The sequence below is a fragment of the Flavobacterium sp. FG19 genome, from assembly GCF_057809475.1.
This window is the reverse complement of sequence record NZ_JBMDKA010000010.1, coordinates 1-57,671: the sequence shown is the minus strand read 5'-3', so window position 1 is coordinate 57,671 and position 57,671 is coordinate 1. Positions and strand designations below refer to the sequence as shown.

The window sequence follows — 57,671 nt, the reverse complement described above, 5'->3', positions numbered from 1 at the left end:
TTACGATTTGTTTATCAGTATTTGGAACTGATTGTGCTTGTCCGTTTGTGGTCAAAAATAGGGACAAAACAGCACCACTTATTAATTTCTTAATCATTTTTGTTAGTAATAGTTAGTTTAATTTCGTTTTCTCTGCATCAGATTTTCCTAACAGATTTATAATGTCTTTTTTTCGTTCTTCCGGAATTACTTTTAAAAGCTTCAATTCTCCATTTAAGAGTTCGGCTTCAATTGTAGTGTTTTGTTTGGCATATAATTTAAAATGGACGTTCCATTCTTTTGGCCAGGCTGGAAAAAGATAAATCTTTCCGTCTGTTTCCTGCAAAAGCATTTCCTGCATGCCAATCATCCCCGATCCGCCCCAATTATGATCTGGAACCCAGTCAAATCCTGGTCCCCAGAAAGCTGGAAAACGTCTATCCGAGTTGGCCATTTTCATTGTATTATATTTCATCGCTTCTTTGGTTAAACCCAAACGAGCCGAGAAAATATTATCTTGCTTCCATCCTACGTGGCTTCTGAATTTTAAAGCATCTAAATCGTATTTCCATGTATTTAAAGCGGTTTCTAAATCAGGTTTTCCAATGCCGTAAATTCCCCACGGATAAACAGGATACAATTGCGGAACTTCCGAATTATTAACCCTTTCCCAAGTTTTAGCAGGAAGTAAAACTTTATGATTTTTAATCTGTCCAAAATTCAAAGGCGGAATTCTAGTTTGGAAAGCTTTTAAATATTCTGAATCTTCTTTGGACAATTGATTTCCCGAAAGGTTTAAAAGACTTTCTGTAATTACCTGTAAAGCCGAAATTGTACTATTGGCATTATTTGCCATTTTATAAGTTTCTGCTCCTGAACCCGGAAAAAGAATTAATTTTCCGTTTCCATCCAAAGCTTTTCTGCCTCTTTGTTTGGCTAAATATTGATAATGTTCATCAAAAAATCGAAGACAGCTTATAATAAATTGATTGTATTTCTGAATGTCTTCTCCCGCATATTCTTTTTGCTGCAACATCATTTGGCAGAATTCAAAAACCGTATCCCATTCGTATTCCAGCCAAGCGTTATATTCCATTCCCGGATCGTAATCTGCGGGACGTTTCCATTCGTATTCGGCAGGATTTGGAAGTCCGAAATTTTCTAATTGTTCCGTGAAAGATACTCCGTTATGATTCCAATATACTTTTGAACGTAATTCAGCATTTTTTTGAAGATTCAAATAATAATCTAGTTGCGATTTCATCATATCAAAATCTCCGCTTTTTACCATCGGAAAATAAACTAATCGCTGATTTTGAGCAGTCATGGTTCCGCCTCCCCAGTTTCTGAAATCGGGTGTAAAATCCAGATCTTTGTTGGTGTAAACAGGATCAACTGTAAAAAGTCCGCCGTTGAATTTTGTTGGATATTTTCCATACGCATTGCAACCCAACATGTATCTGAACAACTGGTAATTCTGTCCGATTTGATATACTGAATCTTTCTTAATCGATTGATTTTTTTGTGTGAAAATAAAACTACGGTTCCAGAAAGCATTCCACCATTTTTGAGTATTTTTTTCTGCTTGTTTGAAATTGTTTTTATTATCTGAAATCAAACTTTTTAACCCGTTATTCCAAGTCGAAAAATCAGATTGATTGGTATTTAAATAAATTTCTAATGAATGTTTTTTGGAAGGTTTTATACTTGATAAATTAAAGCCTTTAAAATCTGTGGACTGATATTTTCCTAAATACGTTCCGTTTGGCTTCAGATTGTTTCCGGTCATAAAACCACCGAAAGTCAGATTCGCAATTGGGTTCAGCATTTGGTCTTTTACCGATTCCATTTTTTGCTGTTTTACCGCAACATCAAAAACCGTATTTTCTCTGTTTCTGTGGTAAAATTTGATTCCGTTATTTTCAAACGAAATAGAATCTTTATACGTAATAAGTTCTCCCTGAGGTGCCCATTTATAAGAATTGGCATTATTTTCTTTTCCTTTCGGATAACGATTTTGATAACGCCAGCTTTCGTACGAAGCCGTCATTTGCAACGCATTTTTACTTTCTAAATCAACATGAATTATCGGTTTAAAAACATCTACCCAAAGTTTGATTTTAGTATCATTCTGACCAACCAAAACATAACCGTCTTTGAGTTTCAATTCCTGACGAAAACCGTCTTTCCCTTCAAACGGATTCGGACTTAAAGTAACTTTTACACGACCTAATTTCAATAAAGTATTATGCTCATCAAAAGTTCCGCTTCGTGAAAAATAGAAATACAAATCGCCTTTCTCTACCCAAACATTCATACCAATATCACCGCCACTCAAAGGCATAGACTCTGATGAATTATTGCTTTGCGTTGTCCAAACCTGATTGTAATTATCGAGCGCAGGAATTTGCGCTTTAAGGCAAAGCGTGGTAAGGAAAAGTATTATCAGTAATTTATTTCTCATCGTTTTCTTTCCTGCAAGGTTTCCAAAACCTTGTAGGTATATTTTTTTATTTTCTCTCGCAGATTTGGCAGATCTTGGAGATTTATTCTCATTTTTTGTCATTTCGACTGAAAGGAGAAATCACACTAGAAACTCCGCAACAATAGTCACCAATCTTTGTCGAGTTACTTGCGGAGATCCCTCGTTCCTCGGGATGACAAACTAGACGTTAAACTCATAATTCAAAACACCTACAAGGTTTTGAAAACCTTGCAGGAGCATCCGTATATTACCATTCGTCTGTTCTAAACGAAGAAACCGGCAAACCTCCGCCACTAAACAATTCCGCTTTAGCGAAATCTTTCCATAAATAACGAACTGCCACTGGATTTTTTACTTTATCAGAAGTCAAAACCACTGATTTTCTTCTTACAGCCGTTTTCGCTGGATAAAAAACTTTGTCTTCTCCTGCTATTTCAAAACCCGTTACTTCTTTATCATAAGATGTAATTCCGTTATTAACATCATCAAAAGAAACCGTTACAGCGCCATCTTTTATTTCCATCGATTTATATTTCGGACTTTCGTATTCAAAACCTTCAATTCCATAAGTTCTTGCCAAAGCCTGAAAAGCCAGACGATTTCCGCCTTTTTCTTTGTCCATTGGGTGAATGCTGTTTTCTTCTCCAACATCCATTAAAACCGCCATTGCTGAATTAGGAATTTCCTTTGAAGCTTTAAACTGCGCTTCTCTCAAATAAGCCGAATTGTATTTTTCTTGATAATCTTTTGGATGAAAAGAAGCATAATTAAACGGTGCAATCTGCGCATAATAAAACGGGAAATCTCCCTGTTTCCATAACGCTCTCCAACTGCTGACCATTTTCTTCATTAAAGCAGTATATTCAGAAGCTCTTTCGTAATTCGATTCCCCTTGATACCAGATACAGCCTTTGATTCCGTAACCAATTACAGGCGAAAGCATTCCGTTAAACAAAGTCGTCGGCACACGATTTGGATCTTTTGCTAATTCTTCTTTTGTAGTTGGAATCTTAGCGCTGGTGAAATCTTTAAGCATTTCCTGATTCATCCACGCTTCCATGCTTGAACCTCCGTATGCAACATGAATCAATCCCACAGGAACATCTAAAACTTCCTGTAAAAGCGACCCAAAATACCAAGCCGTAGCACTAAAATTGGATGTTGATTTTGGAGAAGCTTCTTCCCATTTCCCTTCGAAATCTTGCAATGGTTCTAAAACGGTTGCTCTTGGAATCGTAATTAAACGAATATTTTTATTGGTTGATCTTACAATAATTTCGTTTCCGTTTTTAACAGGCTGTCCCTGAAAACCTTTCAACGGCATTTCCATATTGGATTGTCCAGAGCAAAGCCAAACTTCGCCCAGCAAAATATTTTTGATGGTTACTTTTTCTGTTTCTTCTGAAACTTCAATGGTGTATGGTCCACCAAAGGAAACCGTTTTTAATTCTGTTTTCCATTTACCTGAAGCGTCTGCTTTTACTTTATAAGTTTTAGAATCCCATGAAGTTTTGATTACAATATTAGCGTTCTTTTCTGCCCAACCCCAAATTGGTGCATTTGATTTTTGCTGCAACATCATATTGTCTGTAAACAATGCTGGCAGTTTGATTTTGGCATTGATTTGAAAACTCGCTAAAATCGTTAATAATACAATAATTGATTTTTTCATTTTTTTGTTTTTTTGCCACAGATTAAAGGATTATTTGGATTTTTTTATCGCCACGAATTCACGAATTTTCCTCAATTCTTATTCTAAAAATAATTCGTTAATTGTTTCGCCCGTTCGCTATCGCTCGGGTCGTGGCTAATATTTAATCTGTGTTAATCATTTTAATCTGTGGCTAAATTTTTATTTATTCTTTTATTTTACATGAATCATCCTATTTATTCATCGGGTTAAAACCCGACGCTACAATATGAATCGTTCCTAGGGAACTTTTACATTATGCAAGAGAGCCATTGGCTCGAAACATTTTCTAAGGCTGGACTTTAGTCCAGTTTATAATACTAAACACGATAAAAAAGAGCTGTAGGCTCGGTACATATATCTATTTCTCTTGTAAAATCACAACCGGCCCCAATAATCCTGCTTTTAGCAACGGTTCTCCTTCTAAACGAAAGGGCGCTGTTGTCCATGTTAATCTTTCTTCTTTTGGTAATTTTTGATCGCCAATTAATCTGTTTCTCCAGGTATTTGTGACTTTAATTTCTATTGTATTCTTTCCTTTTTGTAAAGTTTTTGAAATGTCAGTTTTGAAAGGAAAAGTCCAAAGTGTTCCGCAGTCTTTTCCATTGATTTTGATTTCAGCCATATTCGAGATTTCACCTAAATCGAGCCAAATTTTATCTGTGCTTTTTCCTTTCCAAACAAACTCTTTTTTATAAACTACAGTTCCCGAATAATACTTAATTTGACCATTTTCTGAAGTACTCCAATCAAAAAGCTTGTTTGTTTTTACCACTTCTTTCGGACCTTTAAAAGCTGGATCAAACTGCAATTCCCAATTTTCATCTAAAGTCTGAACTTTCTCAAATTCAGATGATTTTCCATTTGCTAAAGCTTCTTTCGTTTCATCTTTAAAAATCACAAAACCAGATTCATTGGCATCTAAAGTTATCGAAACAATTGCTCTTCCGTTTTCTATTTTCCAATTGGCTAAAGCCGAAGTTTGATCTGTAACCGGATTATACCATTGCGGCACTTTTCCTGAAATTCTAAAAGAAGCATCAAATGATCTTTTTTCATTCTTTTGATTCGAAAGAAAATATAAATCTTCGCTTTCTGATTTTCGGTGTGTGTATGCAATAGTTTCTGAATCTGCTCTGGTTAGATTTGGAAAATAAATATCCTGAGTAATTCCGATTGAAGCAAAATCATTTCCTAAATACGGTAATTTAACAACTGTTCCTTTTCCAATTTTCCATGTTGAAGAATTGGAATTATTCCAAATTTCATCAATTATATTCTGCCATTTTTTTTGCTCGGCTTCAGAATGGATTCCAGGTTGAAGATTCGGTTTTTCATCCACAAAAACAGTTCCACCGTCTTTTAGCAATTGCAGGATTTTTTCGGCGGAAGCCAAAGAAAGCATCTTATTCGGTGCCATTTTATGACTTCCCGGAAAGAATAAAGCGCCGTATTCGATTCCGCCATCAAACGAAATTTTTCCGTTTACCACTTTCGCACGATTAATTAAAACATCGGCATTGAAAGAATCGTATTGATACCCATTTAGCGGATTAATCCATTGTGATAAATCCGTAATATTTTTAGAATAAGTGACTTCTTTTGGCATTTTTGCTGTTGGCTGACCTTCATTTTCTAAACGGATTTTCTCGCTTTCCAATTTTTCCTTTCCAAAAACATTCGGAATAAAAGGAACCAAACGATCTGGAACAAAAGAACGGGACGGAAAATCTTCTCCAATAAAAACGGCCAAATCAATTACAGGTCTTCCTTTTTGCAATTGAAACTGTACTCTTTGACAATAATCAAACCACGATTTTCCGGGTTTCCACCAAGTTTGGTCTCTTTGAAAAAAAGTCCCGATATCGTCTAAAGTCATTCCGGGTTTTCTGTCCGTCCACGGATTATGGACAAAAACGTGATAGAATAAACGGTTAATTCCTAAAGCATAATTCCGGTCTGCCGTTGTTTTTAGATTTCCGGGATGTTCGTCCCAATCCATTCGCAGAGCTGTAAAAGATTCTGCCTGAATAATATCTTTTCCATAAATATGCCCGCCCGAAATGGCATCAACCATGTCAAAAGGTTTATCGTGGGTTGGGCTTTTTAGCCAAAATTCACCACTTGGATAATCTACAAATTTATAATGAAGCAATGCATCACTAGTTACTACAGGCGCCACATTTTCGGCACTTAATTTTATGTTATTTTCTTTAGCGATTTGCGCTACAGTTCCGTAGAAATTATCGGCAACCAAATCGGCTATTGTTTTACGAACATCGTATAAAACCTTTTCTGAAAAATCGGCACTTTCTACTGGAATTCCTGCCATAACTGGAAGATAATCGACAAGATCGTAGCCACGTCTCTTTTTAAATTCCGCCTGAAAAACCGAAGACCAGTTCTGGCTTCCGCATTCCCAACTATCAAAATGAAGGATTTCAAGAACTTTCGAAGCTAATTCTGGTCCAGCAGAACGAACGGCTTCTCCAAACCAATGATTCAACTGAAAACGAATTAATTCTGGGTTAAATTTGTCTACTTCCAACCCTTTTCCTGCTCCGCCAGTTGCATTTTCATGTCCTGTCGAAGTATGTCCCATTCGGATAATTTTCCATTTTCCTTTTGGTGCTTTCCAATTCAAATTCCCATCAGCATCAACAAAATTGGAAATATTGATAATTTCTGCTTTTTTGAATGCATCAGAATCTGGAATTTCTTTTTCAGTAGTTTGCGGAGTTAAACGCCAAATTGCTCCTGATTTTCCTTCGTAATTATTAATCAGTGATTGATTTGAAAGTATTATTTTACTCACTTTCAGATTTTGTTTCCACTTTGCAAAATCCAAATCTTCTGCTCCAGGTTCTGTCCCTTTTGGATCATACACAAATCGGAAATATTTTGCCGTAACAGGCATAATCGTATGTGTATTCGGGAAATCCATGTCTTGCCAGCCGTGACGTGGTGCGATCATTCTTTCGTGGAATCTAAAATTAGCTCCGTCATCGCTCACCTCTATAATCAGACGTTGTGCCTGAAAGTCTCTTCCTTTGGTTTCAATGACAATTGATTTGCAAGTAAATGGCTGTACAAATTCGTACTGAATCCAGCCTGCATCGGCAAACTTGAAGTTTTCGTCTTTTTTAGGATCAGCCAAAAACGAGGCATCGGTATTGTTTGATGTGGTTACTTTTGGCAGTTGCATCTGCGAAGTGATTTCGTATTCTTTTATCGGAATCGCAAAAGTGGCAATGTCTTTATAATAGTCTTTGTAATGTGATGGAACTGGCAGTTTTAAATCCACTTTTTTTCCACCTAAAATTTCAGTTGTTGACCAGACTACTTTCTGCATCGACATTTCTGGCGTAATCCACGGTCCACCGGCAACGGCAAATCCGTCAGCTCCGTGAAAAGCTAGTTTCAATCCTAAACGATCTGCTTCTTTAAAAGCCCAATGAATCATGTCCCAAAATTCAGGCGTCAACTGTAAAACTGGTGGATCTAGCAACGGCGGATTTGCCGGCCCTTTAATAGTCATTAAATAAGCTCCCGCAATTCCAGCTTGTTTCATGGCTTCTAAATCGGCTGTGATTCCGGGTTTAGAATACGCCGATTTCATCCAATACCAATATACCCAAGGTCTTGAGGATTCTAATGTTGGCTGAAAATTGGTTTCTTTTTTATGGACTTCTTGTGCAGAGATGAGACTTGCAAAAAGAAGAAAAAAGATAATAGTCGAAAGTTGGAAAGTCCAAAGTCGAAAGTCTTTTTTGAAAAGAAAAATGTGGTTACGGTTAGACATTATTGTTATTATTTTCTGTTCGTAAACCCGACAGGTTTTTGAAACCTGTCGGGTTTATATTGTTGTTTTTTTTTGTCATTTCGACGTAAGGAGAAATCACACTAAAAACTCTGCAAAGTATTTCTCCAATCTTTGTCGATATACGTGTGTGATTTCTCGTTACTCCAAATGACAAACTATATCTTTAATCCTTAATTAATTTACAAATCTGCCTAATCTGCAAAATCTGCGGGAAAAATTTACTCTCGCAGATTTAGCTGATTTCGCAGATTACTTTTTAATTTTTAAATCTTAATTTTTAATTATCAACTAATATTTAAACTTCTTCAAACTACTTTCCAATTCATTCTTCGATCCGCTGAAAGGCGTCAAATAAAAACTGTACTCATAATTTCCTGATTTAATCTGATATTGTTCTAATGGTTGTGCAACAATAGTCCAGCTGTCGTTTCCTCCTACTCCCATTTGGATTAAATCGATGTTTAAAGTCAAGAATCCAGGATCTTTTAAATCATACGTATGTCCAGATACGCTTAAATTTTCTTGTGTGTATGGCCATGCACTCATGCTTAGGACTTTGGTATCGTTTACTACTAAAAATCCGTTGTTTTTCTGTGGAGTGCTTAATGCCATCCATCTTACATCACATCGGTTTCCGTTTTCCTGCGGTTTTGGATAATGTTCGATAAAATCATTTATCGGAAGCGAATATTTTCCAACAAACGAACCAAAACTTCTGTCGCTGTAATTTTCTAGTTCTCCTTTTCCATACCATGAAATTTGGTCGAAACTTCTTTTAACGCCCATCTGCATTCCGATTTTTGGAATGTTTGGTAGTTTGTCTGAGGCTTTTAAACTGTAATCTACTTTTATTAGTCCGTTTGGTAAAATGTTGTAAACTACTTTTACGTTCGCACTGTCTTTTATTACTTCGTAATCGCTTGTAATTTTGATTTCTGAAGCTGATTTGTCAATTGAAATATTAACCAATTTTGGTTTTGCTTTATACCACTGTTTCAGCAGTTTTTGTGATTTCCATCCTCGTTTATCGTTGTCTGTAAGTGGTCTTACGAAGTTTGGCAATAAAGGTGTAAAAACTTGTTCTTCTCCGTTAAAAACATACGAACTTAAAGCTCCGTTTGTTTTTCCAATTGTAATATCAAAAGTTTTTCCTTTGATTTTGAAATCGGAATCTGATTCCGAAACGTTCAGTGTTTCTTTTTTAGATTCTGGAGAAACAGCTTCTTTCTTTTTCAATATAAACTGATCTTCTGCGACAGCGTAACCTTTTGAAGCCCAAAGCTCATCTTTTGAAAGCTGGAATTCTATATTTAAAATATATTCAGCATCGGCTTTCATTTTTGGAAAATAAGGACTCACATCTAAAGTTGTCGATTGTCCAGCTTCTACTTTAAATGGTTTTAAAATCTGAGTTTTAATTACATTTCCGTTTTCTAACACTTTTAAAACCGGAATATATCCTTCTAAAGATTTAACAGCCTGACGATTTTTTATTTCTAACTGATTGCCTCTTAAAGTCGAAATCGCTGGCTGATACACCCATTTATTCTCAAAAATGGAGCCTTTTGGTTTTCCGTAAGAATCAACAATTCCTTTTGTATTAAAGTTTCCGTCATGATATTTTTCGCCGAAATCTCCTCCGTGCGCAAAATAATTCTGTCCTGATCTCGAATCAAATTTCACGATTCCCTGATCTTTGAATTCCCAAATACAACCTCCTATAACTCTTGGAAGCGAGCGAAATTCATCCCATAATTCTTTTAAATTTCCAACTGAATTCCCCATCGCATGAGAATATTCAACAAAAATAATCGGTCGTGTATCTTTCTTTTGGTCTACTAAAAATTTTGGTGTGAAAACGCCCGGATAAAAACGGCTGACCATGTCGACATAAGAATCATCCTTTGGGTTTTCGAATCGATAAGCATGATCGATTGTTTTTGGATATCTCGGATCAAGCGGATCGATGTAACCGTCTAATTTTGCATTTCCTTGCGCTGGTTCATAATGAACTGGACGGGTAATGTCGAAATCGTGAACCCAACCCGACATTGCAGCATGATTTGGACCTTTTCCGCCTTCGTTACCTAAACTCCACATTACAACCGATGGATGGTTTTTATCTCTTTCAACCATTCGGATCATTCTTTCCATATAGGCATTTGTCCAAAGCGGATCGTTGCTTAATTTACCGCCTATTCCGTGTGTTTCCTGATTCGCTTCATCCATTACCATAATGCCGTATTGATCGCATAATTCGTAGAAATAAGGATCATTCGGATAATGGCTTGTACGTATAAAATTGAAATTGAACTTTTTAATTGTAGTAATATCTTGTTTGATATCTTCTCTAGTAACCGCTTTTCCTCTTGTGGGATGATGATCGTGACGGTTTACGCCATACACATAGGTTTCTTTTCCGTTGATGAGCATTTTTCCGTTTTCTTTCGAGAATTCAATCGAACGGAAACCTATTTTACAGCTTTTGGCTTCGGTAACATTGCCGTTTTTATCTTTTATCGAAATGACCATCGTGTATAAATTCGGTTCTTCTGAACTCCATTTTTTAGGATTTTTGATCGTTTCTTGGAAGAATCCGAAACGTACATTATCCAAACGAGGATAACTTTCGTTGATTAAATCAATCACAGGTCTTTGAAGCGGTTCTTTGAAGATGGCCGTATTATTGGCATCGTACAACTGAACATGCATCGTATAATCTTTGATTTTTGCTCCTGTCAAATTCTCTACTTTTGGACGTAATTTGAAAATAGCATCTTTATATTCTTTGTCTAATTTCGTTTGAACGAAGAAATCCTGAATACGCAATTTCGGCTCGGCCATAATGAAAACTTCACGTTGGATTCCGCTCATTCGCCAGTGATCCTGATCTTCTAAATAAGAACCATCTGTCCAACGAATTACACGAACTGAAACTACATTTTCTCCTGCTTTTAAATAAGGTGTAATATCAAATTCTGATGGTAGAAAACTGTCTTCGCCATACCCTAAAAATTCTCCGTTTAACCAAACTTCAAATCCTGAACTTACGGCTCCGAAATGAAGCATAACAGTCATATCTTTCCAGTTTTCAGGAACGGTAAAACTTCTTTGATAAGAACCTACTCCGTTATAATCTTTAGGAATATAAGGCGGATTTATCGGTCGAAACGGATAAACGGCACTTTTATAAATCGGATTATCGTAACCTTTCATTTCCCAATTTGATGGAACCTCGATTTTATCCCATCCTGAAACGGTATTTTTATAGAAATCTTTAGAAGCTTCCTTTAAATTTACAGCATATTTAAAATCCCAATCACCATTTAGCATTTGGATTCGGCTCTTGGTTCTGTCGCCTTTTAATGCGTCTTCAATACTTGCATATGAATAAGCAGTTGCTCTTGATGGCTGTCTGTTGATGCTTGTAATTGTTGGATCTTCCCACGGCGCAAATTGATATTTTTTATGCAATTCTGGAACTCCCGCTGGCTCTCCTGTTACGGATTGGGCATGGGTTGTGTAAGATGTTAGAAGTAAAATGAAAAATGTGAATACTGATTTTGGTATCGAAATTCGAAACCTTGAAAAGTTATTTATTTGAAATGGCTTAAACATTATTTTATTTTTAGTATTTTTTGTCATTTCGAGGAACGAGAAATCGCACTAGAAATTCCGCAATTTTAATCGACAATCTTTGTGGTTACGAGTGTGATTTCTCCTTTCAGTCGAAATGACAAAACTGTGTCTTTATTTGTTTTTGAGTAATTAAACCTGACAGGTTTCAAAAACCTGTCAGGTTTAAAACATACTTTATCTTAATACTTTGTACTTTAGTCTTAATTCTTCTTTGTCTTTTTCTCCGGCGGTGCCACAAAATTCAATTTGCTTTTTCCTAAATCTTTAGAGGTTGCGATTGCAATTCCTCTTTGTTCTGCTTTGTTAACCGCGCAGTAAAAATGATAAACAACTCCATCGTGTTTTACGACAAATGATTTATGAGCAAACAAATCATCGTATGGTTCTGATGATTTAACTAAATCATCTCCTTTCCAGTCCGTCCAGTTTACTAGATCATTCGAAACTGCAAAACGGTTAAATGCACCTTGATCCCAGCCTGTCCAAAAGGCTCCAAAATAAAACATTACCCAAGTATCATTAATACGCTGAATATAAGCATCTCCCGAAATTCCTTTATGATGATTGATTAAAGGTTTATCGCCATAACGTTTCCAAGTTTTCATATCATTTGATACTGCCATAGCAATACGCTCAGCACCTTTAGCAGGATTGATACTATCGCCTCTGGCATTGTAATACATGATAAAATTGTGTCCTGTCACTTTATCTTTATCACGAATCACACTGTTTTTGTACATCGTACTATTATCCCACCATCTGGCGTCTTTGTCTTTTGGTGTTAAAACCGGATTTTCTAATCTTTGGAATTCGTGTGGTTTTGTTGGTGCTTCTTTAGTGTAAGCCATTCCGATTGATAAAACGCCTGCTTCGTAACCTTTACTGTCACCGCCAAAATAACTCATCCAATATTTGTCATCGTACTTTTCCCATTCGTAACTTCCGCCCCAAGTTGGATCTTGCAACGAAATATATCCTGCTTTTTGGTTGACGTCCCAATGTTTTTCATTTTCTGAAAAAGACATTACTTTTCCTAGATATTTCCAGTCTAAAAGATTGTCGCTTTCTGCCAGCCAAGTTTCGTAACCTCTTCCATCGTAAATTAAATACGTCATATACCATTTGCCATCTTTTCTAAATACACTCGGACAATCCATTTTGTATGAGTTGTCGGTAGGAACCATCACCAAACCGTATTTATAAGGCGTTTTGATTTCTTCGTAAATCTCCTGCATTACGCTATCGGTAATTTCTCTTTTCTTGTATTTAGTCGCACAGCTGGTTATAGCAAGTGCTGAAATGGCTACGATTAGATATTTAATTTTCATTTTGCTTTTTGTGTATTTTGGTACGCAGATGACGCGGATTTACTTCGTAAAGACACGGATTGTAACGGATTTTTCTTTTTTACTTACATTCTGATTTAAACTAAAATCTGCGTAAACCAGCGTTTTTACGAAGTAAATTAGTTTAATCTGCGTTCTATATTCTATATTCTATTCTCTATATTCTAAAATCTTGCTTCTTGCATCTTACATCTTCCCCACTTCTCTTCTATTTCTTCAATTCTTTTAAACGAGAATCCATTACGTCTTTGTTCAGTTTTACTTTTACCATTCCTGTTGGATGAAATCTTTTTTTCAAATCGATTGCATTGTATACGATTGTGTAAACGTCATTTCCTTCTGGGATTAAACACAAAGGCGTTCGCATAATATCCCACCATTTATCGACTTTAGTTTCTATTGGAAGATAATGTGCTTCTGCCCAGTTCACGCCGTCTGCTGATAATGAATATGCAATCATATTCGGCAAATGATGTCCCCAGCCGTCTGGACCTCCGTCGAAAATCGCAATGTACAAACCGTTTGGTAATTGACTCACGATTGGATTTTCTACAAATAACGGATGCATAGTTTTAATCGGTTCCAAACCTTTATTCATTCTCAACCAAGGACCTTCTAAACTTTTGGATTCGGCTAAAGCCACAAACCAGCCTTTTCCTGATTTTTTCGGATAATCTGCCCATGAATTGAACGGATACGCACCGCTATAAAATCCGAAATATTTATCGCCTACTTTATACGGAAAAAATGAAGCAACTCCTTGACGTCCTTCCCAAGGCTGAGAATCTAATCCTGGTTCCATGATGATTCCCATATCTTTATAAGGACCGCCAATTCCGTTGATTCCGTCTACAGTCGATTCACAACGCCAAATTCTTCCGAATGAATGATTCGGTTCAATTTCTTTACTAACGGTATAAGCCAAATAATAGCCGTACCATTTGTTTGCTTTTTCATTAAAAATTGGCATATAAGACCAAATAGCTGCACGACGATCATTCATCGGATTATCGTCTTCTGTAACAGCGTAAGTTCCGCTTGCTTGGTAAATTGTAGATTCTCTTTTCCAATGAATGGCATCTTTACTTGTCCAATGTCCAATTTTTGTTTTTACACGATCGTAATAATAGTCAACACCTTTTTCTCCTGCTCTTTCGGTTGGAAACATATGATAGGTATCGCCGACTTTTACAACACGTCCGCCTTCAAAACCGCCTTGAATTCCTTCTGTTCCGGACATTCCTTCATCAATAACAGGTTTGTTTTCTCCGCCGATAATTTCGAAAAGCGGTTTTTCATCTGAAAATCCTTCTACAATAAAAGTTGGGTTCCAAAGTTTTCCGTCTGGAAGTTCTGCGTTTCTAGATTTTAAATTTTCAGAAGCTTTTACAACTCCTAAAACTGCAAATAATCCTTTTCCAAAATTTAATGTTTGTGTTCCTTTTGGAAATGAAATCGCATAAACATTTACTAGCGGTAAACCTGTTATCGTTAATCCGTTTTCTAAAACTAATTTGCCATTTTGAAGTTTATCAGCTTGAAGATATTCAGCATTTTTATCCTGAAAAACCCCAACTAAAACAGTTACTGGCTCTTTAAATTTTAATTGTAATGGAGGATTAGTTCCGTTTTTATAGGCTTCTAAAGGAAGTTCAATTCCAGTTAAACCTTGTAATTCCGGAGCTAAACGAACGATATTGTGTTTGCCTCCTGAAAATACATGAGCATATTGTGTGGTTTTGAACGTTTTGCATTTTGATTTTACAATTTCAAATGAGGCTGGTTTCCATGCGGTGGTTTGTGCTGTGGATTGGATGCAGACAGCTAATAACATTAGGAAAGTAGTTTTTAATTTGATGTTGTATTTTTTATTTTTTGAAAACATTGGTTTTTATTTTTTTGTGTCTTGTCATTTCGACCGAAGGGAGAAATCGCATTAGGAATTCCTCAACAGTAGTCGATAATCTTTGTGGTTACGAGTGTGATTCCTCCTTTCAGTCGGAATGACAAACTGGGCGTTATAAACTATCGGTTAATAAATCATAACTCACAAAGCCTTATAACTCACTTTATACTCTACATTCGGTTTTACAATCAATTGGTATTTATTTTTGGCTAATTCAGTAATTGTTCCCGAGTTTGTTTTGGGCTTAGTTGAACTTTCAATAATCAATTTTCCTTCTCCTTCACTTGCTTTTACTTTGATTTCTTTGGTACTGCAATACACGGCAACTTCTCCGTTTGGTGTTGGCACTTTTCCTTCCATCCATTTTAAACCGCCTAAATTTGGTTTAATTTCATATTGGGAATAACCCGGAGCAGTTGGTTTTACACCCAAATAATATTTTCCTAATAAGTAAATCGGACTTGCACCCCAAGCATGACAAAGGCTTTTTCCGTAAGGACGACCATACATGGTTAAATGCTCTGTTCCTTTTTTGTTTGGATTGTATTCTTCCCAGAAAGAGGTTGCCCCTTCATTCAACATTCCGCCCCAATAATCTTTCATTTCTTTTAAAACGTAGTTTTGTTCTCCCATTGCGCATAAGGCTTCCAATTCGTAGAAACGCATATATGGAGTTGTAATTTGAAGAACATCTTTATTCAGTAACACTTTATTTTTTACGCTTTGCTTTTGTTCTTCATTAAAATAATTAAAGAAAATACCGAACATATTAGCGTATCTGGTTACAATATCCTGCATTTTTCCATCGATACGTTGGTGTTTCATGACGTTTTCTTTTTTATCCCAAAAAACATCAAACAATTTCGTTTTTAAATCAGTTCCTAATTTTTGATATTGTTTTTGGTCTTCGGCTTTACCAGCAATTTCGGCACTAACCGCCATAGCTTCTAAACTTCTTGCTAAAAGCATTTGCTCAAAACTAACTTCGCCTGTTTTTGGCAATCCGTCAGCCCAATCAATAAAAACCCAATCGCCTTCTAATGGTTCAAGGAATCCGTTTTTATTTCTTCTTTCTAAACAGAAATCCATAAGCGATTTCATTCTTGGATAAAAAGTTTTGATGAATTTCGTATCGCCAGTGTGTAAGTAATAATCGTAAACACCTACAAACCAATACAACGAATAATCCATTATGATATTTACGTGAGCCGTTACAGGATCTTTTCCACGAAGTGCTAACAACGTTCTTTCTACAGAAGCTGAATCAAAGAATAAATAATAATTCATTAAATAACTTTGATACGCATCACCAGACCAAACCCAGCGATCACGTTTGATCCCGTCGATAAAAAATTCGCGGGAAGTTAAATGCATCGTATAAGCCGACACATCCCAAATTTTATTCAATTGTTCGTCTGATGATTTGAATGCGCCACGATAGTCTAATGGCAGATATTCATAAAGCATCGAAATTGAATCGTATTTTACGCCTGCATCTGCCTGCACCTGAACGTAACGGAAAGCTTTTGAACCGTCATGTGTGTAGGTTTCAGATTGTTTCCCATCAAAAGATAAATGGTCTAAAGTTTCGCATTTGGCAGAATCCAAAGCTTCTTCACGAGATTCTCCATAATACAATGCTAGTTTTCCTTTTCCTTTTAAGCCGTGAATTTTAATATAACCAAAAGTCTCTTTTCCAAAATCTACCAACTGACCCGCTCCAATTTTTTCTGTTTTTTTAGCGCTTAAAGGCTTGGTTGTTAGTTTAAATTCTGAAGGTTTATTTTCTGGCGAATTAAAATTCCACGAACCAACTGGAACCCATGGCGTGCCGGATTGTTGTGCTTTTCCGGTTTCGTCAATCCAAAGTTTATCTTCGTTGGTAACTTTCCACGAAGCATCAGATTTAATGTATTTTCCATTAATATAAATTGCTGGCAATACTTCCTGATTGTACACTTTAAAAGAGATTTTGTGTTTTCCTGCAGGAATTGCGATCGATTTTGGCTGTCCGTAAATTTGAACACCATCTAAAAGCAATTGAAAAGGTCCTTCTGAGTAAATTTTCACTTCGTCTAGTTGCGGAATATCTACTTCTGTCTGGAAAGTGACCAAAGCATAAGGACTGTAATATTGCCAAAGCGGAGGAAATACGGCTTCACGTTCTGTACGTCTTACCTGCATTTTATTACTTAACCAAACTTCAAAATCTCCTGGATACCAGATCCATGTCGCTTCTTTTGGTTTTTCCTGTGCTGATGATAGCGAACAAAAAAAAAGGGCCACAAAAAGAACGAAAATCTTAAGGAGTGAAAAACGGTTTAGCATAGTAAGTTTATTTTGGGACTAAAGTTAAGTGTTCTCATCACATTTCACACCCTGCACTATCCTGCTATTTCATAAAAAACAGTACTTTTTGATAATTTTTTAAGGGAAAAATTATGAGGTATCACTTTTTTAGTATTAAAAAAAATGATGTTATAATTTTATGGTACACGGATGAGACGGATTTACTTCGAAAAGACGCGGATAAAAACGGATTTTAATTTTTTACTCTTTTTTTGTCATTTCGACGAAGGAGAAATCACACGCGGGATTCCGCAACTTATGTCGCCAATCTTTGTAGAATTACTAGTGTGATTTCTCCTTTCAGTCGAAATGACAAAGATTGTGTTATTTTGGATAAACTAAAAGAAAAAATCCGCATCAATCCGCGTCTTTACGAAGTAAATCCGTCTCATCCGCGTTCTATTTTTAGTTTCATGAATTAAGCAGACAATTTATCGTTCTCATTTTCATCTTCTAAAATATAGTTAGAAGGCGTTTTGCCCAAATGCTTTTTAAACATATAAATAAAAGCACTTGTAGTTTCGTAACCCAAGTTGAAAGCAATTTCTTTGATGGATTGTTTTTCGCCCAAACGTTTTATGGCTTCTAGAAGTTTTAAACGAGTTCGCCAGTCGCTGAAATTCATTCCCAGTTCTTTGATGAATAAACGTGATAAAGTTCTACTACTCATAAACGAAAGTTCGGCGTAATAATCGATTGTGTTTTTGCTGGCAACATCATCCATTAAAAGTTCGACTACTTTTTGTAATCTTTCATGATTGGTTGTCGGAAGAAAAGTGGCGCTTGGTTCAATTAAAGCCAATTCATCCAAGAAAACAGAAATGATTCTGTGTTGCGGAGGCGTTAAATTTCCATCTACTCCAAATGAAATGATTTTGAAAACCAATTGCTTTAAAAACATCGGGATATCAAACGAAAAACTGTTTGTTGGTAATCCTTCCATAAAAGACGGATCGATAAAAACGCTGTAATAATTAACGTCTTTCTGAAAAGTAACCTGATGTTCTACTCCGCCTGGAAGCCACAAACCCTGTAACGGATTCACAACCCAAATATGATTGCCCACAACCACGTTCATTACACCACGAGTTGCATAAATTAATTGTCCTCTTGGATGCGAATGTGAAATACACATTTCGTTGGTTACCATTTCGGTATAGCCAATAACAGGAATCAATGGATCAACTCTGTATCCATGCTCCTGCGCCATTCGATATGTCCGAATCTGGTTATTCATTGTCCAAATATAGCAATTCTGACATTAGTATTCTTTTAATCTTTGCAAAAAATAATACAGCTGTTGTTTTTTAACCTAATTTAAAAATCAAAAAATATCTCATGGACACTATCAAAGCAAATCCTGACATAGTTAAAAAAACCACTTATTCGATCTTATTCATCATAAGTTTTTCTCATTTAATTAATGATCTTTTACAGGCTGTTGTGCCTTCCATTTATCCACTTTTAAAGGAAAATTTCAACCTAAGTTTCTCTCAAATTGGAATCATTACTTTTACTTACCAAATCGTAGCTTCTATCCTTCAGCCTTTTGTGGGAATGTATACCGATAAAAACTCAAAACCATATTCGCTGATTATTGGAATGTGTTTTACCATGGTCGGACTTTTCATGGTTTCGATCGCTTCTAACTTTGTTTATTTATTATTATCAGTAAGTTTAATCGGCATCGGATCTTCCATTTTTCATCCTGAATCTTCACGTGTGGCGCATTTGGCTTCGGGCGGAAAAAGAGGTTTGGCACAATCAATTTTTCAATTGGGCGGAAATGCCGGAAGTGCTATTGGGCCTTTGTTAGCAGCGTTTATTGTAATTCCTCATGGACAATCTTATATCGCTTGGTTTTGTATTATTGCTTTAGTAGGTGTTTTTGCTTTGTATAAAATTGCAATATGGTACACGGCACACTTGTCGGAAAGAAATGCTAATAAATCGGCTCATAAAATTGAAACACATCATTTATCTAAAAACCGTGTAATTGCTTCGTTGATTATTTTATTGGTTTTGATTTTCTCTAAATACTTCTACATGAGTAGTATTACAAGTTATTATACTTTCTTCCTTATTGATAAATTCCACATTACGATTCAGCAGTCGCAAGTCTATTTATTCTTGTTTTCGGGTGCTGTTGCGGCAGGAACTTTAATTGGAGGGCCAATTGGAGATCGTTATGGCAGAAAATACGTAATCTGGGTTTCTATTTTAGGTGTTGCTCCGTTTACTTTAATGTTACCTTACGTTTCTTTATTTTGGGTTGGAACTTTATCTGTAATTATCGGATTGATTCTTTCTTCGGCATTCTCAGCGATTCTGGTTTATGCAACTGAATTAATGCCTGGAAAAGTCGGACTTGTAGCGGGTCTTTTCTTCGGATTTGCTTTCGGAATGGGCGGTTTAGGTTCTGCTATTTTAGGAAAAATTGCCGATGCTACAAGTATTGAATATGTATTTAAGATTTGTGCGTTTCTGCCTTTGATTGGGATTATTACCGGGTTCTTGCCTAATTTGGAGAAGAAAAACAAAGCTCAGGAATAATTCTAAACACATAGAAACATAGTATTTACATTGTCTGTAAAGGCATTTCATTTTATAAAAAAACACATAGTTTTTCTGGATTGAAAAGCTATGTGTTTTTTTATTTTATAATCTTTTTCAAAACATAACCAGTGGTTTCAACCACTGGAACGCAAAGTTTATCAAAAAAACGTTTCCCGTGGTCACGGGCTATGTTAAAAATAGATGATTTTTATTTTGTTTCAATTTCATTATTAACCGTAATCACGATTCTATTTTTCTTATAATGAACGGTTACAAATTTCTCGCTTCTAAAGCCAATATTATGAAGCCATTTTCCACAAAGTCTAATTTCCGGAAAAATCACATAACGATGATAACGTCTTCGAATTGTTTTCGGATGGATTTTTAGTTGTCTTTTTCCTGATTGTTTCATTTTATTCTTTTTCATCGAAACAAATATAGTAAAAATTATACTACAAATAATACTTTTAAGTTACTAAATTGCTTTTTTAGGGCAACTTAAAGTATTTAAAATATTCTTTATATTATAATTTAATTATAAGATATTTGCATGAAATATCAATTAATCAGCATAGTGTGTCAAAAGTTAAATTAAATAGAATAAAAGTTGTTTTAGTTGAAAACAATAGAACAAGCAAGGAATTAGCTAGTAATTTAGGTAAAACAGTGTCGACTGTTTCCCGTTGGTGTACAAATGAAGCTCAGCCCTCCATTGAAACGCTTTATGAGATTTCTAAATATTTGAAGGTTGATATTCGAGAGTTGTTGGTTTCGACTGGGAACAAATCATAAATTGATAATCCCAGACAAACGCTATTGAATTTCAAATTAGTTTAAAAATTATTTAATTGTTCAATATTACTAGAAAATATGAACTCTCTAGCATTTTTAAGCATCATGTTATTATAATAAACAACTTGTTCTTTTTCAATCGCCACATATTTACGCTTTTCCTCTTGTTCTTGATAATGTATAATAATAGCTTTTCTGGGCGTAATTGGATAATATAAATCCATCTGAGAGACTTCCCCAGCATTATTAATAACATCTCTTTTTACATTTATAATTGGTTGATCTGTCGTTATAAAGTCAATTTCTGTATTGTTATCAAAAAAAACATATCTAGTTTCTTTCACAAAAGTCAATGAATTAGCAATAGCTGGTGCATAGATAAATGGAAAAAAATTTAAATATTTTTCAGACAAATATGAATATCTTGACATGACTGGTTTTATGGCCTCTTGCATATTTTTTGTTCTGAGATATTGAAAGGAAACATAAATCATTGTCGATAACAAATCTTTTTCATTATCCAAAAATTCCAAGTCTTCAAATTTTCTTACTGAAATTAATTTTTCTCCAAACTTCTCAAACGTAGCATGTATATCTTCCATTGTATTTGCCTTTAACAGAGCTAAGTCTTTTTCAAGTTTTGAATTATTTAAAGCATTCATATTATTACCCTCCAAAATACGCTTTATTCTAGAGAACGATGTCACTTGCTCAAAAAATTGAAGAACAAAAGGCTTAACAATATCATTACACCATAAATTAATTAGTTCTTTCAAAATTACTTCTTCATCTTCTGTAAATTCTTCTAAAGCATAAAAAAATCGCTGTTGAACAACTCCTTCAATATTTGTTCTAATAGTCTTATTTGAGGTTTTGAAAAGAGTAAAAATTTGATCATTAACAGACCAAGAAGTTAGATACTTCTTCCACACGTAATGTTGCTTTTTTTTTAACTGTGACATTTACAAATAATTTACATCTTTCAATAATATCAATATAAAGTGCAAAAGTTTGAATCTTTATTTTTGACAAAAAATAACCTAATTATAGCGCTAAACTTTCTGGTGCTTCTAATTTCACTTCCCAAATTAACAATCGAGTTTCTTTAAGAACATTTTTAGCAAACAATAATTCATTAAAAATTAATTTACTTTTTATTATTCTTTCCATCGGTTGAAAAACTTTTAAGAACCTACGGTCTAATTTGTTTGTTCTTTGTTCTAATTGATAATTTATAAATTCGTTTGTTATTAAATATTCTTCACAAGGAAATGGATCAAATCTTTTATTTCTAAGTTGATGACCTAGCATTTTATGATCAGCGACACAGATAAATAATCCTTTTGTATATGTATAATTAGCTTCTAATGAAACTCTTATCATGTCATTAAACATTTTTACAAATCTATTAGTTTTGCCTATCGTTCCTTTTTCATTACTATTTTGTCTAAATAATCCAAATTCTACAGAAATTTGTAATTCCTTTTCTATTACAACTAAATCTATTAGTGGTTTTTCATTTCTCATAGAAATCCTTTCTCTAGCTGGAATAAATGTCTGATCATTTATAGCGACTTCGAGCTGTATTTGACAAGGTCTAAATTTGTAAGTTTCCATTAATGATGCAAAAAAATCATATCTTATCGAATCTTCACCTAAATGCAACAAGGGCTTTGTCTGAAGCCTTTCTTCAAGTATTTTTTTATAATTTTTAAATAATTCTTCCATTTCATTACATTAATAACTTACTAAAAATAAACGTCGCAAAAACTTGTAATATATCAAATTTTTCTAATTTTAAACAAATTACTTATACTTTGCTTTAAAAAAAAATAACACTTTACATCATTAAAAAAGAGCGTTTCTTTATATGGAAAAACGCTCTTCAAATTATACTTAAATTCATTAATTTCTATCTAATTCCCATTAAAAACCAAATACAAAACCAAAATCGTCAACCCCAACAAACCAAACAAAAGCTTTACCTTCTTACTGGTTTTAGGAATATCCGTTTCATCTGAAACATTCACTTCAGGATTTCTATCGGTTAAAGAGATAATAACTGCACTAATCATTAAAATCGCAAAAATGTAAAACGAAATCAATAAAAAATGAGGCCAAACTGGATATTTATCGGCAGGGAAAATCCATAGATACAAAACCCCAACAAACAAACTAAAAGCCGAACCCCAAGAAAGAGTTGCATTTACGGCTTTTTTGGTTGTGCGTTTCCAGAAAACACTCAAAAGAAAAACAACAGATAACGAAGGCGCCAAGAACCCTAAAACCGCCTGAAAAATGTTGAATAAATTCTGTCCTTTGATATTGTCAATCGCAACGGCAATTAGAATCGCAAAAACACATCCAGCAGCAATTGTTAATCGGCCAATTTTAATTTGATCCTGAATCGTCGCTGTTGGGTTGATTTTTTTCACGTAAATATCATTGGTAAAAACGGTACTTAAAGCGTTTAGAGAAGAACCTATTGTTCCTACCAAAACTGCAATCATCACACAGATTACCAAACCATTCATTCCGCTTGGGAAAAGATTCGTAACCATGGTCATATAAGCTAAGTCTGAATTGCTTCCTAATTCGGGATATAACGCATAACATAAAATTCCAGGAAGAATAAACAACGGCAAAGCCATAACTTTTAACCACCCAATGAAATTAACTCCTAATTGCCCTTGTTCTAAGTTTTTCGCTCCTAAAACACTTTGCACCATCGATTGATCGGTACAGAAAAAAGCAACTGCAGCAACTGGATATCCCAACAAAATAGCCGGCCACGGATAACTTGCATCGTCAGAAGGGCGAACTAAATTCCAAAAGTTGGATGGTGTTTTTGCAGCTAAAGCTTCGATTCCGCCCACTTTCTGTAATCCTAAATACGAAAGCGTTAGTGAAACTACAATCAGCAGAATCATCTGAAAAACATTGACTTTCGCAATTGCTTTTAATCCTCCCGCAAAAGTGAAAATTCCAGAGAAGATCACTAAAACCGTAACACTCTGCCACATCGGAATTCCTAAAATCTGACGCACTAAAACACCTCCGCTGAATAATCCTAGAGATAACCAGCTTACTAATATTTTCACCAAAGCGTACCAAGCCAAAATGTTCTGTGTACTGTCGCCATAACGTTTCCCCATATATTCGGGCATTGTGCTTACTTTACTCGCAATATATCTTGGTGCAAAAACCATTGCCAAAAGCAGTAAAAACACAAAAGCGTACCATTCAAAATTTCCGGCTACAATTCCCGTAGCATAACCAATACTTGCAAAAGCCAATAATGACGAAGGCCCAACATTGGTTCCCCACATATTAAACCCGATGCTGTACCAGTTTAAAGAATTTCCGGCAAGAAAAAGCGTTTCGTTTTTCTTTCTCTGCTTCATACTTACCACATACCCAATGACTAATAAAGCCACCAAATAACCCGCAACAATTATAAAATCGAGCGTGGTTAATTTATCGTAGATACTGTTCATAGTCCGTATTCGTTAAGAATATCTGCAATTTTAACCGGCATTCCAGTTTGCAAAGATTTGTCCATTGCTTGTAACAAAGCCACAGTTCCAATTCCTTCTTCCATATTTGGATACGCTTCAAAACCTTGCTCGATACTATCTGTAAAATATTCTAAATAATTCTGATATTCCCCACCGTGATGGCTTTGTCCTTCAAAACGGAAATAATATTTTATGGTACTGTCGCCCCAAGTAATCACTTTTTCTTCTCCTGTTCTATCTGTAATGGCATAACGCAGTTCATGATAATCAGCTTGGCTTGCACCTTCTGTTGCTCTTAAAATCGTACTCATTCCGCTGTCACGTTGCGCCGGCTGAGTTGGCGAAGTATACACACCGCTCACACGAGCAATTCTTCCATCGGTTGCTTTGAAGATAAAATGCATCGTATCTTCATTCTTCAAACCCGCAGATTGTCCATTACTGCTGATCATTCCGTACCCCATCACTTCTTGGATATTTGGAAGATACCATCTGATGAAATCCACAGGATGGCTCAAACCTCCATACAACCATTTAAACGATTGCAAAAGCGACCATTCTTTCTTTAAAAACCATCTGTGATCGGCGTGATATTGGGCTTCGATTGTGATTAAATGCCCAATTAAACCTGCTTCGTAATCGGCTCTTTGTCTTTTGGCTGGTTCGAAGAAACGAGAACTTTGACCAATGAAAACTTTTTTACCAGTTGATTTGCTTAACTCTAACAATTCTTTTGCATCTGATAAATCATCGATAAATGGTTTGGTGCAAACAACATGTTTTCCGTGTAACAAAGCTTGTTTTACATGTTGTGCATGCAAATGATCTGGCGTGTAAATCGCTATAATATCAATTGAAGCATCGTTTAACAAATCATCGTAATTGGTGGTGTACGAATGAAAATCGAATTCTTTTGCGCGTTGTTTACATAATTCTTCGTTTCGGTCGCAGATTTTAACGAGTTCTAGTTTTGAACTTTCTATAGCTGCTGACATTGTGCTTCGTCCTTCTCCAAGTCCCAGAATGGCTATTTTTAACATTGGTGGTTAGTTTAGATTATTAGTTTTTTTTTAGCCACGAATTCACGAATTATTTTTTTACAATCTAGATGTAATATTAATTCGAATTATTCGAAAAAATAATCGAAAAGATTTTAAAAAGAAAATTCGTGAATTCGTGGCTATCTCTCTTTATTTCGTTTCTACTTTGTTTAAGAAAATCCAGGTTTCGTCTGGTTTTGTGCCTTCAATTCCCGTTTGATATTTTTTCATTAAGGCGTTCCATTGATCTACTCTTGGGTTATATTCTGTTGTTTTTGGGTTGAGTTTATCCAGATTTTCACCTTTCGGAATACTAATAATCAAAATCAATTGTCTTTCGTTTTTAAAGACCTGCAATTGCTGAAAATCGGCATTACAGAAACCTTTAGCAACTTCTGGCCATTTTTCGAATTGCGTTTTATGATACTCCACATATTCTTTTTGCAATTTTTCATCAGCAGGAAGATTGGCTGTTAAAACAACATTTTCCCAATCTGATGCTGGTTTTGAGTCTTTACATCTTTCGAAATTTTGGAAATCGTAAACCAAATCTTCATAGATTTTAATTTCTAAAGAAGGAAAAGCGCCTGCCAATTTACGTTTCGTTCTTTCGGGTTGATTCATTTTTCCGTAAATAACCAAATGATTTTTCCATTGGTACAATTCCTGACCTACAATTCTAAATCCGGTTAAAGTCGATTTGATTTTTTCGATATCAAAATCAGAACCTATTAATTCGATGGCATAAGGTTTTGGCATTTCTTGCAATCCCCATTTTTCATCGATTACAACTTCTTTTTCTAAATCTTTGTAAGGCGCTCTGATTCCTGCAGCATCTTTAATTTTGACACTTACATACGGATCGTTGTGTTCCCAGATATTTCCTTTTGGACCATTATGGTTTTTCAGGATTTTCTTTTCTGCAATCCAATTGTTTTTAATCGTAAAGCCTTCGCTTCCTTCGTCAGTATACAAATACAGCCATAAAAACGGATCGTGCGCATACGGACTGTTGTAAACTTTGTCGATATAATTCTCTTCAATTCGGCTTCCTGGCTGAGCAGAAAGCGTATAAATTCCAGCAACATCATGCAAATGTTTCGCATAATGATGAATTTTATTTCCTAGAATTTTGTTGTTCTGCATCACGTTTGGCGTGTGCGTCCAACCCCAGCCCATTGCCATTCCAGAATACGACACATCCGAAATTTCGTTATGTTCAATTGTAATGTTTCTAACAAAACCAGCACTGATTCCTAAAGTTCCCCAATCTTCATTGGTTACATTTGTGATTAAATTATCAGCAATTACTTCATCCGAACACATTTCCCTTTCGTCTTTTATGATTAAAGGCAAATGCGCTTCAAAAGCTTCCTCAGAGAAAATCCCAACATTGATGGCACTTCCGCCAATATCTTTAAATAAATTTCCTTTTACGGTATTATGATTTGTTCCTTTATTTAGATCTAAACCAGTTGAAGCTAAATGCTCAAAACGACACGATTCAAACAAAATATTATTGGCATAATTTACTTCAACCGCTGCACGAGGTCTTCCAACCCAAGCCTGATTCTCTAAATTCGCCTGATTTGGCGTTCCCGGCTGTTTCAATTTATAAGCATCCAACAAATATAATCCTGACTGCAACGGAACATGACCTTGCTGTGAAGGACGAAGCCAGTTGCTGTACTGAAACGAAATTCCTTTAAACTGAAAATGATGTACAGGAGAATCTATTGTTCCTTTTACTTCTAGAAGATTTTCTAAAACCGGAGCAGTAACTTTAGCTGTGGCAATATCTTCTCCAGCTCTTGGGATATAATAGATTTTGGCATTTTTCTTATCTAAAAACCATTCTCCCGGTTCATTTAAAAGTGAAAAAGCATTATTTAAAAAATAAGCTGAATTTCCGTTATTTTTAGAAATCCAAGGCGCTGGCCATGGGTGTTCACTTTGAATTCTGCTTTCAGGTTCTTCAAACGAAAGTCTGGCACTGTCTTTCTGAACTTCTATATTTTTAATTCTAAGATTCGCATTCGACCACCATTGTACGATAAACATTTCCATTCCCGGTTCAAACTTTACCGATTTATCTTTAAACGGAATCCAGCAAGTCTGCGATTCGTGATCCCAAGACAAGATTCTTTCCATTGAATTTCCAGCTGTATTTTTGGCTCTAACAGCTTTTTTATCATTAACCCATAATTGTCTGAAATCAATTAAAGTTCCTGCTTTTCTAGGCGCATCTGCCACCCAAACTGCACCTTTTTTTAGTCCGTTAATAACAGTTGTTGATTTTGTCCAATTTTTAATTTCGATTCCACCGCTTATAATAGGCTTTGCATTTACATCAGCTTGAATAATTGTTGGGCTATCAGCAGTTCCAGAATCTTCTGGTCTTACAAATAAAGGTTCGTTTAAATAATATGTTCCGTTCATTACTATGATTCGGATTCCGTCTTTTATGGATGGATCTTTTAATCGACGAAGTTCTCTAGCTTTTCGCATTGCCATGTGAACCGTTGCCAGCGGACTTGATTTTGTCCCGATGTTCGAATCTTTTCCTGATGGCGAAACCCAGATTTCAGCTCCACTTGCCGAAATTGTGAATACCATCAAAAAAACAATCAGTAATTTGTTGAAAGGAATTAAACGCATTATTTATAGTATTGATTTTTTTCTTGTGCTAAAATTACGAGGCATTTATTTAAAGCGCTATAATTTTTACAAATAAATGTATTTTTAACACTTTTACCAAATAACAGGCACAATTTAAAAGAATATAAAATGACAGGCATCCTGTACCCTCCTGTAATATTGCGCTTAAGACATTCTCTTTCAAAACCTGACTTTTCATTATCTTATGATTTCACAATCAAAAAAAGTTAAATTCATAATAATTCTGTGATAAACTGCCTAAAAATAGCTTTTCGTAATATTTTTTTAATAGATTTGTGTAATCGATTACATTTAAAAATTATTATTTATATGTAGTTAAAATTTCATATAAATAAAATAAACACCAAAAAATTTACTAACAATGAAAACCAACCGACTACAATTTGCTTCTCTTGCACTTGCTCTTGTGATGTGTTTGAGTACTAAGAATCTCAATGCCCAAAACGCCTCAGGCGACACTTACCAAAACATTGAGTTTAAAATGTCTAAAATTAACGAACCTGTTATTCCTAACAACAGCGTAAATCTGAAAGACTTTGGAGCTGTAAACGGCGGTTATGTTTTAAATACAAAAGCTTTTGCTGATGCGATTGATGCGTTGTTTAAAAAAGGCGGTGGAAAACTAATTATTCCTCCTGGAATCTGGCTTACAGGCCCAATTATATTAAAAAGTAATATTGAGCTGCATGCCGAAAGAGGTGCTCTGATAAAATTTTCTCCAGACAAAACTTTGTATCCTTTGGTTGAAACCAACTTTGAAGGTTTAAATACTTGGCGCTGTATCTCACCTATTTATGGTAAAAACCTTGAAAACATTGCTTTTACTGGAACTGGGGTTTGGGACGGTTCAGGAGAAGTCTGGAGACAGGTTAAGAAAAGTAAAGTAACAGACAGTCAATGGAAAGAGGTTATTTCAAAAGGCGGTGTTTTAAATAAAGACAAAACAAGCTGGTATCCATCAGAGGTTTTTATGAATGCCTCTAAGGGTGCTGACCAAAATGTACGTCCTGACTTAAAAACCAAAGAAGAATTTGAAACCATTCATGATTTTCTTCGCCCTGTAATGGTAAGCATTCAAAACAGCAAGAGAGTTTTATTGGACGGTCCTGTTTTTCAGAATTCTCCTGCTTGGAACATTCACCCTTTTATGGTGGAAGATTTGATTGTTCGAAATGTAAGTGTTCGCAATCCTTGGTATTCTCAAAATGGAGACGGACTTGATGTAGAATGCTGTAAAAACGTATTGGTCGAAAATTCAAGTTTTGACGTAGGAGATGATGCCATCTGTATCAAATCTGGAAAAGATAAAGACGGACGTGAAAGAGGTGTTCCTTGCGAAAACATCATTGTAAGAAATAATATTGTTTATCATGGTCACGGTGGAGTTACAGTAGGAAGTGAAATGTCTGGTGGTGTAAAAAACCTTCACGTTTCTAATTGTACTTTTATGGGAACAGACGTAGGTTTACGTTTTAAAAGTGCCCGCGGAAGAGGCGGTGTAGTTGAAAACATTTTTATTTCGGATGTGTTTATGACTGATATTCCTTCTCAGGCTATTTCTTTTAATTTGTATTACGGTGGGAAATCGATTGCTGAAACATTGGAAGAAGGCGGAGACAAAATCGTTAATAAAGCAATGCCTGTAACAGTTGAAACACCTCAATTCAAAAACATTACAATCAAAAATATTACAATAAAAGGTGCTCAGCAAGCAGTATTTCTACAAGGTTTGCCTGAAATGAATTTAGAGAATATTGAAATCACGAACTTAATTGCTAAAGCAGAAAAAGGATTTTCGATTATTGATGCTAAAGGAATAAAATTAAATGACTTACAATTAGATATTCAGGCTAAAAACGCATTTGAGATTTACAATGCTCAAAATCTTTCTCTGAAAAATGTAACATTTAATCCTTCTTCTTCTAATACCATTACAATTGCAGGCGAAGCGAGTAAAAATATCGATTTAAGCGGTTCTAATTTGTCAAAAACAACTACAGTTGATAAAAGCGTTCCTAAGAAAGCGGTTAAATTCTAATACAAACGTTCTATGTTCAATTCCGTAAACAATTCAAAATTACTGGCAGTAACGTTTTGTATCTTTTCCGTTTTATGTTTAAATGCACAGACAAATAGCGAAATAAGCACCAAACCTTTTACTGATGGCACTAATCATTGGTATTTCATAAAAGACAAAACCAATATTATAAATCCAATTCCGAATCAGCCGAAATATGCCGAAACGGATTATACCAAAATCGCCGATAATATTCTGTATTTCCAGCGTGACAATGGCGGATGGCCAAAGAACTACGATATGAAAGCTATCTTGACGCCACAACAAGTTGACAGCGTTGTTAAAACAAAATATATTGAACATACGACTTTTGATAATGAAACGACTTACACTCATATCCATTATCTGGCGCAGGTTTATACACTCACAAAAGATTCGAAGTATAAAGATGGCTGTCTGAGAGGTATAAATTTTACCATAAAAGCCCAATATCCAAACGGAGGCTGGCCACAATATTTCCCTTTAGAAAAAGGTTATAGCAGACATATTACGTTTAATGACGGAGCTTATATGGGAATTATGAATCTCCTGAAAAAGATTGTAAATAATGATCCTGAATATGCTTTTATTGATGCTAAAACCAGAAAAAAAGTAGTTGCAGCTTATCAAAAAGGACTGGACTGTATTTTAAAAATGCAGATTAAAGACAACGGAAAATTAACTGCCTGGTGTCAACAACACGATGAAATAACGCTTGAACCGGCCTGGGCACGTAAATTTGAACCGCCAAGCATCTGCAATGCAGAAAGTGTTGATGTCGTTTTATTTCTAATGGATATTGATAAACCAAATGAAAAGATCATTAATGCTATTCAGGGTGCCATAAAATGGTTTCAGGATTCTAAAATTTACAACACTAGAGTTGAAAGTTTTGCAGCTGAAGAAATGGAATCGAAATACAAGAAAATCAAAAACGATGTAAGAGTCGTAAACGATCCGACGGCTCCGCCAATCTGGACGAGATATTATGAACTAAAAACACACAGACCTTTGTTCAGTGATCGTGATAGTGAGTTTTTATATTCCTTAGCCGAAGTAAGCCGTGAAAGAAGAACTGGTTATGCCTGGTATACAGATAAACCTGAAAAAGCATTGAAAAAATATCATGAATGGCAGAAGAAATGGGCTCCGCAAAATAATGTTTTGAAAGAGTAAAAACGGAAAGTTTTACAGCCCAAAGGGAGAAATAACTAGAATCCAATTTTCAAATATAGCCCGTGGTTTCAACCACGGGGACGTAATATTGTCACGTATAGCATTTCTCACATTGTGTCCCCGTGGTTGAAACCACGGGCTATATTTTAACCTTGTTAAGAAGAGGCCAAAGGCCTAAAAGCATCACCATAGGGCAACGCCCTATGAATTGATATAGAACAGCATAATAAAAACCCTGAAAGGGCGTAAGCATTAATCGTCATGTAATTGCTTATGCCCTTTCAGGGCTTTATTATGTGGGTCTATCTGCTGTCACTGGGCGTTGCCCAGTGTTTATGGCACGAGCCTTTCAGGCTTTCTAATTTATGAGCCAACTCATAACTCATAACTCATAACTCATAACTCATAACTCATAACTTATAACTTATAAAACTCATTCGCATTTTCAAACCAAATCTTATTCTGATCTTCAATAGAAAACTTCGAAATATAATCTTCTAAAGTTTTTACCACTTCATTATAATCTGAAGCAACATTGAGAACCGGCCAGTCTGATCCGTACATTAATTTATCAGCTGAGAAGTTTTCAAAAATTACATCTAAATAAGGTTTCAAATCTTCTGGTTTCCAGTTTTTCCAGTCGGCTTCTGTGACCATTCCAGAGATTTTGCACCAAACATTGTCGTATTTTGCTATTTCTTCGATGCCTTTTTTCCAAGAATCAATACTTCCTGATTTAATATCTGGTTTCGCAATATGGTCGATTACAAACTTTTGGTTTGGAAAATCTTTAACCAAACGTATTGCTGCCGGAAGTTGTCTATGAAAAATTAAAATATCGTAAGTATAATTAAATGGTTTTAATGCTTTGATTCCTCTTCTGAATTCCTCACCATCCATAAAATCATCGGCTTCGCCTTGAACTACATGTCTAAAACCTTTTAGTTTTTTTTGATTTGAAACGAATTGCAAACGTTCTTCAATATTCTCATTTCGTAAATCTATCCAGCCTACAACTCCTTTTATGAAATCATTTTTAGAAGCTAAATCCAATAAAAACTGAGTTTCTTCTTCTGATTGACTTGCCTGAACTGCCACACAGCCTTCAAACTGATTGGCACTTAATAATGGCTCTAAATCTTCTGGAAGAAAATCTCTTTGAATATTCTGCATGGTTTCATCGATCCAACTGTCTCGAACAGGATCAAATACCCAAAAATGCTGATGGGAATCTATTCTTTTACTCATAACTTTTTAATTAACATCGCTGATTAAAGCGCGGTCTAAATGTACGTAACCTCCATCCACAAAAACAAATTGTCCTGTAGTATGCGATGATTTTTCAGAAATGACAAAAAGTGCCGTATCTGCAATTTCTTCTGTTTTGGTCATTCGGCTTTCTAATGGAATCGTTTTACTAATTTTTTTCAAGACCGCTTCTCCATCTGGCAATGTTTTAATCCAGTCTTCGTAAGCTGGCGTATAACTTTCAGCAATGATAATTGCATTTGAACGGATTCCGTACTGAATCAAATCTACAGCCCATTCTCTTGTTAAGCCTAAAACTCCCCCTTTCGCAGCAGCGTAACCAGAAGTTCCACCCTGTCCAGTTAAGGCAACTTTTGAACCGATATTCAAAATATTTCCTTTTGATTCTTTTAAAAAGGGAAGTGCATATTTTACCAATAAAAAATAACTTACCACATTCAGTTTCAGAGAATCCATAAATTCCTCATAAGAAGCGTCTAATCCTGCTCCATCATTAACACCAACGTTATTGATTACAGCATCGATTCTTCCGTATTTAGCCCCAATTACTTTTACAGCATTTTCTATCGCAACAGAATCGGTAACGTCAGTTTGTACAAATAAAGAATTAATGCCTCTTTTTTGCAATCTTTCTGCATATTCGAAACCTCTTGCATTTCTGTCAACTAAAACAGGAATTGCACCTTCATCGGCTAATCTGTTTACAATCGTTTCTCCGATACTGCCTTCTTTTCCAGCCGAACCAGAAACGACAACTATTTTATTTTTTAAGTTTAAATCCATTTTTGTGGTTATTTAAGATTTATTTTTAAACACATAGAAACATAGATTTTAAAACCGCTCAAAGGCGTTTTACTTGCATTAACACACATAGCTATGTGTTAAGAAACTAGTTTCTTTTTTATTCTCTTTTACAAACAATAAAAATCTATGTTTCTATGTGTTAAAAAAAATTATTCTATTTCAATCAACGCCTTAATCACATTATTCTTCGGATCAATCAAATTCCCAAAATCAGTAATCATTCCATCAAAACTCGTTCTGTGTGTGATATATTTCTTCGGATCGATTTTTCCCTCTTTAAGGCATTTCATTACATATTCGAAATCTTCAATTGTTGCATTTCTGCTGCTCATTAAAGTCGATTCTCTTTTGTGGAAATCAGGATGACTAAAACTTAATTCTCCTTTTTGAAGTCCAACCAAAACAAATCTTCCACCATGTGAAATATAATTGAAAGCGCTGTTCATCACTTTCTGATTTCCAGTCGCATCAATTACGACATTCGCCATATCACCGTTTGTTAATTCCGCTAATTTTTGAGCAACATCATCATTTAATGGATTAATCGTTTCATCAGCCTGCAATTGTTCTTTACAGAAATTCAATCTATAATCGTTAATATCCATAACGATTACTTTTGCTCCTGCAATTTTAGCAAACTGAATCAAACCAATTCCGATTGGCCCTGCTCCCATCACCAAAACGGTGTCCGTTGGTTTTACTGCCGCTCTTCTAACTCCATGCGCCGCAATTGCCAAAGGTTCAACCAAAGCCAATTCATCATAATCTAAACCTTGACCGTGCAATAAATATTGTTCCGGAATCGACACATATTCAGCCATTCCGCCATCAATATGAACTCCAAAAACTTTAATATTTACACAGCAATTTGTTAAGCCGTTTCTACAGGCAACACATTTTCCGCAGTTGAAATACGGAATAAAAGTTACTTTATCTCCCGATTTGAAACCTGCTGCATTTCCTTTTACATATTCAGCTGCTAATTCGTGACCTAAAATTCTTGGATATTCAAAATAAGGCTGAGTTCCACCAAAAGCATGAATATCAGTCCCACAGATTCCGATTCTTTTAATTTTCAATAAAACTTCCCCTTCTTTTGGTTCTGGAATATTGGTTTCTTTTAGTAAAAATTCTTGCGGTTTTTCGCAAACAATATATTTCATTTTTTATTTTGTTTAAATTTCTAATTAGACGCGGATGAAACGGATTTACTTCGTAAAAACGCGGATTATAACGGATTTTATTTTAAAGAAAATTGAAAAAAATCCGTTAAATCCGTGTCTTCGCGATAGCGAATCTGTCTTATCCGCGTCATCATTCGTTAGTACAATAACAGATAGTTACATTATTTTTTATAAGCAACCGCTTTTTGTTTACTTGTTCCTAAACCTTCAATTCCAAGCTCAATAACATCACCCGCTTTAATGTAAATCGGATCCGGTTTTATTCCTAAACCAACTCCCGGAGGTGTTCCCGTACTGATGATATCGCCTGGAAGCAAGGTCATAAACTGACTCAAATAATGCAGTAGATAAGGAATTTTGAAAACCAGATTCAATGTATTGCTGTCTTGATATTTTTTACCATTTACAGTCAGCCACATTTTTAAATTATCTACATCAGCGATTTCGTCTTTTGTTGCCAAGAATGGCCCAAGAGGCGCAAAAGTGTCACTTCCTTTTCCTTTAGCCCATTGTCCGCCGCGCTCCAACTGGAAAGCTCTTTCGCTGTAATCATTCAATAAAGCATATCCAGCCACATAATCCAAGGCATCTGCTTCTTCCACATAACTTGCTTTTTTTCCAACGATAAAAGCCAATTCGACTTCCCAATCTGTTTTTTCACTATTTTTTGGAATGATTAAATCATCGTCTGGACCACACAAAGAAGTTGTCGATTTGAAGAAAATAATAGGTTCTGTCGGAATCGGTGCGTTGGTTTCTTTACAGTGATCGATATAATTTAAACCAATGCAGATAATTTTTGAAGGACGAGCCACAGGTGACCCCAAACGTACCGAAGCATCTACTTCTGGCAAAGTCGGATTGCTTTCTAATGCTTTTTGTAATTTTTCTAGTCCGTTCTCTTCAAAGAAACTTTCGTTAAAATCGGTTACAAGTGAAGAAACATCATATCTTTTCTCTCCAATCAAAACTCCAGGTTTCTCTTTTCCGATTTCTCCAAAACGTATTAATTTCATAATCGTATATTTTTAGTTGTTAGTTTATAATTTGCAGTAATTTTTTATTTATCAATTCCAAATTCTTCAAAAAGAGCATAGCAAAATTAATAAATGTAAAAAACACAATTACAAAAATACTTTTTAAAAATTAATATCCGAGTTATATTTTATTTTCCGTTAATGAAAATGACTAAACTTTAAATTTTTATAACATTTTTTAGACGGTTTGTAAAAATTCTATCACTAATAATCGATTTATGTAAAAAAGATTTCTTAAAAAGAAAGGATTTCTTGTTCATTTCAATCTTATTCCTACTTTTGTAATTGTAAATTTTACATTTATTATTTCAATCGATTTCACTACCAAAAATTCCTATACAAAAATGATAAAATTAAAAGGCATAACTTGGAATCATACAAGAGGTTTGCTTCCTATGGTTGCCACATCGCAGCGTTTTACTGAACTACATCCTGAAGTTGAAATTTCTTGGGAGAAAAGAAGCTTACAAGAATTTGCCGATGCTTCTATCGAAGACTTAGCCAAAAGATTCGATCTATTGGTTATCGATCATCCTTGGACAGGTTTTGGAGCTCAGACCAAGGCGATTCTTCCGTTATCTGATTATTTATCAAACGAATATATTAAAGATCAAGAAAGTAACACGGTTGGAAAATCATACGGAAGTTATGTTTTTCACGACAAATTATGGGCGTTGCCAATTGATGCAGCAACTCCGGTTGCTTCTGCCCGATTGGATCTTTTGAAAAAAAACAATTTAGAAGTTCCTAAAACGTATGATGATTTACTAGTATTGGCTAAAAAAGGTTTAGTTGCTTTTGCCGGAATACCGGTAGATGTTTTAATGAGTTTTTATATGTTTTGCTGTAGTTTGGGTGAAGCTCCTTTTCTTTCTGAACAAAAAGTGATTTCTGAAACAACTGGAATCAAAGCGCTTCAAATGTTTAGAGAACTGGCTCAATTGATTAATCCTGCTAATTTTAATCGTAACCCAATTCAGGTTTACGAAGCAATGGTTAATTCAGACGAAATTGCCTATTGCCCTTTTGCTTACGGTTATTCTAACTATTCTCGCATTGGCTACAGCCGTAATCTTTTACATTTTTATGATTTAGTAAGTTTAAATAACAATCCAATGATTTCGTCTTTAGGCGGAACTGGTTTGGCTGTTTCATCATTTAGCGAACATATTGAAACTGCCATAAAATATGCTGAATTTACGTGTTCATCGCAAGTTCAACAGAATATTTATACAGATAATGGCGGTCAGCCGGGTCATTTACAAGCTTGGAAAAGCGAGAGAATTAATGGCGTGACGCATGATTATTTCAAAAATACACTTCCTGCGTTAGAACGCGCTTTCCTTCGTCCAAGATATTACGGACATATGTATTTCCAAGATCATGCTGGAGATGTGGTTCGTAATTATTTGATGAATGGCGGAGACGAATTGAAAGTTTTGGAAGAAATGAATTCGCTTTACGCGAAATCTCTAAAAATCCAGACTGTATGAGACCTTTAGAAGGATTAATTGTTCTGGAATTCTGCCAGTTTTTAGCAGGACCTTCGGCTGGATTAAAACTAGCTGATTTGGGCGCACGCGTCATCAAAATTGAACGTCCTGTAAAAGGTGAAGCCTGCAGACAATTGAGTATTAAAGATTTGTTTGTGGATGACAGCAGTTTGCTTTTTCATACCATTAACAGAAATAAAGAATCTTTTGCAGCCGATTTGAAAAATCCAGACGATTTGGTTTTAATTAAAAAACTAATCGAAAAGGCGGATATTATGACGCACAATTTCAGACCTGGAGTAATGGAAAAAATCGGTTTAGATTTTGAAAATACGCTTTCTATAAATCCGCAGATTATTTACGGAACTATTACAGGTTACGGAAATGAAGGTCCGTGGGCTAAGAAACCGGGGCAAGATTTACTACTGCAATCGCTTTCTGGATTAAGCTGGTTGAGCGGACGCAAAAGTCAAGGCCCAGTTCCTTTTGGTTTGGCTGTAGCCGATTTAATGTGCGGGAATCATTTTGTACAAGGAATTTTAGCGGCACTTTTAAAAAGAGCTAAAACCAAAAAAGGCGTTTTGGTTGAAGTTAGTCTGTTGGAATCCATTTTGGATGTACAATTTGAAGCCATTACTTCTTTTTTAAATGATGGTGGACAACAGCCTGAAAGAGGCGATATTAAAGGAAGTGCGCATGCTTTCTTAAGCGCTCCTTATGGTGTTTACCCAACTCAGGACGGTTATTTATCATTAGCAATGGGTGATTTAATTTTCATTGGAAAAACTTTAGGTTTGGATTTAAACGCTTACGCGGATAAACATCTTTGGTTTGAAAAAAGAGATGAAATCAGAACGATTTTAAGTGAAAGAATTAAAACCCAAACTTCTGATTACTGGATTGAAATCCTGCAAAAAGAAGGCATTTGGTGCGGAAAAGTTTTTAATTACGAAGAATTAGACAGTCAGCCTTTTGTGAATGAATTACAGCTGAAACAAACGGTGAAAAATACCGAAGGCGAAACTTTAGTAACAACGAGAAGTCCGATTCAGTTGGACGGTGAAATTCTATTAAGCGAAAAAGCTGCTCCGAAAGTTGGTCAAGATAATTTGAATATACATGAACAATTTTTAAACAACCAGAAATGAAACCTTTAGAAGATTATTTAATTATAGATTTCAGTCAGTTTCTTTCGGGGCCGTCTGCGAGTTTGCGTCTGGCAGATTTGGGTACACGCGTTATAAAAATTGAAAAACCGGGAACGGGAGATATCTGCCGTACCTTATATACTTCTGACTTGATTATGAATGGCGAGTCGTCTGTTTTTCATACCATCAACAGAAACAAAGAATCTTTCGCCATTGATTTTAAACAGCTAGAAGAGCTTCAAAAACTAAAAAAATTATTAGCTAAAGCCGATGTTGTCATGCATAATTTCAGACCCGGAGTTATGGAACGCATCGGACTAAGTTATGACGACGTAAAAATCATTAATCCGAATGTGATTTATGCTTCGATTTCTGGTTTTGGAGAGCATCCTGATTTAAAGGATCTACCAGGTCAGGATTTGCTTTTACAATCTTTAACGGCTTTGACCTGGTTAAGCGGTAATCAGGAAGATGGTCCGGTTCCAATGGGATTATCGATTGTGGATATGTTAGCCGGAGCACATTTGGCACAAGGAATTTTAGCTGCTTTATACAGAAAAGCAACGCATAATATTGGAGCACAAATTCAGGTAAGCATGCTGGAATCAGCATTTGATTTTCAATTTGAAACCATTACCACTTTCTTCAATGACGGCGGTGAATTGCCTGTAAGAACCAAAACCAATAACGCGCACGCTTATTTGGGCGCGCCTTATGGAATTTACAAAACCAAAAACGGTTATCTGGCACTTGCAATGGGCTCGATTCCTGTTTTGGCTTCTCTGCTGAAATGTGATGCTTTATTGCAATTTCCTGAAAATAAATTTACGCTTAGAGACGAAATCAAAAATATACTTGCCGATCATTTACAGACGCAGGAAACTCAGTTTTGGCTGGATATTTTAGAACCCGCAGATATTTGGTGTGCAGGAGTTTTAAACTATCAGCAGTTATTTGCTGAAGATGGATTCAAGGTTTTGAATTTTACGCAGCAAGTCGAAATGCTTGACGGCTACACTTATAAAACAACACGCTGTCCGATAAAAATTGACGGTGAATATCTGACTTCAGGAAAAGGTTCTCCAAAACTAGGTCAGGACAACGAAAAAATTATTAAAGAATTTATAGACTGTTAATGGAAAAAATTAGAATCGCCGTTCGTAAATTCGATCCTTTCGAAAGTACACTTCGAAAACTATGGGATGCATTTTCACTTCAAAACAATATAAAAATTGAGGCTGAAATGGTTGCATTAGAACTTCATGATTTATATGAAACCACGATTTCAGAAAAAGGTTTAAAAGAAGGGAAATGGGATATCGCTCATATCAATACCGATTGGATTTTTGATGCTGCAAACGAAAATGCGGTTCTAAATTTGTTTTCTTTAATTGGAGAAAATCCGCCAGAAAATTACCCTTTTGGATGGCATAAATCGCTTCTGCATTTACAAAAATTAAGCAACGGCATTTTCGGACTTCCTTTTCATGATGGTCCAGAATGTTTTATTTACAGAAAAGATTTATTCGAAAACGAAACAGAAAAAGCTAATTTTAAAAAACAATTTGGTTACGAACTTTCCACACCAAAAACCTGGCAGGAATTCTCAGAAATTGCAACCTTTTTCAATCGTCCCGAACAAGATTTATACGGCTGTGTTTTTGCCAATTATCCAGACGGACACAATATGGTTTTTGATTTCTGTCTGCAGTTATGGACGCGAGGCGGTTCATTATTAAACAAAAAAAATCAGATTGACATTCACAATGAAGCAGCCATAAAAGCATTGGATTTTTATAGAAAAATGGTCAATGACAAAAATGCGGTTCATCCAAAATCAAGAGAATTTGGTTCTGTTGAAGCAGGTTTGGCTTTCGCCGAAGGACAAGCCGCAATGGCCATCAACTGGTTCGGATTTGCGTCTATGGCTGAAGTAATAGAAGAATCGAAAGTGAAAGGAAAAATCGATATCACTTCGCTCCCATCTGATCCTGGCCATAAAACAGCTTCTCTGAATGTATATTGGTTATACACGATTGGTTCTGGAAGCAAGCATAAAAAATTGGCTTACGATTTTCTACGATTTGCTACTACACCAGAAAGCGATAAATTATTAACTACGGAAGGCGGAATCGGATGCCGAAAATCGACTTGGAAAGATGAGGAAATCAATACTTTAATTCCGTTTTATCATAAACTGGAAATGCTGCACGAAAATGCATTGACACTTCCTCAAACCCCAATCTGGCCAAAAGTCGCCGAATTAATTGACGGAGCAGTTTTAAAAGCGATTGAAACCAATATTTCATCAGCTATAATTTTAGAGGAAACTCAGAAAAAAATTAAAGAACTAAGTCAAGGAACAACATTACACAGCTCTGTCAAAAATTAAAATTGGCAGGCTTAATTTCAAAATATAGAACAAATGAATATTCCCTATAAACCTTTACTTCCCCAAACAGAACAGCCCATTGTGATTATTGGAGCGAGCGGTATTGTAAAAGATGCTCATCTTCCTGCTTATGAAATGGCTGGATTTAAAGTTTTTGGTATTACCAACAGAACGATTTCTAAAGCATACGATTTACAGAAACAATTCAAGATCGATCATGTTTTTGAAAGTGTTGCCGATGCGGTTAAAAATGCACCATCAAACGCTGTTTACGATATTACGGTTTTACCTGATCAATACATTGAAATTCTGGAGCAATTGCCTGACGGGGCTGCAGTTTTGATTCAGAAACCAATGGGAAATGATTTGGCTCAGGCACGTGAAATCGTAGAAGTGTGTGAAAGAAAAAATTTGGTTGCTGCAATTAACTTTCAGTTGCGTTTTGCTTCTTTTGTAAGCGCAGCAAGATATTTAATCGATCAAGGGATTATTGGTGAATTATACGATTTAGAATTCAAAGTAACTGTAAATACGCCTTGGGAATTGTTTCCTTTAATTAAAGAACATCCGAGATTGGAGATTCTTTTCCACAGCGTTCATTATATCGACTGTATTCGATCTTTTCTGGGAAATCCGAAAAGTGTTTATGCGAAAACAGCCAAACATCCGCTTAAGAAATTATCATCAAGCCGATCTACCATTATTTTAGATTATGGCGAAGACAAACATGTTGTCATCAATACGAATCATGATCACCATTTTGGTCCAAAACATGAAGAAAGCTACATCAAATGGGAAGGAACAAAAGGCGCTGTTAAAGCAAAAATGGGCTTGCTGATGAATTATCCTGACGGTCTTCCGGACGTTTTTGAGTACGCTTTGCCAAAAAAAGATAATGAAAATGAATACGAATGGACAGAAGTGAAACTGGAAGGTTCATGGTTTCCTGAAGCCTTTATTGGTGCAATGTCTAATCTGATGCGTTTTAAAGAGGGTTCTGACTCAAAATTGTCTGCCAGCGTTCAGGATGTTTTAGGAACAATGAAAGTTGTAGAAGCGTGTTATGTGAGTAGTAAAAACGGTGGAATTTCTTTTGATGAAGTGTAATTAAAACACTATATTTCAAAACCAAAAAAAACAAATTTCAATCTTCTTCAAAACAAACGTATTTTAGAAGTAAGGCTGATAAAAAATATCAAGAATATGTATTTTAAATCGACTTTTTTCGAAGATTATCAAATCGACGACAAACGAGTAACTTTAGGCAGAACCATTACAGAAACGGACTTTGTAGTTCACGCCGGACACACAGGGGATTTCTTCCCGCACCACATGGACGAAGAATGGTGCAAAACACAACCTTTCGGACAAAGAATCGCTCACGGAACTATGGTTTTCGCCATCGGTATCGGATTAACGGCTTCTGAAATAAATCCTGAAGCTTTTTCAAGAGGATATGATAAAATGCGTTTTGTAAAACCTGTTCATATTGGCGACACCATTCATTCAGAAGTTACTATTTCTGAAAAAGGAGAAGCCAAAAATCCAGAAATGGGAACCGTAACAGAACACGTAGAAATCATCAACCAACGCGGTGAAGTCGTTTTGGTTTGTGATCACTTGCTTTTAGTGAAGAAAAAATAATTTTTCTTTGAGGGACAAAGGTTCAAAGGTGCATAGGGACAGAGGTTTCTTCACTTTGAACCTTTGTCGCTTTGAACCTTTGTCGCTTTGAACCTTTGAACCTATAAAAAAACTAAAAAACTATCTAAACAATGCAAATTACAAACCAAGCCGGTGATCAACATGAAGTGCCGACAGAAGGCGGAAAAGGAAATCAATATCTTTTGCCTTTTATTTTAGTTACCTGCCTATTTTTTCTTTGGGGAATGGCTCACAACTTAGACTCCGTTTTGATTCCGCACTTGAAAAAAGCATGCGAATTAAACAATCGTCAATCTACTTTAATTGATACATCTGTATTCTTTGCTTATTTTATAATGGCAATTCCTGCGGGGATGCTGATCAAAAGATTTGGGTATAAAAACAGTATTATAACGGGATTATTAGTATTTGCTATTGGAGCATTTTTGTTTGTTCCTGCTGCTAATACCAGAACTTACGAATTATTTCTATTTGCTTTATTCGTAATTGGATGTGGCTTGACCATTTTAGAAACTAGTGCCAATCCTTATGCAGCGATTTTAGGACCAGCGGAATCTTCTTCTAAAAGATTGAATTTAGCGGCTTCTTTCAACGGATTAGCGGCGATGGTTGCTCCTATCGTCGGTTCGTTATTTATTCTTTCAGGAACCAATCATACGCCCGAACAAATGGCTGCAATGCCAGAAGCTGAAAAAGCAGCTTATTTATTAGGTGAAGCAGCTTCTGTAAAAATGCCTTATATCGTTTTGGGAAGTATTTTAGTTTTAGTTGCTATTATTTTCTATTTCGTACAATTGCCTTCAATGAAAGCAACTCATGCCGAAGCTGAAATTAAACCGGGATTTTTCTCTGTTCTAAAATTCAGACATTTAAGCTGGGGAGTTGTGGCTCAGTTTTTCTATGTTGGAGCGCAAGTTTGTATTACAAGTTTCTTTATTCGTATTGCACAACAAGGAGCTGGATTAGACGAAAAAACAGCCGGATATTATTTAGGAATTTATGGTTTTCTTTTTATGGCTGGACGTTTTATTGGAACGTTCTTTTTAAAATTTGTTAAAGATTATGTTTTATTGTCAATCTATTGCGTAATGAGCACATTGCTTTGCTTGGTTGCTATTTACGGTTCTGGAATCGTAGTCATTTATGCTCTTGGCGGAATTGGATTCTTTATGTCAATTATGTTCCCAACTATTTTCTCTCTAGGAATTAAAGGCTTAAAATCGAATACAGAAACAGGTTCTTCCTGGTTAGTAATGTCAATCGTTGGAGGTGCAATTATTCCTTACGGAATGGGAACTCTAATCGATATGAACCATGATGATATTCAGTCTGGATATATTATTCCTTTAATCTGTTTCTTGATCATCCTTTCTTTTGGTGCTATTGGGCATAAAGTAAAAGTGGTTAAATAATTTTTGTCCCCAAACATACAATATCCAAAGCCTTCAAATTCTATTTTGGAGGCTTTTTTAGTTTACACCATCAGCTTTTTTTCATCATTTCAATATTCTTTAGTACACAAAATAGTACGTTTCAAAGATTTATAAAATGCTTATTCTTTTTTTTCAAATCATATAATATTTCTTTCAAATAATTATCAAAACCATATTTATCACAATTATTTCACAGTATAATAACGCATATATTCAAAAAAGTAATAATATTGTCTAAACCAATGCAATTTCCTTAACAATGTCATCCAATTTCAGTTCCGACCAAAGCAGGCTCCTTTTTGAGTTATCTCAGGGAAGTGAACTGGCTTTTACGAAGCTGTACAACCAGCACAAAAACATTGTTTACGGTACAGCACTGAAAATTACAAAATCTCAGATCTTAGCAGAAGAAGCTGTACAGGAAGTATTCCTAAAAATCTGGCAGAACCATAAAAACCTGGCTGAAATAACCAGTTTTGAAAACTATCTTTTTATCATTTCCCGCAATCACATTTTTGATATGCTTAAAAAGATAGCAAGAGACACCAGTCTGGCTGCCGATATTAACTTTCAGACTGCTTCCAACGACACCGATACTGAAATCAAAGATCAGCAGTATGCCGTTATACTGAATGAAATAGTGGAACAGCTCCCGCCACAGCAGCAAAAAATTTACAAAATGGCTAAATGGGAAGGACTGAGCCATCAAAAAATCGGGGAAGATCTGGGTATTTCTACAGAAACCGTTAAAAAACATATGGCACAGGCTTTAAAATTTGTGCGTATTAAAATCTCTCCGTACATGAACATGTTCATGACACTTCTTTTGTTTTTTAAAGCTTAAACTTCACGACTTTTCTTTCAAAAAACCTGCTTAGGTTATTTTTTTACGTTTTTTTTACATTTTTTTTACTTTCAACTACTCCCTCCCTTTTTTTTAATCGTCTTTATACAAAAGAGCATTCCTAAAACAGGCTTACCCCTGATTAATTGGCAGGTCTTTCAAAAAAAAAAAAATAAGTAAATCCCAAATTACCATTTACAAACAAGTACTAACTTAATTAACAAAACATGCAGCAAAACAAATTTGAAGAATTATTTGAAGGCTATCTGCAAAATAATCTCTCAGAAACCGAAAAGCAGCAGATAATGGAAATTATTCAGAAAGGCACTTATGATGATCTCCTTAAAGAGAAAATCCATATGATGCTGAAAAATGACAGCACTGCTGATGTATTGGACAAAGAACACAGTGAATATATCCTGAATTATATTTTATCCGGTACAAACAAAGAGGCAAAAGTAATTCCATTAGAGCCTCAAAAAAGAAACCGCAGAAAAACAGTCCGCCTCATCGTCGCTGCGGCCAGTATTACTACTCTTTTGGCTATAGGCAGTAAATTCTTCTTCCAGCCGGAAAAAACTTTACCGGCACCGGTTAAAGAACAAATTACTATTGCCGAAAATACCCTTATTGATTTCAGTGGTAAACAGCTGGTTCATTTACCGGACGGAAGTACAGTTCTGTTAAACGATAACAGCAGCCTGAAATACGATCAGACTTCTTTTAACGGTAAAACCAGAGAAGTAACTCTTACCGGAGAAGCTTATTTTGATATTAAGTACAACGAACAAAAACCGTTTATTGTTCATACCGGAAAAGTGCAGACAAAAGTACTGGGAACGGCTTTTAACATTAATGCTTTTAACACTTCAGATAATATTGAAGTAACCGTTTCCCGCGGTAAAGTTCAGGTTGGGGATACTCAAAAAATATACGGTGTGATTACGCCTAACCAGCAGATTAAAGTCAATAAAAACACTTTAGATTACGAACAGAATAATGTAAGCGCCGCCATAGTAACCGAATGGAAAAGCAATTACCTGATTCTGGACGATCTGAACATGGCCGAAGCTACTGCCCTGATTTCACAGAAATACAAAGTGGCGATTGTACTGTCTAACGATAAAATTAAAAACTGCCGTATCACAGCGAGTTTCTTAAATGAAGAAGATTTAGACCATGTACTGAAAGTAATCTGCAGTGTTATTGAAACCGAATATCATTATAACAAGGCCGGCGCTGTTGTTTTAGACGGTAAAGGCTGTGAGTAAAGAGTAAAGAATAAAGAAGATAGAATAAAGAAGATAGAATAAAGAAGACAGAATAAAGAAGACAGAATAAAGAAGACAGAATAAAGAAGATAGAATAAAGAGTAAAGAAGATAAAAAGCGGACTAACCTCCTACTTAGAAAGCTTTGAAAATAAATAGTAACCTTAAAAAAACAAAGACCAATTAACCAAAACTAAATTAAAAAAGCCATCCAGCTCCTACACCAGATGGCCGAGATTTTTAACAATTAATCCAGTAACCATTAAAAAACATGCAAATTTATGAAATTACGCTGTAAAACAACCATGTTTGACAGGGAAAAGAAATCTTCATTTTTCCGTTTGTCAAAAAAAACAATTATGATTATGCGAATCAGTTTATTCCACATTTTCTTATTGACCTGCGGTACTCATATGGTGTTTGCCACCGAAATGAACGGCCAGAGTTTAGAATCTATTTCAGTTGATATTGAACTTCATAACCAGGATATTAAAACTTTATTTAAAACCATAGAAAATAAAACGGGATTACTATTTGCTTATCAGCCGCAGATCATAAAAGATTTTCCAAAAGTGACAACACCAAGAGGCCGACGCAGTGTTAGTGACATTTTAAATACCGTATTCCAGGGCAGTAATTTAGTTTACAAACAGGTAGACAAAAATGTCGTGGTTTATAAAAAAGAAACACCAAAGGCAGCAGAAAACAACACAAAATCTGAGAAAGAAGAAGAGGCCAGCTATATGCTTTCGGGAAAAATCCTGGATGAAAACGGCCAGCCTCTGCCTGGTGTAACTGTTTTGCTTGTAGGAGGCAATAAACAAGGAATATCCGATTTTGACGGACAGTTTTATCTGGAACTTCCGGCAGGTAAACATGTGCTGAGAGTTTCTTATTTAGGCTATAAGACTCAAGATGTTACGGTTGAAAACAAAACTTCTATCACGATTAAAATGCAGCCCGACTTAGCTAAACTGGACGAGATTGTTGTTATTGGGTACGGAACCACTACCCGCAGAACTTCAACCGGATCTGTAGTTAAAATTACGGCCGAAGACATCGAAAAACAGCCTATTACCAATATTCTTCAGAGTTTACAGGGAAGAACTCCGGGTGTTTTTGTAACACAGACTTCAGGTTATGCCGGAAGTGATATGAATATCAGCATCCGCGGGCGAAATTCGATTACAGGAGACAATCTTCCGTTATACGTTGTAGACGGCGTTCCATATATTGGAGATGATATCAAACAGCAGGTACAGGATGATAATGTCATCAGAGGAGCTCAAAAATCGACCAGTCCGCTTAATATTATCAACCCTAATGATATCGAAAGTATCGAAATCCTGAAAGATGCCGATGCTACGGCAATTTACGGATCGAGAGGGGCTAACGGGGTTGTTTTGATTACCACTAAAAAAGGAAAATCCGGAAAAACCGAATTTACGGTAACTACCAATTCCGGGGTTTCAGAAGTAGCCCATATGATCAAAACACTGGATACTCCTGCTTACTTAAACATGCTGCAGACCGCTTTAACCAACGGTAATGATACTGCCAGCAATTTTAGTAACGGAATTGCCCTGCTGGACTGGGATCAAAATGCCCAGACGAACTGGCAGAAAAAACTGATTGGCGGAACAGCTACTTTTAATAACTACTCAGCTTCGTTAAAAGGAGGAAATGAAACCACCAACTTCCTTTTGAGCGGTGCGTACCATAAAGAAACGACCGTTGTTCCGGGAGATTTCAGCTACAATAAATTCTCAACCAATTTTAATGTCAACCACAGTACACTTGACAAAAGATTAAAATTAGGAGCTTCTGTTATTTTTGCGGCAGACAATAACAAACTTCCTTTTTTTGACATCACTACCTATGCGGTAGGAACGGCACCAAACCGTCCGTTATACAATGCAGATGGCAGCTACTACTGGTCACCTGACTACTTTAGCGATATTAATCCACTGGCTTCTTTAGAGAAAAAAGTAGACGATAAAGGAACGAACTTAATTACCAGTTTCAGTATTCAGTATGAAATTCTTAACGGCTTGTCTTTTAAAACAGATCTTGGATACGGAAGAGCTCAGATGCAGTCCAAACAATTCATGCCGGCATCGGCTATGAACCATGTGTATTATGAGGCTAACGGACTTGATTTAGATTTCTCAAGATCGTATACGGTTTCAACGAATAACACTAATAATTTTTCATTTGATCCGCAGTTAAATTATACCGCTTCTATATGGAAAGGAAACCTGACGGCTTTAGTGGGAGGTTCATGGCAGAACAGAAAATCAGAAATGCCTTCTTATGTAAGTTCATCCGGATACAGTTCAGACAACCTGATTGGTAATCTGGCTACAGCCGAAAATGTAACCGCAACCAACGGTTCTCTGGAATATAAATATATCTCACTTTTCAGCAGACTGAATTACAACATCGAAAACAAATACATCTTAAATGTGAATTTCAGAAGAGACGGTTCTTCCCGTTTTGGAGCTAATAACCGTTTTGGAAATTTTGGTTCCGTTGGAGCTGCGTGGGTATTCACACAGGAAAAATTCTTTAGTAATGTTCCTTGGTTAAGTTTTGGTAAAATTCGTTCAAGCTATGGTGAAGTAGGAAGCGATGCTATTGGAGATTACGGTTACGCCGATACCTATTCTAGCAGTACTTACGGAACCGGAAATGCTGCTATGGCCGCTACCCGTATAGCCAATCCAAATTACAAATGGGAAGTAACCAAAAAATTTGAAGCTGCCCTGGATTTAAGTTTCTTTAACGACCGTATTTCGTTTACAACCGCTTATTACAGAAATGTTTCCGGAAACCAGCTGGTAAATGCTACATTGAGTCCACAGGCCGGATTTACAACCTATCAGGCCAATTTACCTGCCGAAGTAGAAAATAAAGGCTGGGAATTTACACTAAGCACCACCAATGTGCATACTAAAAACCTGAACTGGTCAACGTCATTCAATATTTCGACCAATTCTAATAAATTATTATCCTTTCCAGGCATAGAATTCACCAGTTATTATTCGCAATATGTAGTGGGTAATCCGTTAAACAGCCGTTATTCTTATCACTATACAGGAGTAAATGCAGCCGGACTTCCACAGTTTGAAGATGTAAACGGCGACGGCCGAATTTCAAGCGGATTTGCCCAAACAGGAATTGGTGACAGAAAATACAACGGTGCGACTTATCCTCAGTATTTTGGAGGAATTTCCAACACCATCAGTTATAAAGCATTCACACTTGACTTTTTGTTTCAGTTTGTAAAACAAAGTGCCGGAACCTTAATGTCTTCAACAGGAGCACAGCCGGGATACCCTTACAGCACAGCAAACTTCCAGGTAGACGAATACAATGATTATTTAGCTCAGGGAATCGTTTTAAGTTCTGATTTTCAAAATAGTTTTTACAACTATATAGGATCAAATGCTTCGGTAACAGATGCTTCTTACATCAAATTAAAAAATGTTAGTGCTTCCTATCTGATTCCTTTAGATACGGCAACCAAAAAAACACTGCAGAGTATTCGTCTTTCGCTTCAGGGACAGAATTTAGTGACTTTTACTAAATACAAAGGGCTTGATCCTGAAACACAGGGCTTATCCTTACCTCCGCTGCGCACAATAACTCTTGGAACTCAGTTTACATTCTAAATTTAAAAATCATGAAAAATAACTCCTTTAAATATATCCATATATTTTCGTTTTTTCTTTTAATTGGACTTACGGGCTGTGATGATATGCTTGATGTTAATCTGCCAAGCAGCGAATTGTCTTCTGAAACCGTTTATGCCTCCGACCCTACTGCCGAAGCCGCTGTAAACGGAATCTATAAAAGCATGGTAAGTGATACCTACTATAATTTTTTACATTCTACTTTAGGACAGACTTCAGATGAACTGATTCTTAAAACGGGTATTGCCAATGTATATGTTTCGAATGAAATACCGGAAACAGACAGCAATATGAACAGCATGTGGACGGGTTTTTACAAAACAATTTACAATTCAAACAGTGTAATCGAAGGGGTAAGTGCCAGCAAAACTTTAACTGCTTCTAAAGCCAAACAATGGATTGCCGAAGCTAAGTTTTTAAGAGCTTACTGCTTTTTTAACCTTACTAATCTTTGGGGCGATGTTCCGCTGGTATTAACGACCAATGTAGATCAGTCAGCACTGGCGCCAAAATCAACTCAGGAAGCCGTTTATGCCCAAATTTTAAAAGATTTGACAGAAGCTGCTGCTGATCTTCCTGCCGACTATGAAAACTATGACGGAGAACGTATCAGAGCTACTAAATGGGCTGCTGAAGCTTTACTGGCAAGAGTTGACCTGTATCTGGAAAAATGGAGCGAAGCCGCGGCCCATGCCTCAGCAGTAATAAGCCAGACGGGAACATACGGTATTATAACCGGATTAACAGCTAACAATAGTCCGTTTATTGCCAATAATGAAGAAGCAATTTTACAGATCCCGTACTTTAACGTAAACTATACTTATGAAGGCGCTGCTACCTTTACAACAGCCGGAACTTATTTACTAAGAAAAGGAAGTACATTGTTTGAAACCGATGATGCCCGAAAAGCAAACTGGACCGTTGATATTATCGACAGGGGAACTTTTTTAGGCACAGCACCAAGAAAATACAAAAACGCTTATACGGCAGCGCCAATTGAACGTTCTACTGTGTTCAGACTGGCGGAACTTTATTTAATAAGAGCCGAAGCCAGAGTAAAACTAAACAATGTTTCGGGTGCCAGAGAAGACATCAATGTTATCCGCAGCAGAGCTTTGGTAACACCAACAACCTTAACCGATGCTAATCAGCTGCTTGATTTAATTGCCCTGGAGAGAGAACGTGAACTTTTTGCAGAGTTTGGCCACAGATGGTTCGACCTTAAAAGAACCGGAAAAATAAACGAAACCCTTTCTGTTTTAACGGACAAAATCTGGAGTACTACTGACAGCCTGTATCCCATTCCGGAACCTGCTATCCGTTCAAATCCCTTCTTAACCCAAAATTCAGGATACTAAATACTAAAAAAATACCGCAGGAATGTGTTGTAATACTACATTCCTGCGCTTTTAAAAAACACTATGGAAACAACAATTGTAAGAGTTGAGGACTTGTCGCATCAATACAGTAAGGATTGGGCAATACAAAATATAAACTTTGAAATAAAAGAAAACAGGATTCTGGGGCTTCTGGGATCTAACGGGGCCGGAAAATCGACTACCATGAATATACTGTGCGGCGTTTTAAATCAGACCAAAGGAAATATTTATATCGACGGCATTAACCTGAAAGAAAATCCGGTTGAAGCCAAAAAACTAATTGGCTTTTTACCACAGACACCGCCCCTTCACCTTGATCTTACGGTAGATGAATACCTCATTCACTGTGCACAGCTCAGACTTGTAGAAAAAGAAAACTTAAGAGCTGCTGTTGAAAAAGCCAAAGAAAAATGCGGTATATCTCATTTCAGCCATCGTTTAATTAAAAACCTTTCCGGAGGTTACAGACAGCGTGTGGGAATTGCACAGGCAATTATTCACGAACCTAAACTGGTTGTTCTGGATGAGCCTACCAACGGACTCGATCCTAATCAGATTCTGGAAGTTAGAAACTTAATCAAAAAAATTGCGAAAGACAAAGCTGTTATATTCTCCTCACACATTCTTTCTGAAGTTCAGGCCACCTGCCAGGATATCAGAATGATCGAAAACGGGCATATGGTTTTCTCTGATACTCTTGAAGCTTTTAACAATTATATCGAAGCGGATAAATTAACTGCCAGTTTTGAGAATCCGCCGGCACTGAGCGCTTTTACTGAAATTGACCACGTAACAAATGCTGTTTTTCTGTCTCCAAAAAAAGTGCAGATTACCTTTAGTGGTACACAGGAAATCGCCGAAAAAATCGTGTCGCTGAGTGTATACAACAACTGGAAACTGCGTGAAATCCAGTTTGAAAAAGTATCACTGGATGAAATTTTCGCACAGCTCTCTAAAAAAGCGCCTTCTAAAAACTCTATTCTTTCTTAAAAATACATCAATGAAAACAATATACAGAATCGCTAAAACAGAACTCAATACGATGTTTTATTCACCCGTTGCCTGGGTCGTTTTAGTAATATTTTCAATCCAGTCAAGCTGGAAATTTTTCGACTCGATCGAACGCTTTGAAAAAGCGCAAAAAATAGGACAAGGTATGGACAACCTGTCACAGGTTATATTTTCAGGTTTCAGCGGTTTATATACCGAAATGCAGAATTACCTTTATCTTTATGTACCGCTATTGACCATGGGATTAGTAAGCCGTGAAATCAACAGCGGTTCTATCAAACTGTTACTCTCTTCCCCAATACGAATTAAAGATATTGTACTTGGAAAATATTTAGCCATTGCCGCTTATTGTCTTTTGTTTGTGGGCATACTGGGACTTCAGGTTATTATTGCCTATTTCTCTATTGACAATCTGGATCTTAAATTTGCCTTATCCGGTTTAATTGGCTTGTATTTACTGGTTTGTACCTATGCTGCCATTGGTCTTTTTATGTCATGCCTTACGTCTTATCAGGTTGTAGCGGCTATAAGTACATTAGTGGTTTTAGCAGGTTTAAACTTTATTGGTAAACTATGGCAGGATGTTGAAATTGTAAAAGACATTACCTATTTCCTTTCTATTGCAGGTCGTGCCAACGAAATGCTCGAAGGTTTAATTATTAGTAAAGACGTTCTGTATTTTGTTCTTGTAAGCAGTCTTTTTATTGTATTGAGCATTTACAAACTGCAGACCGGAAGAGATGCTCAGTCAATTTCAAAAAGAGTTCTAAAATATGCTGTTTTAATTACCGTGGTTTTATCACTGGGATACATTACATCGAGAGCCCCGCTTACTTTGTATTATGATATGACCCGTAATAAAGACAAAACGTTAACACAGAATAGTCAGGATATTATAAAAAAAATAGAAGGTCCGGTTAAAATTACCACTTATGTAAACTTACTGGATATCAACTACTATATGGCAATGCCGTATTCTCAAAATTCAGATATTGCCAGTTTTGAAAAATACACCCGTTTTTTACCTCAGACAGAAATGGAATATGTGTATTACTATGATACTTCAAACAACGAAGCTTTATATGCACAGAATCCAGGGCTGAACGACAAACAGCTGGCCGAAAAAATGGTAGAATCGCAGAATATGAAACTGAAAAAATTATATTCTCCTGCCGAAATCAGAAAAATTATCAATTTAGGACCGGAACAAAACCGTGTGGTAAGAACCGTAGAATATAACGGTAAAAAAACATTTTTAAGAATGTTTGACGATTTGTTCAAAGTACCATTTGAAAAAGAAATCTCTGCTTCGTTAAAACGTCTGGTTGCCAATCCTGTAAAAATTGTGTTTGCTTCCGGAAACATGGAACGCAGTATTGAAAAAAACGGGGATAAAAATTACAAAACCGGATTTAATGAAATCACGTTCCGTAATTCCTTAATCAATCAGGGATTTGATGTTGCTTCTGTAGATATCAACGCTCAGAATATCCCTGCCGAAACTGCTGTTTTAATTATTGCCGATCCTAAAACACAGCTGAGCCAGGGTGCCGTAGACCGTATTACCAAATATATCGACGAAGGTAAAAACCTGATGCTTCTGACAGAACCGGAAACGAATTCGGCACTGGCAGCTATTACTGATAAACTAGGATTAACCTTTACCAAACAGGCACTAGTTCAGGAAAGCGAAACCAATGCTCCTGATTTCCTGGTAACCGAACGTCAGCAAAATGTTGATTCGACCTTAATCAAACTGAGTAAAAACAATAACCCGATTCCATTTTTAGGAAGCAGCGGAATCAAAATAACAAAAGAAGCCGGGTTTAAAGTAACACCGCTTTTAAAAACAAATCAGCAGCCGGCCTGGGAATCACAAACCGGAATTACAACGGTTTCCGAAGATCTTAAAAAACAGCCTTCTGTAAAAGAAATGCCTCTTGTGGCTGCCTTAACCCGTAATGTAAAAGGCAAAACACAAAAAATAATCGTAGCCGGAGATGCTGATTTTATGGGCAATGCCGAATTAAGCCGCGGCGGTTCGGGAACTTTTCAGTTTGTGACCGATCTTTTCTGCTGGTTTAGCAATTACGAATTTCCTATTGATACTTCGCGTCCGCAAAATATCGATAAAAAGATTACCGTTACGGCTAATCAGGTTTTCATTGGCAAAATTGCCTTCATCGGATTATTTCCTTTACTGATCATCGCAGGCGGTGCTTTTATACTGATTAGAAGAAACAGAAGATAAAATTCAAAAAAAATGAACACTAAAAAAAATATCATCATCGGGATTATGGCTCTGTCCTTTCAGGGAGCCTTCTCCCAGTTTAAAACCACCATTCCGCTGGATAAAAACGTGACGACCGGAAAGCTCAAAAACGGTCTTACGTATTACATCCTGCACAATGAAGAACCAAAAGACAGAGCCAGTTTTTACTTTGTTCAGAACGTAGGTGCGATTCTGGAAGAAGACAGCCAGAACGGACTGGCTCACTTTCTGGAACATATGGCTTTTAACGGAACAGAACATTTTAAAGGAAAAGGCATTATCAAAATGCTGGAAAAAAACGGAGTCAGTTTTGGTAAAGATATCAATGCTTATACCGCTCAGGACGAAACCGTTTACAACATCAGCACCGTTCCAGTTACAAACGAAAAACTAATCGATTCTACCTTATGGGTACTTCATGACTGGTCGGGTTCACTTTCTTTAACCAACGAAGAAATTGATGCCGAAAGAGGTGTAATCCGTGAAGAATGGCGTACCAGACGCACCAGCGATTTTCGTTTGAAAATGCAGACAGATCAGGTTTTATACAAAAATTCCAAATACAGTAAAAGAGACGTTATTGGTGATTTAGACATCATCAATAACTTCAAATATCCTGAGTTGAGAAACTATTACAAAAAATGGTACAGGCCGGATCTTCAGGCCGTTATTATTGTAGGTGATATTGATGTGAAGGCTATGGAGCAAAAGGTAAAAACTATTTTTTCCAGTATTCCGCTGGCTAAAAAAGCCGCTCCCCGCACCTATTTTGAAATCCCGAAACATGACGAACTGTATTTTGGAACAGCCACTGATAAAGAAGCTTCTTCGACATCGGTTACTTTACAATATGTTTTCGATGAGCCTTTGGTAAAGGACAGTGATGTAAGCCGTAAAAATGTAATGAATTCGTTTTATACCAGCATTCTCAACAATCGTTTTAAAGAACTGATCCTCAAAAACCAAAGTGCCGCTCTAAACCTGAAAGCTTATTTTGAGCCAGTTTCAAGATTAAGCAATTCTTTTAATATTTCGGCTTTAGCCAAAAAAGGAAAACCACTCGAAGCCTTTGAAGATGCTTACAGAGAAACCGAACGCCTGAAACGTTTTGGTGCCGCACAATCCGAATTAGACCGTACTAAAAAACTTTTTGTAAGTTCGTATGATGATTTCTTAAATAACAAAGACAAAGTCGATAATGACAGCTGGGCCGATAAACTGACCAATTATTTCCTGAAAGCCAAACCTTTTCTTTCTGCCGAAGACGATTATCAACTAATTGTCGGCATTATTAAGAGTATTACTTTAGAAGAGTTGAACGCTTATATAAAAACGATTCAAAAACCGGCTAATCAGGTCGTTCTGGTAACAGGTTCTGATGAGGATAAAATTAATTTCCCGACTAAAGAAGCTGTCACAGAATCGATGAAAAAAGTAGAGAGCCAGACTTTAGAACCGTATACCAAAAAAGAAAACAATGCCCCTTTAATTACTAAAGAACTAAAACCGGCAGTCGTTAAAAAAACCTTTACAGTTCCGGGTATTACAGCGGCCAAAGGATATACTTTAGAAAACGGGGCCAGTGTTATTGTGCTTCCTACAACTTATTCTCAGGATCAGATTGTATTTTCAGCGTTTGCAAAAGGCGGTAAATCATTGGTTAAAACCGAAGATCTGGCTTCTGCCGAAATTGCAACCACTATTGCCAGATCATCCGGACTAGGCAGTTTTGATAATATTGCTTTAAAAGAAAAACTTACGGGTAAAGTAGTACAGTCGGCTCCTTTTATTGGCGAAAACACCCAGGGATTCCAGGGAAGTTCCAATAAGGCCGATTTCGAAACACTGCTGCAGCTGGTTTATCTGTCATTTGAAACACCGCGTTTTGACCCGAATATTTTCAGCATTCTGAAAGAACAGTATAAAAACCGTTTAGAGACGATTAAAAAAGATAACGGAAGCGCTTTTAAAGATTCTGTAGACCTTGCTAATTCTAATCATAGTCCGCGTACTTTTATCTTTAACGAACAGTTTTTAGAAAAAATAGACCTGCAGAAAGCAGAAAGTATTTATCGTGACCGAATTAAAAATGCTTCCAATTTTACCTTTGTTTTTGTGGGTAACATTCCGGACTCTGCTTTAGAACTGATTCAGAAATACATTGGAAATTTAAAATCAGACCCGGCGGTAAAAGAAACCTTTACCGATCATAATATCGCCCCTAAAAAAGGGAAAACCACGGTACATTTTAACCGCCCGATGGAAGTGGCAAAAAGTACCGTTTATTTAAACCTGACGGGAAAAATAGACTACAGTAAAGAAAACGCCATGGGCATGTATATCATTGGAGAATTGTTGTCTAAACGATACCTGCAGACGATCAGAGAAGAAGAAGGCGGCAGTTACGGTGTAAGCGTGGGCGGTAATCTCGAAATAATTCCGAAACCCACTTTCAGCCTTGCCCTGTCTTTTGACTGCAACCCTGACAAACAGGAAAAACTAATGCAGATTATCTGGAAAGAAATCAACGATTTAAAATCGAATCCGGTCAATGCCAATGATCTGGAAGACATTAAAAAAGCATTGTTGAAAAACAGAGAAGAATCTCTTAAAACCAACACCTTCTGGGTAACAACCCTGTACAATTACAGTCTGAATCAGATTCCGTTTTCAACGGATGAAGACTATAAAAATCTAATTTCAAAAATTAACCAAAAAACTATTCAGCAGTTAAGCAAGCACGTTTTGGATAGTTCCAGCTGTGTCGAAGTTATTATGGGTCCTGAGAATCAATCCGGCAAATAAGAAACTTTAGAATACATTTATTTTTATTTTATTAGTCATTAAAGGTTGTCCCTCCGGACAGCCTTTTTTGTTTTTATTATTTAAGAAACCACAAAAAAAAACGCCTCATTGCTGAGGCGTTTTCCAGTCATGTTTAGTTTAGTTAACGGCGGTCATGGCTGGCGTGACCGTTTTCTTTATCGGACTGTTTTTTACTATTGTTATTCTTATTGTCCTTTTTTTGCTGTGTTTTAGCCGGTTTAGCATTTTTTACCGGTTTTTCTCCTCTGTTTTTCTGGGCTTTTCCGTGGTAGCCTTTTGGATAATTAGCTCTGTGTTTAGAGTGATAACTGTAAGGTGCATCTCCTCTGTAATCTGTTAGAACTACTTTATAACCGGAATACAAATCATATTGTCTGTATTTAGAAGGAAGTCGTTTGTCACGCACCCATTTTCCGCTGTTGTCATAGATAAAAACGCTTTGGTTAATATCATAATATACATCGATATCCGGCAGATAATAATATCTGCTGTCGTCATAACCTTCCGGGCCCCAGTTAGGAGGTGTTCCAATATTAACGTTGATGGATACCTGTGCATTGGCAAAAAATACACTCATAAAGAGTACTGAGGCGAATACTAATTTTTTCATGTTTTCTAGATTTAAATATTAATTTCAGTAGTGATAAATCGAAATTAATGCCAATAATTAAGTTTAGCATATTCATTATACCGGCACGGCAAATGAATCGACAAACAGGATTATTCTGCCGATGTTCAGGTACTTCCTGACTATCGTTTTTTTCACTAAATCATTCCGTTTTGTTACTTCCGGGAATACAATATTCCTGACATTACGGCAAAGGTTATAAAGGGGTATAAAAAACAAAAACGCCCCGGTATGAACTGCCCCCAAAAAGTTAGACACTATTTGAGGGCATTTTTATGGAAAGAAAA

The 57,671-nt window shown here is 36.1% G+C and carries 38 protein-coding genes (1 of these 38 running past the window's edge); 18 read left to right on the top strand and 20 right to left on the bottom strand.

Annotation, left to right across the window (positions count from 1 at the left end):
- From ACODST_RS11930 to ACODST_RS11890, 9 genes are all read right to left on the bottom strand, one after another.
- Positions 1-97 carry the 5' end (the start) of a pectate lyase family protein gene (locus ACODST_RS11930; protein ID WP_488932327.1) on the bottom strand. Its footprint begins 2,363 nt before the window's first position, so the window shows 97 of its 2,460 coding nt (coding positions 1-97); its start codon is at positions 95-97; its stop codon lies beyond the left edge, outside the window.
- Between the two features lie 15 nt (positions 98-112).
- Positions 113-2,443, bottom strand: coding sequence for a DUF5703 domain-containing protein (locus tag ACODST_RS11925; RefSeq protein ID WP_488932326.1), 2,331 nt, complete (start codon positions 2,441-2,443; stop codon positions 113-115).
- 268 nt (positions 2,444-2,711) lie between these two features.
- On the bottom strand, positions 2,712-4,136 hold the full coding sequence (locus ACODST_RS11920) for a sialate O-acetylesterase (RefSeq protein WP_488932325.1): 1,425 nt from the start codon (positions 4,134-4,136) through the stop codon (positions 2,712-2,714).
- Between the two features lie 379 nt (positions 4,137-4,515).
- A complete protein-coding gene (locus tag ACODST_RS11915; RefSeq protein ID WP_488932324.1) occupies positions 4,516-7,956 on the bottom strand; it encodes a glycosyl hydrolase in 3,441 nt (1,146 codons plus the stop codon).
- Positions 7,957-8,265: 309 nt separating this feature from the next.
- Complete coding sequence (locus tag ACODST_RS11910; RefSeq protein ID WP_488932323.1) at positions 8,266-11,595, bottom strand: glycoside hydrolase family 2 TIM barrel-domain containing protein; 3,330 nt, start codon at positions 11,593-11,595, stop codon at positions 8,266-8,268.
- Between the two features lie 221 nt (positions 11,596-11,816).
- Entirely contained in the window at positions 11,817-12,944 is a 1,128-nt protein-coding gene (locus tag ACODST_RS11905) for a glycoside hydrolase family protein (protein ID WP_488932322.1), read from the bottom strand.
- A gap of 226 nt (positions 12,945-13,170) precedes the next feature.
- Positions 13,171-14,847, bottom strand: a complete 1,677-nt coding sequence (locus ACODST_RS11900) for a hypothetical protein (protein WP_488932321.1) — start codon at positions 14,845-14,847, stop codon at positions 13,171-13,173.
- Between the two features lie 162 nt (positions 14,848-15,009).
- Positions 15,010-17,196, bottom strand: coding sequence for an alpha-L-rhamnosidase-related protein (locus ACODST_RS11895; protein WP_488932320.1), 2,187 nt, complete (start codon positions 17,194-17,196; stop codon positions 15,010-15,012).
- Positions 17,197-17,635: 439 nt separating this feature from the next.
- Positions 17,636-18,427 carry an AraC family transcriptional regulator gene (locus tag ACODST_RS11890; protein WP_488932319.1) on the bottom strand — a complete coding sequence of 264 codons (792 nt, stop codon included), beginning with the start codon at positions 18,425-18,427 and terminating at the stop codon, positions 17,636-17,638.
- A gap of 128 nt (positions 18,428-18,555) precedes the next feature.
- On the opposite strand from ACODST_RS11890, the gene ACODST_RS11885 reads away from it, so the two are divergent.
- Positions 18,556-19,770, top strand: coding sequence for an MFS transporter (locus tag ACODST_RS11885; protein WP_488932318.1), 1,215 nt, complete (start codon positions 18,556-18,558; stop codon positions 19,768-19,770).
- Positions 19,771-19,981: 211 nt separating this feature from the next.
- Here the strand turns inward: ACODST_RS11885 and ACODST_RS11880 are convergent, their stop codons facing one another.
- Positions 19,982-20,200 (bottom strand): SymE family type I addiction module toxin, encoded by a 219-nt coding sequence (locus ACODST_RS11880; protein ID WP_488932317.1) that lies wholly within the window; start codon positions 20,198-20,200, stop codon positions 19,982-19,984.
- A 149-nt stretch (positions 20,201-20,349) separates the two neighbouring features.
- Here ACODST_RS11880 and ACODST_RS11875 point away from each other — a divergent pair, with 149 nt between their 5' ends.
- A complete protein-coding gene (locus ACODST_RS11875) occupies positions 20,350-20,565 on the top strand; it encodes a helix-turn-helix transcriptional regulator (RefSeq protein ID WP_488932316.1) in 216 nt (71 codons plus the stop codon).
- 41 nt (positions 20,566-20,606) lie between these two features.
- On the opposite strand, the gene ACODST_RS11870 is transcribed toward ACODST_RS11875, so the two are convergent.
- From ACODST_RS11870 to ACODST_RS11850, 5 genes are all read right to left on the bottom strand, one after another.
- Positions 20,607-21,527 (bottom strand): DUF4238 domain-containing protein, encoded by a 921-nt coding sequence (locus tag ACODST_RS11870; protein WP_488932315.1) that lies wholly within the window; start codon positions 21,525-21,527, stop codon positions 20,607-20,609.
- 82 nt (positions 21,528-21,609) lie between these two features.
- Entirely contained in the window at positions 21,610-22,293 is a 684-nt protein-coding gene (locus tag ACODST_RS11865) for a hypothetical protein (protein ID WP_488932314.1), read from the bottom strand.
- A gap of 188 nt (positions 22,294-22,481) precedes the next feature.
- Positions 22,482-24,062, bottom strand: a complete 1,581-nt coding sequence (locus tag ACODST_RS11860; RefSeq protein WP_488932313.1) for a sodium:solute symporter — start codon at positions 24,060-24,062, stop codon at positions 22,482-22,484.
- Positions 24,059-25,123 (bottom strand): Gfo/Idh/MocA family protein, encoded by a 1,065-nt coding sequence (locus tag ACODST_RS11855; RefSeq protein ID WP_488932312.1) that lies wholly within the window; start codon positions 25,121-25,123, stop codon positions 24,059-24,061. Before ACODST_RS11855 ends, ACODST_RS11860 begins: the two co-directional genes overlap by 4 nt.
- A 150-nt stretch (positions 25,124-25,273) precedes the next feature.
- Complete coding sequence (locus tag ACODST_RS11850) at positions 25,274-27,781, bottom strand: right-handed parallel beta-helix repeat-containing protein (RefSeq protein WP_488932311.1); 2,508 nt, start codon at positions 27,779-27,781, stop codon at positions 25,274-25,276.
- A 382-nt stretch (positions 27,782-28,163) separates the two neighbouring features.
- Here ACODST_RS11850 and ACODST_RS11845 point away from each other — a divergent pair, with 382 nt between their 5' ends.
- Both ACODST_RS11845 and pelA read left to right on the top strand, forming a co-directional pair.
- Positions 28,164-29,840: a glycoside hydrolase family 28 protein gene (locus ACODST_RS11845; RefSeq protein ID WP_488932310.1), complete on the top strand. Its 1,677-nt coding sequence runs from the start codon at positions 28,164-28,166 to the stop codon at positions 29,838-29,840.
- A gap of 12 nt (positions 29,841-29,852) precedes the next feature.
- On the top strand, positions 29,853-31,034 hold the full coding sequence (gene pelA / locus ACODST_RS11840; protein ID WP_488932309.1) for a pectate lyase: 1,182 nt from the start codon (positions 29,853-29,855) through the stop codon (positions 31,032-31,034).
- 417 nt (positions 31,035-31,451) lie between these two features.
- Here pelA and ACODST_RS11835 read toward each other — a convergent pair whose 3' ends face one another.
- The 4 genes from ACODST_RS11835 to ACODST_RS11820 all read right to left on the bottom strand — a co-directional run bounded on the left by ACODST_RS11835 (position 31,452) and on the right by ACODST_RS11820 (position 35,307).
- Entirely contained in the window at positions 31,452-32,282 is an 831-nt protein-coding gene (locus tag ACODST_RS11835) for an amidohydrolase family protein (protein ID WP_488932308.1), read from the bottom strand.
- Between the two features lie 6 nt (positions 32,283-32,288).
- Positions 32,289-33,086 (bottom strand): SDR family oxidoreductase, encoded by a 798-nt coding sequence (locus tag ACODST_RS11830; protein WP_488932307.1) that lies wholly within the window; start codon positions 33,084-33,086, stop codon positions 32,289-32,291.
- 170 nt (positions 33,087-33,256) lie between these two features.
- On the bottom strand, positions 33,257-34,270 hold the full coding sequence (locus tag ACODST_RS11825) for a zinc-binding alcohol dehydrogenase family protein (RefSeq protein WP_488932306.1): 1,014 nt from the start codon (positions 34,268-34,270) through the stop codon (positions 33,257-33,259).
- 182 nt (positions 34,271-34,452) lie between these two features.
- On the bottom strand, positions 34,453-35,307 hold the full coding sequence (locus ACODST_RS11820; RefSeq protein WP_488932305.1) for a fumarylacetoacetate hydrolase family protein: 855 nt from the start codon (positions 35,305-35,307) through the stop codon (positions 34,453-34,455).
- Between the two features lie 365 nt (positions 35,308-35,672).
- Here ACODST_RS11820 and ACODST_RS11815 point away from each other — a divergent pair, with 365 nt between their 5' ends.
- The 14 genes from ACODST_RS11815 to ACODST_RS11750 all read left to right on the top strand — a co-directional run bounded on the left by ACODST_RS11815 (position 35,673) and on the right by ACODST_RS11750 (position 56,735).
- Positions 35,673-36,821, top strand: coding sequence for an ABC transporter substrate-binding protein (locus ACODST_RS11815; RefSeq protein WP_488932304.1), 1,149 nt, complete (start codon positions 35,673-35,675; stop codon positions 36,819-36,821).
- Positions 36,818-37,969: a CaiB/BaiF CoA transferase family protein gene (locus tag ACODST_RS11810; protein ID WP_488932303.1), complete on the top strand. Its 1,152-nt coding sequence runs from the start codon at positions 36,818-36,820 to the stop codon at positions 37,967-37,969. Before ACODST_RS11815 ends, ACODST_RS11810 begins: the two co-directional genes overlap by 4 nt.
- Complete coding sequence (locus ACODST_RS11805) at positions 37,966-39,105, top strand: CaiB/BaiF CoA transferase family protein (RefSeq protein ID WP_488932302.1); 1,140 nt, start codon at positions 37,966-37,968, stop codon at positions 39,103-39,105. The genes ACODST_RS11810 and ACODST_RS11805 overlap by 4 nt, the downstream gene beginning before the upstream one ends.
- Positions 39,105-40,361 (top strand): extracellular solute-binding protein, encoded by a 1,257-nt coding sequence (locus tag ACODST_RS11800; protein ID WP_488932301.1) that lies wholly within the window; start codon positions 39,105-39,107, stop codon positions 40,359-40,361. Before ACODST_RS11805 ends, ACODST_RS11800 begins: the two co-directional genes overlap by 1 nt.
- A gap of 33 nt (positions 40,362-40,394) precedes the next feature.
- Entirely contained in the window at positions 40,395-41,468 is a 1,074-nt protein-coding gene (locus ACODST_RS11795; protein ID WP_488932300.1) for a Gfo/Idh/MocA family protein, read from the top strand.
- 96 nt (positions 41,469-41,564) lie between these two features.
- A complete protein-coding gene (locus ACODST_RS11790; RefSeq protein ID WP_091495590.1) occupies positions 41,565-42,005 on the top strand; it encodes a MaoC/PaaZ C-terminal domain-containing protein in 441 nt (146 codons plus the stop codon).
- 131 nt (positions 42,006-42,136) lie between these two features.
- A complete protein-coding gene (gene fucP, locus ACODST_RS11785; protein ID WP_488932299.1) occupies positions 42,137-43,438 on the top strand; it encodes an L-fucose:H+ symporter permease in 1,302 nt (433 codons plus the stop codon).
- A 280-nt stretch (positions 43,439-43,718) separates the two neighbouring features.
- Complete coding sequence (locus ACODST_RS11780; RefSeq protein WP_488932298.1) at positions 43,719-44,303, top strand: RNA polymerase sigma factor; 585 nt, start codon at positions 43,719-43,721, stop codon at positions 44,301-44,303.
- Between the two features lie 227 nt (positions 44,304-44,530).
- Positions 44,531-45,574, top strand: coding sequence for a FecR family protein (locus ACODST_RS11775; RefSeq protein WP_488932297.1), 1,044 nt, complete (start codon positions 44,531-44,533; stop codon positions 45,572-45,574).
- Between the two features lie 280 nt (positions 45,575-45,854).
- On the top strand, positions 45,855-49,247 hold the full coding sequence (locus tag ACODST_RS11770; RefSeq protein WP_488932296.1) for a TonB-dependent receptor: 3,393 nt from the start codon (positions 45,855-45,857) through the stop codon (positions 49,245-49,247).
- Between the two features lie 11 nt (positions 49,248-49,258).
- The gene (locus ACODST_RS11765) at positions 49,259-50,626 is read left to right on the top strand and encodes a RagB/SusD family nutrient uptake outer membrane protein (protein WP_488932295.1); all 1,368 of its coding nucleotides are present in this window, start codon (positions 49,259-49,261) and stop codon (positions 50,624-50,626) included.
- A 63-nt stretch (positions 50,627-50,689) separates the two neighbouring features.
- Entirely contained in the window at positions 50,690-51,637 is a 948-nt protein-coding gene (locus ACODST_RS11760; protein ID WP_488932294.1) for an ABC transporter ATP-binding protein, read from the top strand.
- Positions 51,638-51,647: 10 nt separating this feature from the next.
- Positions 51,648-53,909, top strand: coding sequence for a Gldg family protein (locus tag ACODST_RS11755; protein ID WP_488932293.1), 2,262 nt, complete (start codon positions 51,648-51,650; stop codon positions 53,907-53,909).
- Positions 53,910-53,921: 12 nt separating this feature from the next.
- Positions 53,922-56,735, top strand: a complete 2,814-nt coding sequence (locus tag ACODST_RS11750; protein WP_488932292.1) for a M16 family metallopeptidase — start codon at positions 53,922-53,924, stop codon at positions 56,733-56,735.
- 142 nt (positions 56,736-56,877) lie between these two features.
- On the opposite strand, the gene ACODST_RS11745 is transcribed toward ACODST_RS11750, so the two are convergent.
- Complete coding sequence (locus ACODST_RS11745) at positions 56,878-57,366, bottom strand: hypothetical protein (protein ID WP_488932291.1); 489 nt, start codon at positions 57,364-57,366, stop codon at positions 56,878-56,880.
- Positions 57,367-57,671 lie beyond the last annotated feature (305 nt).

Bases quoted from the DNA above. Each gene is read 5' to 3' on its own strand.
- ACODST_RS11890 (WP_488932319.1), bottom strand. From the start codon at position 18,427: ATGGCGCAGGAGCATGGATACAGAGTTGATCCATTGATTCCTGTTATT.
- ACODST_RS11880 (WP_488932317.1), bottom strand. From the start codon at position 20,200: ATGAAAAAGAATAAAATGAAACAATCAGGAAAAAGACAACTAAAAATC.
- ACODST_RS11885 (WP_488932318.1), top strand. From the start codon at position 18,556: ATGGACACTATCAAAGCAAATCCTGACATAGTTAAAAAAACCACTTAT.
- ACODST_RS11900 (WP_488932321.1), bottom strand. From the start codon at position 14,847: ATGTTTTCAAAAAATAAAAAATACAACATCAAATTAAAAACTACTTTC.
- ACODST_RS11820 (WP_488932305.1), bottom strand. From the start codon at position 35,307: ATGAAATTAATACGTTTTGGAGAAATCGGAAAAGAGAAACCTGGAGTT.
- ACODST_RS11795 (WP_488932300.1), top strand. From the start codon at position 40,395: ATGAATATTCCCTATAAACCTTTACTTCCCCAAACAGAACAGCCCATT.
- ACODST_RS11845 (WP_488932310.1), top strand. From the start codon at position 28,164: ATGAAAACCAACCGACTACAATTTGCTTCTCTTGCACTTGCTCTTGTG.
- ACODST_RS11860 (WP_488932313.1), bottom strand. From the start codon at position 24,062: ATGAACAGTATCTACGATAAATTAACCACGCTCGATTTTATAATTGTT.
- ACODST_RS11770 (WP_488932296.1), top strand. From the start codon at position 45,855: ATGAAATTACGCTGTAAAACAACCATGTTTGACAGGGAAAAGAAATCT.
- ACODST_RS11805 (WP_488932302.1), top strand. From the start codon at position 37,966: ATGAAACCTTTAGAAGATTATTTAATTATAGATTTCAGTCAGTTTCTT.
- ACODST_RS11865 (WP_488932314.1), bottom strand. From the start codon at position 22,293: ATGGAAGAATTATTTAAAAATTATAAAAAAATACTTGAAGAAAGGCTT.
- ACODST_RS11790 (WP_091495590.1), top strand. From the start codon at position 41,565: ATGTATTTTAAATCGACTTTTTTCGAAGATTATCAAATCGACGACAAA.
- ACODST_RS11810 (WP_488932303.1), top strand. From the start codon at position 36,818: ATGAGACCTTTAGAAGGATTAATTGTTCTGGAATTCTGCCAGTTTTTA.
- ACODST_RS11920 (WP_488932325.1), bottom strand. From the start codon at position 4,136: ATGAAAAAATCAATTATTGTATTATTAACGATTTTAGCGAGTTTTCAA.
- pelA (WP_488932309.1), top strand. From the start codon at position 29,853: ATGTTCAATTCCGTAAACAATTCAAAATTACTGGCAGTAACGTTTTGT.
- ACODST_RS11765 (WP_488932295.1), top strand. From the start codon at position 49,259: ATGAAAAATAACTCCTTTAAATATATCCATATATTTTCGTTTTTTCTT.
- ACODST_RS11870 (WP_488932315.1), bottom strand. From the start codon at position 21,527: ATGTCACAGTTAAAAAAAAAGCAACATTACGTGTGGAAGAAGTATCTA.
- ACODST_RS11830 (WP_488932307.1), bottom strand. From the start codon at position 33,086: ATGGATTTAAACTTAAAAAATAAAATAGTTGTCGTTTCTGGTTCGGCT.
- ACODST_RS11800 (WP_488932301.1), top strand. From the start codon at position 39,105: ATGGAAAAAATTAGAATCGCCGTTCGTAAATTCGATCCTTTCGAAAGT.
- ACODST_RS11760 (WP_488932294.1), top strand. From the start codon at position 50,690: ATGGAAACAACAATTGTAAGAGTTGAGGACTTGTCGCATCAATACAGT.
- ACODST_RS11825 (WP_488932306.1), bottom strand. From the start codon at position 34,270: ATGAAATATATTGTTTGCGAAAAACCGCAAGAATTTTTACTAAAAGAA.
- ACODST_RS11925 (WP_488932326.1), bottom strand. From the start codon at position 2,443: ATGAGAAATAAATTACTGATAATACTTTTCCTTACCACGCTTTGCCTT.
- ACODST_RS11745 (WP_488932291.1), bottom strand. From the start codon at position 57,366: ATGAAAAAATTAGTATTCGCCTCAGTACTCTTTATGAGTGTATTTTTT.
- ACODST_RS11815 (WP_488932304.1), top strand. From the start codon at position 35,673: ATGATAAAATTAAAAGGCATAACTTGGAATCATACAAGAGGTTTGCTT.
- ACODST_RS11855 (WP_488932312.1), bottom strand. From the start codon at position 25,123: ATGTTAAAAATAGCCATTCTGGGACTTGGAGAAGGACGAAGCACAATG.
- ACODST_RS11915 (WP_488932324.1), bottom strand. From the start codon at position 7,956: ATGTCTAACCGTAACCACATTTTTCTTTTCAAAAAAGACTTTCGACTT.
- ACODST_RS11775 (WP_488932297.1), top strand. From the start codon at position 44,531: ATGCAGCAAAACAAATTTGAAGAATTATTTGAAGGCTATCTGCAAAAT.
- ACODST_RS11905 (WP_488932322.1), bottom strand. From the start codon at position 12,944: ATGAAAATTAAATATCTAATCGTAGCCATTTCAGCACTTGCTATAACC.
- ACODST_RS11780 (WP_488932298.1), top strand. From the start codon at position 43,719: ATGTCATCCAATTTCAGTTCCGACCAAAGCAGGCTCCTTTTTGAGTTA.
- ACODST_RS11750 (WP_488932292.1), top strand. From the start codon at position 53,922: ATGAACACTAAAAAAAATATCATCATCGGGATTATGGCTCTGTCCTTT.
- ACODST_RS11835 (WP_488932308.1), bottom strand. From the start codon at position 32,282: ATGAGTAAAAGAATAGATTCCCATCAGCATTTTTGGGTATTTGATCCT.
- fucP (WP_488932299.1), top strand. From the start codon at position 42,137: ATGCAAATTACAAACCAAGCCGGTGATCAACATGAAGTGCCGACAGAA.
- ACODST_RS11755 (WP_488932293.1), top strand. From the start codon at position 51,648: ATGAAAACAATATACAGAATCGCTAAAACAGAACTCAATACGATGTTT.
- ACODST_RS11895 (WP_488932320.1), bottom strand. From the start codon at position 17,196: ATGCTAAACCGTTTTTCACTCCTTAAGATTTTCGTTCTTTTTGTGGCC.
- ACODST_RS11910 (WP_488932323.1), bottom strand. From the start codon at position 11,595: ATGTTTAAGCCATTTCAAATAAATAACTTTTCAAGGTTTCGAATTTCG.
- ACODST_RS11850 (WP_488932311.1), bottom strand. From the start codon at position 27,781: ATGCGTTTAATTCCTTTCAACAAATTACTGATTGTTTTTTTGATGGTA.